At 54.7% G+C, this 57,671-nt stretch carries 52 protein-coding genes, 1 pseudogene and 1 riboswitch (1 of these 54 running past the window's edge); of the genes and pseudogenes, 5 read left to right on the forward strand and 48 right to left on the reverse strand.

Going from position 1 to position 57,671, the window contains the following annotated elements; translation table 11 throughout:
• The 32 genes from WMO26_RS01875 to WMO26_RS02030 form a co-directional block, all read right to left on the reverse strand.
• Positions 1-270, reverse strand: the start of a protein-coding gene (locus WMO26_RS01875) for a pseudouridine synthase (RefSeq protein WP_349217830.1). Its footprint begins 528 nt before the window's first position; 270 of the gene's 798 nt are visible here — the first part of the coding sequence; it begins with the start codon at positions 268-270; its stop codon lies beyond the left edge, outside the window.
• Between the two features lie 23 nt (positions 271-293).
• Positions 294-1,457 carry a D-alanyl-D-alanine carboxypeptidase family protein gene (locus tag WMO26_RS01880; protein WP_349217831.1) on the reverse strand — a complete coding sequence of 388 codons (1,164 nt, stop codon included), beginning with the start codon at positions 1,455-1,457 and terminating at the stop codon, positions 294-296.
• A gap of 74 nt (positions 1,458-1,531) precedes the next feature.
• Complete coding sequence (ytfJ, locus tag WMO26_RS01885) at positions 1,532-1,957, reverse strand: GerW family sporulation protein (RefSeq protein WP_349217832.1); 426 nt, start codon at positions 1,955-1,957, stop codon at positions 1,532-1,534.
• Positions 1,954-2,607 (reverse strand): DUF2953 domain-containing protein, encoded by a 654-nt coding sequence (locus tag WMO26_RS01890; RefSeq protein WP_349217833.1) that lies wholly within the window; start codon positions 2,605-2,607, stop codon positions 1,954-1,956. The genes ytfJ and WMO26_RS01890 overlap by 4 nt, the downstream gene beginning before the upstream one ends.
• Before the next feature lie 15 nt (positions 2,608-2,622).
• The gene (gene scpB, locus WMO26_RS01895; RefSeq protein WP_349217834.1) at positions 2,623-3,186 is read right to left on the reverse strand and encodes an SMC-Scp complex subunit ScpB; all 564 of its coding nucleotides are present in this window, start codon (positions 3,184-3,186) and stop codon (positions 2,623-2,625) included.
• Complete coding sequence (locus tag WMO26_RS01900) at positions 3,177-3,899, reverse strand: segregation and condensation protein A (RefSeq protein ID WP_349217835.1); 723 nt, start codon at positions 3,897-3,899, stop codon at positions 3,177-3,179. The genes scpB and WMO26_RS01900 overlap by 10 nt, the downstream gene beginning before the upstream one ends.
• A gap of 4 nt (positions 3,900-3,903) precedes the next feature.
• Entirely contained in the window at positions 3,904-4,608 is a 705-nt protein-coding gene (locus WMO26_RS01905) for a site-2 protease family protein (RefSeq protein ID WP_349217836.1), read from the reverse strand.
• A 434-nt stretch (positions 4,609-5,042) separates the two neighbouring features.
• Positions 5,043-6,671 carry a chaperonin GroEL gene (gene groL / locus WMO26_RS01910; RefSeq protein WP_349217837.1) on the reverse strand — a complete coding sequence of 543 codons (1,629 nt, stop codon included), beginning with the start codon at positions 6,669-6,671 and terminating at the stop codon, positions 5,043-5,045.
• Between the two features lie 48 nt (positions 6,672-6,719).
• Positions 6,720-7,004, reverse strand: coding sequence for a co-chaperone GroES (locus WMO26_RS01915; RefSeq protein WP_349217838.1), 285 nt, complete (start codon positions 7,002-7,004; stop codon positions 6,720-6,722).
• A gap of 227 nt (positions 7,005-7,231) precedes the next feature.
• On the reverse strand, positions 7,232-8,350 hold the full coding sequence (locus tag WMO26_RS01920) for a THUMP domain-containing class I SAM-dependent RNA methyltransferase (RefSeq protein WP_349217839.1): 1,119 nt from the start codon (positions 8,348-8,350) through the stop codon (positions 7,232-7,234).
• Positions 8,351-8,790: 440 nt separating this feature from the next.
• Complete coding sequence (gene hpf / locus WMO26_RS01925; RefSeq protein ID WP_494338185.1) at positions 8,791-9,327, reverse strand: ribosome hibernation-promoting factor, HPF/YfiA family; 537 nt, start codon at positions 9,325-9,327, stop codon at positions 8,791-8,793.
• A gap of 213 nt (positions 9,328-9,540) precedes the next feature.
• Entirely contained in the window at positions 9,541-10,383 is an 843-nt protein-coding gene (locus WMO26_RS01930) for a fumarate hydratase (protein ID WP_349217840.1), read from the reverse strand.
• Complete coding sequence (locus WMO26_RS01935) at positions 10,380-11,540, reverse strand: amidohydrolase (protein ID WP_349217841.1); 1,161 nt, start codon at positions 11,538-11,540, stop codon at positions 10,380-10,382. Before WMO26_RS01935 ends, WMO26_RS01930 begins: the two co-directional genes overlap by 4 nt.
• A 110-nt stretch (positions 11,541-11,650) precedes the next feature.
• Entirely contained in the window at positions 11,651-12,100 is a 450-nt protein-coding gene (locus WMO26_RS01940; protein ID WP_349217842.1) for a S1 RNA-binding domain-containing protein, read from the reverse strand.
• A 36-nt stretch (positions 12,101-12,136) separates the two neighbouring features.
• Positions 12,137-12,424 (reverse strand): septum formation initiator family protein, encoded by a 288-nt coding sequence (locus WMO26_RS01945; RefSeq protein ID WP_349217843.1) that lies wholly within the window; start codon positions 12,422-12,424, stop codon positions 12,137-12,139.
• A gap of 10 nt (positions 12,425-12,434) precedes the next feature.
• Entirely contained in the window at positions 12,435-12,971 is a 537-nt protein-coding gene (yabQ, locus tag WMO26_RS01950) for a spore cortex biosynthesis protein YabQ (protein ID WP_349217844.1), read from the reverse strand.
• Positions 12,972-13,019: 48 nt separating this feature from the next.
• The gene (yabP, locus tag WMO26_RS01955) at positions 13,020-13,310 is read right to left on the reverse strand and encodes a sporulation protein YabP (protein WP_349217845.1); all 291 of its coding nucleotides are present in this window, start codon (positions 13,308-13,310) and stop codon (positions 13,020-13,022) included.
• Positions 13,311-13,373: 63 nt separating this feature from the next.
• Positions 13,374-13,619, reverse strand: a complete 246-nt coding sequence (locus WMO26_RS01960; RefSeq protein WP_349217846.1) for an RNA-binding S4 domain-containing protein — start codon at positions 13,617-13,619, stop codon at positions 13,374-13,376.
• 101 nt (positions 13,620-13,720) lie between these two features.
• Entirely contained in the window at positions 13,721-13,996 is a 276-nt protein-coding gene (locus WMO26_RS01965) for an HU family DNA-binding protein (protein ID WP_349217847.1), read from the reverse strand.
• A 22-nt stretch (positions 13,997-14,018) separates the two neighbouring features.
• Positions 14,019-14,846 carry a nucleoside triphosphate pyrophosphohydrolase gene (gene mazG, locus WMO26_RS01970; protein WP_349217848.1) on the reverse strand — a complete coding sequence of 276 codons (828 nt, stop codon included), beginning with the start codon at positions 14,844-14,846 and terminating at the stop codon, positions 14,019-14,021.
• Positions 14,847-14,899: 53 nt separating this feature from the next.
• Positions 14,900-16,639 (reverse strand): putative polysaccharide biosynthesis protein, encoded by a 1,740-nt coding sequence (locus WMO26_RS01975; protein WP_349217849.1) that lies wholly within the window; start codon positions 16,637-16,639, stop codon positions 14,900-14,902.
• A 63-nt stretch (positions 16,640-16,702) separates the two neighbouring features.
• Positions 16,703-17,434: a 5'-methylthioadenosine/S-adenosylhomocysteine nucleosidase gene (mtnN, locus tag WMO26_RS01980; RefSeq protein WP_349217850.1), complete on the reverse strand. Its 732-nt coding sequence runs from the start codon at positions 17,432-17,434 to the stop codon at positions 16,703-16,705.
• A gap of 113 nt (positions 17,435-17,547) precedes the next feature.
• On the reverse strand, positions 17,548-18,369 hold the full coding sequence (locus tag WMO26_RS01985) for a purine-nucleoside phosphorylase (protein WP_349217851.1): 822 nt from the start codon (positions 18,367-18,369) through the stop codon (positions 17,548-17,550).
• A 240-nt stretch (positions 18,370-18,609) separates the two neighbouring features.
• On the reverse strand, positions 18,610-19,107 hold the full coding sequence (locus tag WMO26_RS01990) for a zinc ribbon domain-containing protein (RefSeq protein WP_349217852.1): 498 nt from the start codon (positions 19,105-19,107) through the stop codon (positions 18,610-18,612).
• Between the two features lie 117 nt (positions 19,108-19,224).
• Entirely contained in the window at positions 19,225-20,130 is a 906-nt protein-coding gene (locus tag WMO26_RS01995; RefSeq protein WP_349217853.1) for a uridine kinase family protein, read from the reverse strand.
• Positions 20,117-21,616, reverse strand: coding sequence for a coproporphyrinogen dehydrogenase HemZ (hemZ, locus tag WMO26_RS02000; RefSeq protein WP_349217854.1), 1,500 nt, complete (start codon positions 21,614-21,616; stop codon positions 20,117-20,119). Before hemZ ends, WMO26_RS01995 begins: the two co-directional genes overlap by 14 nt.
• 9 nt (positions 21,617-21,625) lie before the next feature.
• The gene (locus WMO26_RS02005; RefSeq protein ID WP_349217855.1) at positions 21,626-22,243 is read right to left on the reverse strand and encodes an MBL fold metallo-hydrolase; all 618 of its coding nucleotides are present in this window, start codon (positions 22,241-22,243) and stop codon (positions 21,626-21,628) included.
• A gap of 24 nt (positions 22,244-22,267) precedes the next feature.
• Positions 22,268-22,756, reverse strand: a complete 489-nt coding sequence (locus WMO26_RS02010) for an NUDIX hydrolase (protein WP_349217856.1) — start codon at positions 22,754-22,756, stop codon at positions 22,268-22,270.
• Positions 22,757-22,799: 43 nt separating this feature from the next.
• The gene (gene dtd / locus WMO26_RS02015) at positions 22,800-23,249 is read right to left on the reverse strand and encodes a D-aminoacyl-tRNA deacylase (protein WP_349217857.1); all 450 of its coding nucleotides are present in this window, start codon (positions 23,247-23,249) and stop codon (positions 22,800-22,802) included.
• A 20-nt stretch (positions 23,250-23,269) separates the two neighbouring features.
• On the reverse strand, positions 23,270-25,438 hold the full coding sequence (locus tag WMO26_RS02020; RefSeq protein ID WP_349217858.1) for a RelA/SpoT family protein: 2,169 nt from the start codon (positions 25,436-25,438) through the stop codon (positions 23,270-23,272).
• 4 nt (positions 25,439-25,442) lie between these two features.
• A complete protein-coding gene (gene recJ / locus WMO26_RS02025; protein ID WP_349217859.1) occupies positions 25,443-27,497 on the reverse strand; it encodes a single-stranded-DNA-specific exonuclease RecJ in 2,055 nt (684 codons plus the stop codon).
• A gap of 118 nt (positions 27,498-27,615) precedes the next feature.
• Positions 27,616-28,383 (reverse strand): hypothetical protein, encoded by a 768-nt coding sequence (locus WMO26_RS02030; protein WP_349217860.1) that lies wholly within the window; start codon positions 28,381-28,383, stop codon positions 27,616-27,618.
• A 203-nt stretch (positions 28,384-28,586) separates the two neighbouring features.
• Between WMO26_RS02030 and WMO26_RS02035 the strand changes: the two genes are divergently transcribed.
• Positions 28,587-29,507 carry a magnesium transporter CorA family protein gene (locus WMO26_RS02035; protein ID WP_349217861.1) on the forward strand — a complete coding sequence of 307 codons (921 nt, stop codon included), beginning with the start codon at positions 28,587-28,589 and terminating at the stop codon, positions 29,505-29,507.
• Positions 29,508-29,643: 136 nt separating this feature from the next.
• Here the strand turns inward: WMO26_RS02035 and WMO26_RS02040 are convergent, their stop codons facing one another.
• The 3 genes from WMO26_RS02040 to WMO26_RS02050 all read right to left on the reverse strand — a co-directional run bounded on the left by WMO26_RS02040 (position 29,644) and on the right by WMO26_RS02050 (position 35,139).
• Positions 29,644-32,652: an EAL domain-containing protein gene (locus tag WMO26_RS02040; RefSeq protein ID WP_349217862.1), complete on the reverse strand. Its 3,009-nt coding sequence runs from the start codon at positions 32,650-32,652 to the stop codon at positions 29,644-29,646.
• 32 nt (positions 32,653-32,684) lie between these two features.
• Positions 32,685-34,151 carry an extracellular solute-binding protein gene (locus tag WMO26_RS02045; RefSeq protein WP_349217863.1) on the reverse strand — a complete coding sequence of 489 codons (1,467 nt, stop codon included), beginning with the start codon at positions 34,149-34,151 and terminating at the stop codon, positions 32,685-32,687.
• Positions 34,152-34,626: 475 nt separating this feature from the next.
• Positions 34,627-35,139 carry an HD domain-containing protein gene (locus WMO26_RS02050; RefSeq protein ID WP_349217864.1) on the reverse strand — a complete coding sequence of 171 codons (513 nt, stop codon included), beginning with the start codon at positions 35,137-35,139 and terminating at the stop codon, positions 34,627-34,629.
• A gap of 462 nt (positions 35,140-35,601) precedes the next feature.
• On the opposite strand from WMO26_RS02050, the gene WMO26_RS02055 reads away from it, so the two are divergent.
• Complete coding sequence (locus WMO26_RS02055) at positions 35,602-38,388, forward strand: glycosyltransferase (RefSeq protein WP_349217865.1); 2,787 nt, start codon at positions 35,602-35,604, stop codon at positions 38,386-38,388.
• Between the two features lie 39 nt (positions 38,389-38,427).
• Here WMO26_RS02055 and WMO26_RS02060 read toward each other — a convergent pair whose 3' ends face one another.
• The 7 genes from WMO26_RS02060 to WMO26_RS02090 all read right to left on the reverse strand — a co-directional run bounded on the left by WMO26_RS02060 (position 38,428) and on the right by WMO26_RS02090 (position 45,511).
• Positions 38,428-38,997: an ANTAR domain-containing response regulator gene (locus WMO26_RS02060; protein ID WP_349217866.1), complete on the reverse strand. Its 570-nt coding sequence runs from the start codon at positions 38,995-38,997 to the stop codon at positions 38,428-38,430.
• A gap of 58 nt (positions 38,998-39,055) precedes the next feature.
• Positions 39,056-40,375: a glutamine synthetase family protein gene (locus WMO26_RS02065; RefSeq protein ID WP_349217867.1), complete on the reverse strand. Its 1,320-nt coding sequence runs from the start codon at positions 40,373-40,375 to the stop codon at positions 39,056-39,058.
• A gap of 65 nt (positions 40,376-40,440) precedes the next feature.
• The gene (locus tag WMO26_RS02070; protein ID WP_349217868.1) at positions 40,441-41,163 is read right to left on the reverse strand and encodes a GltB/FmdC/FwdC-like GXGXG domain-containing protein; all 723 of its coding nucleotides are present in this window, start codon (positions 41,161-41,163) and stop codon (positions 40,441-40,443) included.
• A 44-nt stretch (positions 41,164-41,207) separates the two neighbouring features.
• Positions 41,208-42,446 (reverse strand): NAD(P)/FAD-dependent oxidoreductase, encoded by a 1,239-nt coding sequence (locus WMO26_RS02075; protein WP_349217869.1) that lies wholly within the window; start codon positions 42,444-42,446, stop codon positions 41,208-41,210.
• Positions 42,443-42,883, reverse strand: coding sequence for a 4Fe-4S dicluster domain-containing protein (locus WMO26_RS02080; protein WP_349217870.1), 441 nt, complete (start codon positions 42,881-42,883; stop codon positions 42,443-42,445). The genes WMO26_RS02075 and WMO26_RS02080 overlap by 4 nt, the downstream gene beginning before the upstream one ends.
• 30 nt (positions 42,884-42,913) lie before the next feature.
• Positions 42,914-44,419, reverse strand: a complete 1,506-nt coding sequence (locus tag WMO26_RS02085; protein WP_349217871.1) for a glutamate synthase-related protein — start codon at positions 44,417-44,419, stop codon at positions 42,914-42,916.
• A 3-nt stretch (positions 44,420-44,422) separates the two neighbouring features.
• Positions 44,423-45,511, reverse strand: a complete 1,089-nt coding sequence (locus WMO26_RS02090; protein WP_349217872.1) for a class II glutamine amidotransferase — start codon at positions 45,509-45,511, stop codon at positions 44,423-44,425.
• A gap of 405 nt (positions 45,512-45,916) precedes the next feature.
• Between WMO26_RS02090 and WMO26_RS02095 the strand changes: the two genes are divergently transcribed.
• The 3 genes from WMO26_RS02095 to WMO26_RS02105 all read left to right on the forward strand — a co-directional run bounded on the left by WMO26_RS02095 (position 45,917) and on the right by WMO26_RS02105 (position 53,081).
• On the forward strand, positions 45,917-48,007 hold the full coding sequence (locus WMO26_RS02095) for a glutamine synthetase III family protein (protein ID WP_349217873.1): 2,091 nt from the start codon (positions 45,917-45,919) through the stop codon (positions 48,005-48,007).
• Between the two features lie 116 nt (positions 48,008-48,123).
• Complete coding sequence (locus WMO26_RS02100; RefSeq protein ID WP_349217874.1) at positions 48,124-49,827, forward strand: ammonium transporter; 1,704 nt, start codon at positions 48,124-48,126, stop codon at positions 49,825-49,827.
• Positions 49,828-49,969: 142 nt separating this feature from the next.
• A riboswitch (cyclic di-GMP riboswitch) is annotated at positions 49,970-50,056 on the forward strand.
• Between the two features lie 49 nt (positions 50,057-50,105).
• On the forward strand, positions 50,106-53,081 hold the full coding sequence (locus tag WMO26_RS02105) for a diguanylate cyclase domain-containing protein (RefSeq protein WP_349217875.1): 2,976 nt from the start codon (positions 50,106-50,108) through the stop codon (positions 53,079-53,081).
• Between the two features lie 180 nt (positions 53,082-53,261).
• On the opposite strand, the gene WMO26_RS02110 is transcribed toward WMO26_RS02105, so the two are convergent.
• The 6 genes and pseudogenes from WMO26_RS02110 to WMO26_RS02130 form a co-directional block, all read right to left on the reverse strand.
• Positions 53,262-54,044 (reverse strand): class I SAM-dependent methyltransferase, encoded by a 783-nt coding sequence (locus WMO26_RS02110; RefSeq protein WP_349217876.1) that lies wholly within the window; start codon positions 54,042-54,044, stop codon positions 53,262-53,264.
• 65 nt (positions 54,045-54,109) lie between these two features.
• Positions 54,110-54,313 carry an RHS repeat-associated core domain-containing protein gene (locus WMO26_RS13590; protein WP_353963363.1) on the reverse strand — a complete coding sequence of 68 codons (204 nt, stop codon included), beginning with the start codon at positions 54,311-54,313 and terminating at the stop codon, positions 54,110-54,112.
• 250 nt (positions 54,314-54,563) lie between these two features.
• Positions 54,564-55,025, reverse strand: a complete 462-nt coding sequence (locus WMO26_RS02115; protein ID WP_349217877.1) for a hypothetical protein — start codon at positions 55,023-55,025, stop codon at positions 54,564-54,566.
• Between the two features lie 15 nt (positions 55,026-55,040).
• Positions 55,041-55,811: pseudogene (locus tag WMO26_RS02120) on the reverse strand (RHS repeat-associated core domain-containing protein); the annotation flags it as partial.
• A 48-nt stretch (positions 55,812-55,859) separates the two neighbouring features.
• Positions 55,860-56,450, reverse strand: coding sequence for a hypothetical protein (locus tag WMO26_RS02125; protein ID WP_349217878.1), 591 nt, complete (start codon positions 56,448-56,450; stop codon positions 55,860-55,862).
• Positions 56,451-56,462: 12 nt separating this feature from the next.
• Positions 56,463-57,284: an RHS repeat-associated core domain-containing protein gene (locus WMO26_RS02130; RefSeq protein WP_349217879.1), complete on the reverse strand. Its 822-nt coding sequence runs from the start codon at positions 57,282-57,284 to the stop codon at positions 56,463-56,465.
• Positions 57,285-57,671 lie beyond the last annotated feature (387 nt).

The raw sequence follows: 57,671 nt of genomic DNA on the forward strand, positions 1-57,671 counted from the left end.
GGCCACGCACCGGCGGTCCTGCTCGTCGCTTAAGGTGGTGATATAGCCCCTGGGCTTATAAAGCATAATGTAGCGCATCGCATGCTTGTGTTCCAGACGCCTGCCATGGACTGTCACCAAATCCCTTTTGGGAATGACCTGATCCCCAATGGAGGCCTTGCGGCCGTTTACTTTGACAAAGCCGCCCGCAATCAGCTCCTCCGACTTGCGCCGGGAGGCGACCCCGCATTCGGCCATGTATTTCTGCAGCCTTACCTTTTCGATCTTCATTGCTTTCCTACTTCCTCCGATTCTTAAAACCATCCCGTTATGTACCGCCAGATTCCGGCGAAAAAGTTCCCGATCTGTTCAAAAAAGGATGGTTGCTTCTTGCTTAAAAGCACGTCGTGCTTGGCCATGAGCACCGTTTCCCCGATCTTCTGCCCATCGAGGTAATAAGACGCGATGCCCACCGCGCTGCCGGTGGAAACCGGCGCGTAGACAAAGGGAGGCAGCTCGATCTTCACCTCTACCCTGGACAGATCCCCTTGCGTCAGGGGCGCGGTCGTCAGAGGCGGGCGCTGGATGACCGCCAGCTCTTCGAGCTCCCCGCCGGTGACCTTGATTCTCTGTTCCTCAATGGCCGGGAGATTCTGCACCGTCACCTGGGAAAACCCATAGTCAAGCAAAGCCTTGTGGTCCTTCCAGTCGTCCGGATCGTTTAAGGTTACCACCAGGAGCTTGACCCCGTCCCGCTCGGCGCAGGACACCAGGCACCGGCCCGACTTCTTGGTAAATCCGGTCTTGACCCCGATGGCCCCCTCGTACTCCTTTACCAGCCGGTTGTGGTTGCTTAAGGTACAGGTTTTCACCGGGTTTTGAAACTCCACCTGGGCGATGCTCTTGCGGGCGATGTCGGAAAAAACCGGGTTTGCCATGGCTTCCCGGGCAATGAGGGCCAAATCGTACGCCGTGGTGTAATGCTGCGCATTGTCAAGCCCGGATGGGGTAACGAAGGAGGTATTCTGCGCGCCGATCTCCTTGGCCCGCTCGTTCATCAAAGCGGCGAACTCCTCGAAGCTCGGACGCACCGTCAGGGCGATGGCGTTGGCCGCGTCGTTCCCAGAGGCCAGCAGTGCCCCGGTCACAAGCCCTTCCACCGTGATCACGTCCCCGATGTGCAGCCCCATGGAGGATCCCTCCACCAAGGCCATTTCCCCGGTGACCGTCACCGGCTGGTTTAAATCGCAGTTTTCCACCGCCAGCAGCGCCGTCATGATCTTCGTGGTGCTGGCCATAGGAAGCTGTTCGCTTTCGTTTTTCGCGTAGAGAACCCGTCCGGTTTGGCATTCCATCAGGACGGCGGCCTTTGCAGAGGTGGATGGCTCCCCCTCGGCGGCCTGCGCCGGCATGCCGGAAAGGAGCGTCACCACCGCAGCCGCCGTCGCCAACCCTTTTCGGATCGTTCGTTTACACACAGCAAAACCACCTCTTCATACGTTTGAAATTTCCAGTTGGACACTTTCATTGTATGCAGGTGGTTTGCGTTTCATCATTCGGCTTTTTGAGGTTCTTTTGCTTCTTCGGCCACATTGACCGCTTTTTCTTCCGGCTTTTTCTTTTTAAAGAGAGCCGTGATCTGGTCGAAAACCTCCGGGACGATCTTTACGATATTGCTGCCCACATTGTCGGAATTCGCCACATGCAGGATCTTCGCCTCGCCGTTTGCAATGACGATAAAGGCCACAGGCGTGATGGAAATGCCCATGCCGCTGCCGCCGCCGAACAGCTCCTTTTCCGTCTTGGTCGGCAGGTCGGAGCCGCCCACGCCCAACCCGTAGCTGATTTTGGACACCGGGATCAGCGTGGTCCCGTCCTTTGCATAAATCGGATCGCCGATGACCGTATTCGCGTCCACCAGTTCCCGGATTTTCTGCATAGTGGCTTCCATCATACTTTTAATGGGATGTTCGCTCATGCTACTGCACCGCCTTTTTGTGTATTGGTTTTGGATTTCTTCGCTTTTATCATGGTAACCAAAATCCGCCAGATTAAACCAATTCCGCTGGAAATTAAGAAAAATGGGCGGATTTGAATGCGCGCATACAGATAAGCGCGGGATTTCGCTCCCTCGCGAAAGTCCGGAATGACGGAGAAGGCCTTTATCTGCATGGCCAAAAAGTTACACAGCACGCCGAAGGCGCTATACACCGCCGCGCAGGTCCGTCCGTACTGAATGCCGGTGTCCGCCGCATCCTCTCCCACCACCGTCAGGTCGATAACCACATCGTGCACATGGATGCGCGACAGTGTGGACCTGGCCGCATGGCCGGTGTGATGGGCCAGCTCCCCCAGCAGGTGCACCACAGCGGAAAGCCCCTCTTCCTTGAGGATTATCTGAAAGGCGCTTTCCTTTTTCGGCGCTTCCTCACCAGGAGGAGGTTCCTTTTTCTTCTTTTTCTCCTTTTTTGGCTTCTTTTCCTTCTGAGGCACCACCTGAAACTTCAAAAACGCATATTTGATCGTGAGGAAAAACCCTTCCTCATACCGGAAAAGCAGATGCAGCGGAAGAAACAGCAACAGAGCCAAAAATGCCACAATCCCTCCCACAATAGCCAACGCGGTCAAGGCGCACCTCCTAACTCATCCGTCCGTCTGTTCTGCCTTCATGGCTTCTTCCCCGCCAAGGCCCTCCTGCCGGTCGGGCAGGGGCGGCAGCTCGTCGAGGGAGGAAAACCCGAAGCAACGCAGAAAATCCGGCGTGGTTCCATACAACAGAGGCCGGCCGGGCAGCTCCAGCCGTCCCTTTTCTTCCAAAAGCCCCTTTGCGCACAGGCTCCCAACGACGCCCGAGCAGTCCACCCCTCTGACCTGCTCCACAAACGCCTTGGTCACCGGCTGGTTGTAGGCCACCACCGCCAGCACCTCCATGGCCGCCTGGGACAAAGGGGTGTTGCGCCGAATTTCCAGCGCCCGGCGGATGGCCTCGGCATGCTCGGTTCTTGAGCAAAGCTGGTATTCTTCCCCCAAGCGCACCACACACAGGCCGCTTTGCCGGGCGTCCAGCTCGTCGGCCAGGTTCTGTGCCACTTTGCAGACCGTTTCCTTATCCAGCTTTAGCGCCTGGGCCAGCTTTTCCGCAGAGATGGGCGTGCCGCTTGCGAACAAGAGGGCCTCCAAAGCCGCGCGCGCTTCTTTTACTTCCATTTCGTTCGTTCCTTTGCTGTGAGAGTCAGGTCCTCCACCTGCACCCCGTCGCTGACCTCCACCCGTTTGCCCCGAACCAGTTCCAAAACCGCCAGGAAGGTGGCCACCAGCTCCGACCGGCTCTGCACATGCTCGAGCAAACCGCGCATTTGCACGGTCTTCTGGCCCCAGAGCCTGCGCAGGACAAAGACAATCCTGGAAGTCACCGATACAATGGGCTTTGCCACAATAGGGGTAAAGGCCGCCTGCGGGGGCGGCAGGTGCCGCTTTCCCTTGCCGGCGGCATCCTGGTACGCGGCAAGCAGCTCCTCGGGTTTATGGGTACAGCGGTAGGTTTTGTCCACCGGGATGGGGCTTGGTTCCCGGCAGAAGAGGTCGAACCCATTGGTACGCGCCGCAAGAAGCGCGGCGATTTCCTTGGCCGTCTGGTATTCGAGCAGCTGCCCGGTCAGCTCCTTCTTGAGCTGCTCGCTTTCCTCGTGCCTGGGCAGCAGGGATACCGTTTTCATATGCACGAGCCGCGCCGCCATTTCCAGAAACTCGCTGGCCACGTCCATATCCGCTTCCTGCATGGCGGTAATGTGCGCTAAGTACTGCTCTAATAAGTCTGATACGGCGATGTCCTGAATATTCAGTTTGTTCTTCGAAATTAAGTGCAAAAGCAGGTCCAGCGGCCCTTCAAAGACCGGCAGCTTATACGATATCTTATCCATGGGCCTACAGCGCACTCATTCCGAGCAAACGGAAGGGCAGGTCGGCCACCCACAAAAGCCCATCAAAAACATGGGTCTGCACAAAGCTCAATATCCCATCAAATACCGGGGTGAACAAAACCAGGACAATAAAGACGATGGAGATAATTTGCTGGTAGCGGTAAAACCATTCCTCCACCCGGTCTGGAAGGAAAAAGCACAAAATCCGCGAGCCGTCCAGCGGCGGGATGGGAAGGAAATTAAAGACCGCCAAGCCGATGTTGATCACGGACAGCAGATACAAAAAGGTATAAATTACCGTATAAAGAGTCCCGTAATAATAATCTAGGTTCATCCTGGCAATCTCAAAATTAATCCGTAGCAGCAGCACCGCGATGAACGCCACAATCAAGTTGGAAACCGGGCCGGCCAGGGCGGTCAGCGCCATGCCGGCCTTGCGGTTTTTGAAGTTATAGGGATTGACGGGCACCGGCTTTGCCCAGCCGAACCCCACCAAAAACAGGCTCAAAGCACCAATGGGATCCAGATGGCGCATGGGATTCAAGGTCATGCGGCCGTTATACTTTCCCGTGTCGTCCCCCAGCTTGTGAGCGACGAAGGCGTGGGCGCACTCGTGAATGGGCAGAATGGCGACCACCACAAAAGCGGTGGTCAGCAGCGTCAAAACGATCTGTGTCATGTCGCCGCCCTGCAAGAGGTGAAACAGCACAAGCATCACTCCCGGTGTAAAGATAGAAAAATCGAAACTTTCTTCGACGAAACGCAGTAGATTAAGAAACAATTATAGCACAATCCAGCAATTCCCGCAATTGTTTTGGGACGATATCCGCCTTCGGCCAGAAAAAGACGGAAGCCTGCCTGTTCCAGCGCAGGAATCTTCTTTTCTCCGGCGCCGGTACACTTAGATGCGCATTCTTCCCACAGCCCGTGCCCGGCCCGGGAAAAGGAATCTGGCATGGCTTTCTAAACAGCCGGAGGTGTGAAAGCGGATCGTGGTCATCCGTTTTTCCGCTCCCACGCTAGGCGCCAAAACCGCTTTTGCTCAGAGAAATGCCGCGGAGCGTTTCACACCAGACATCGGTTCACGAAAAAAGCGCGCGCTCAAGAGAGCGCGCGCTTTTGGAACACACATGCAAACCGGAATTAATACATGCCGCCCATACCGGGGTTGGGAGCGGCCGGAACCGGGTTTTCTTCCTTCTTGTCGGCAACCAGGGACTCGGTGGTGAGCACCATAGCCGCGACGGAAGCCGCGTTCTCCATCGCGGAACGGGTGACCTTGGTCGGGTCGACGATGCCGGCGGAAATCATATCGGAATATTCTTCCTTGAGGGCGTCGTAGCCGTAGTTCACCTTGCCGCTGGAGACGATCTTATCCACAATGACCGAGCCTTCCACGCCCGCATTGGCCGCAATCTGGCGCATGGGGGCTTCCAGGGACTTCAGGACGATCTTCGCGCCCGTCTTCTCGTCGCCGTCGAGCTCGTCGACAACCTTGCTCACCGCCGGAATGGCGTTGAGCAGGGCCACGCCGCCGCCGGCTACAATGCCTTCCTCTACCGCAGCCTTGGTGGCGGAAAGGGCATCCTCAATACGCAGCTTCTTTTCCTTCATTTCGATCTCGGTAGCAGCGCCGACCTTGATGACGGCTACGCCGCCGGCCAGCTTCGCCAGACGCTCCTGGAGCTTCTCGCGGTCGAAGTCCGAAGTGGAGACCTCGATCTGGGAACGGATCTGGCCCACCCGCGCCTTGATCTCTTCGGAATTGCCGGCGCCGTCGACGATGATGGTGTTCTCCTTCTGCACCTTGACCTGACGGGCGCGGCCCAGCTGAGCCATGTCGGCGTCCTTGAGCTCCAGGCCCAGATCGGAGGAAATCACGGTGCCGCCGGTGAGGATGGCGATATCCTGGAGCATCTCCTTGCGGCGGTCGCCAAAGCCGGGAGCCTTGACGGCGACGCAGGTGAAAGTGCCGCGCAGCTTGTTGACAAGCAGCGTGGCCAGCGCTTCGCCTTCCACGTCCTCGGCGATGATGACCAGCTTCTTGCCCGACTGCACGATTTTCTCCAGCAGCGGCAGGATATCCTGGATGTTGGAAATCTTCTTATCGGTGATCAGGATGTAAGCGTCGTCGATGATCGCTTCCATCTTGTCGGTATCGGTGCACATATAGGGAGAGATGTAGCCGCGGTCAAACTGCATGCCCTCGACCACCTCGGAATAGGTCTCGGCAGTCTTGGACTCTTCCACGGTGATGACGCCGTCGGCGGAAACCTTCTCCATCGCTTCCGCAATCAGCTTGCCAATGAACTCGTCGCCAGCGGAAATGGTGGCGACGCGGGCAATGTCCTCACTGCCGGAAACCTTCTTGGAGTTGGACACAACCGCGTCAATGGCCGCCTTGGAGGCCTTCTGGATGCCGCGGCGCACGATCATGGGGTTGGCGCCGGCCGCAACGTTCTTCATACCCTCGCCGATCAGAGACTGGGCCAGAAGGGTGGCGGTGGTGGTGCCGTCGCCGGCCACGTCGTTTGTTTTGGTGGCGACTTCCTTGACCAGCTGCGCGCCCATGTTTTCAAAGGCGTCGTCAAGCTCAATTTCCTTGGCGATGGTCACGCCGTCGTTGGTGATGAGGGGGGCGCCGAACTTCTTGTCGAGCACCACGTTTCTGCCGCGGGGGCCCAGGGTGATCTTCACCGTGTCCGCCAGCTTATCGATACCGGCCTGCAACGCCTTGCGGGCGTCTACGCCGTAGAGAATTTCCTTTGCCATAATCAAATTACCTCCCGTATTTCATATCATAGAACCGAAAAAGCGATCTTATTCCACAACCGCCAGGATGTCGGACTGACGCACGATGATGACTTCCTCGCCGTCCACCTTGACCTCGGTGCCGGAATACTTGCTGGTGATGACCTTATCGCCGACCTTTACCGTCATCTGCACTTCCTTGCCGTCTACCAAACCGCCCGGACCAACGGCCAGCACAGTGGCAACCTGGGGCTTTTCCTTGGCGGAGCCGGCCAGCACGATGCCGCTCTTGGTGGTTTCCTCGGCTTCCTCCATCTTGATGACCACTCTGTCGGAAAGAGGCTTGATTGTCATTTCTATTCCTCCCTGATAAATTAATAACTCAGTTTAGCACTCTCTATCTTTGAGTGCTAAAACTATTGTAATCATATCGCTTGGAAAAATCAAGTACTATTTTTAGAAAATTTAGCACTTCACAAATTGTTTACAAACGTCCAGGCGAATCCCACAAAAAGGAAATGCCTTCCCTGCACAGTATGGCGCATTTATGCGCCGCCCATACAGCGGAAGGCATTTTTCGCTTATTTGAAATACATGTAGAGCTGGCACTTGATCATGCCGTTGTAGAGCTTGCGGCGTTTATCCGCCTTGCGGCCGAAAAGAGCCTCAAAATCCTCGTGAGGGCTGATGATATAATAACCAAACTTTTCCTTGCGGGCAAACACCTTCCCCATCTCCCGATAGAGGGTTTCCGCTTCCTTTACGTCCAGCAGCCGTTCCCCGTAGGGCGGGTTGCAGAGAATAGTGGCCTTTTCTCCGTCGTCCGAAAAGTCCCGGATGTCCCGTTTCTCCACCCGGATGCGGGAATCTACCCCGGCACGCTTGGCGTTGAGGCGGGTCAGCTCCAGGGCATGCTCGTCGATATCGTAGCCCACGGCTTCGAACTCGTTGTCCCGTATGATGCGGCTCATGGCATACTGCCGCTCCTCCTGCCAGACCTTTTGGGGAATGGCGCTCCATTTCTCCGCCGCAAAGGTCCGGTTAAGCCCCGGGGCGATGCGCATGGCGATGAGGGCGGATTCGATAAGCAGCGTCCCCGAACCGCAGAAGGGATCAATAACCCGGCTGTACCCCCGTACCCGGGCTAAGTCCGCCATCGCCGCAGCCAGGGTTTCCTTAATGGGCGCTTCGTTCGCCCGAGGGCGGTAGCCCCGCTTGTGGAGCCCTTCCCCCGAGGTATCCAGCAGGACCGAAGCCCTGTCCTTTAAAATGGAAAACTGGATTTGATGCACAGGCCCCGTCTCTTCGAACCAAGGCAGCCTATAAGCCGATTTGAGCCGTTCCACCGCCGCCTTCTTAACGATGGCCTGGCAGTCGGGTACGCTATGAAGCTTGGAGTTTAAGGACCAGCCTTTCACCGGGAAGGCGTCCTGCTTTCCAATCCACCGCTCCCAGGGCAGCGCCTTCACTCCTTCAAACAGCTCCTCAAAGGTGCGCGCCGGGAACTCGCCCAGCTGAACCTGAATGCGTTCGGCAAACCGGGAGGAAAGGTTTGCCCGGGCGAGCATGGCTTCGTCGCCGGAAAAGAGTACCTTGCCGGTATCCGGCGTTACCTCCGATGCGCCCATACGGCGCAGCTCGTCGGCCAAAACGCCCTCGATACCGAAAAGGCACGGGGCGGACATGCGAATGGAATCCATAGTGATCTCCTTTGTCTTAACACAGTGATTGTGCTCATTATACCGCAGATGTGGGCCGAAGGCAAAGAAAATTGTAAGAGCGCCTGCTTTGCCGATGTGCCGGCAAAGTAGGCCGCTCCCAATAGAAGCACAGGCCACTTCGTTTTGGCCATGCTCCTGCCGCTTTCCACCGGCGCCGCGAGTGCTGTACCTTTGAAAAGCCTTCCCGTGCCAGGCCCCAACCCCATGCGTAACGCTCAGTCTTTTCTTCCCCCAAACGAACAAAAGTCTCTCCCGGCTCTTCTAAATGCTATCGCTTTCCAGGAGCCTCGCAGAATAGATCCGCCTTCCTTTTCAAACCGCCCCTTCCCTGGTGAATGAAAACGCAAAAAGGCCGCGCCAAAAATGGCACGGCCTCTATTTTATCTTAGAAACGCCCAACCCTTCTTGTCCGGCGTTCCTTATTCCGCTTCCGGCTCCAAAAGACCATAGTCGCCGTTCTTGCGGTGGTACACGACGTTGATCTCATTGGTGTCGGCATTCCGGAACATGAAAAACTCGTGTCCAAGCAGGTTCATCTGCAAAATGGCCTCATCCACATCGAGAGGCTTAATGGGAAGACGTTTGGTGCGCACCACCTGGTAGTCCGCCTCTTCCTCCACCGGTTCGGGATACAGGTCCTCTATGGTGCTGGCATACAGCCGTTTTTCCAACCGGGTCTTGTTCTTGCGGATCTGGCGGGCCAGGGAATCCATCACCTTATCCAGCGCTTCCTCCATTTCAAAGGCGGTTTCCTCCGCGCGGTAAACCATACCGCCGCTGCGGATGGTGACCTCCACCGTCTGCCGGTTTTTCTCCAGCGTAACGGTCACGTTGGCCTGGGCCTCTTTCTCAAACAGACGGTCGAACTTGGAAAGCTTTTTTTCCACCCGCTCTTTGAAAGAATCCCTGAGGTTGACCTTTCTCCCAGTAATGGTAATGATCATAGTAACCTCCATTCCGCCGTCCCCTTAGAAGGTGCCGCAAAACGGAGCATACACATCCGCTTTCCCGTCCTTTTTCAGGGACATGCACATAAAGTATGATAAACCGGAATCGCTTCCGGAGTATCTTCGGTCCTTTGCCGAATACCGTTTCGCACATCACCCCCAAATCCGGTTTGGGTCTTTCAATGGCTTTATTATACCACAGGTTATATGAAAATAAAAGGGCTAGATTGTGATTTTTTTGTGACGTGTCACATGACAGCCGATGTTCACCGCTACGGGAAGTCCAGCGATATGGGTGGGATAGGGCTCGATCTGTACCGCGAGAGCGGTGGTATCGCCGCCGAAGCCCTGGGGACCGATGCCCAGAGCGTTGATCCGGTGCAAAAGCTCGCGCTCCATCTCGGCATAGTAAGGATCCTCATTTTGTTGGGACACGCTGCGGCACAATGCTTTCTTCGCCAGATACGCGCAGTACTCAAAGTCTCCCCCAATGCCGACCCCCACCACCATAGGCGGGCAGGGGTTGCTGGACGCCTGCTTTACCACCCCAATCACAAAATTGAGAATATCCTCTCTGGTGGCCGATGGGGTGAACATTTTTATGGCGCTCATGTTCTCGCTACCAAAGCCCTTGGGCGCGGCGGTAATGGTCACCTGATCGCCCGGGACCAGGCGCAGATGCAAGATCGCAGGCGTATTGTCGCCGGTGTTCTTCCGCTTGAGCGGGTCGCTCACCACCGAGCAACGCAGAAGGCCGTCCACATAGCCCTGGCGCACCCCTTCGTTCACCGCATCCTCCAAAAGGCCGCCCGTCAGGTGCACCTCCTGGCCCAAATCCACAAAAAGCACCGCCATCCCCGTGTCCTGGCAGATGGGGATGCGAAGCGCCTTGGCCGCCGCCAGATTCTCCACCAGGTCCTGCAGGATGCCGTTGCCCAGAGGGTCGGTCTCCTTTTTGGCACTTTCCTCGATACGGCTCACCAGATCGCAGGGGAGTTCCCGGTTTGCCTCCACAAAGAGCTGCGCCACCGCCTTGGTGATTTCCTTTACATCCAGTTCTCTCATGCCTTAGCCACAACCTTTCCATTGACCATCACGAGCCGGGGCTTCGCCGCCAGCGTCAGCGGGTCCCCGTCAAATAGAACCAAATCCGCATCCTTGCCCACCGCAATGGAGCCCACCCGATCCCCTATTCCGCAGATACGCGCCGGGACAATGGTGATCGCCCGAAGCGCCGCCTCCCGGTCCATTCCTTCCCGCACGGCAAGGCCCGCGCACAAGGGCAGGTACTGAATGGGAATGACCGGATGATCGGTGATGATGGCGGTCTCCATCCCGGCGCCGGCCAGGATACCGGGATTCGCAGGGGTCAAATCCCGCAGCTCCGGCTTGGAGCGGTCGCATAAAATCGGCCCGGCCAGCACCTGCATACCCTCGGCTTTGAGCCGCTTTGCCGCCAGGTGCCCTTGGGTGCCGTGGACGATGGTATAGTTTAAATGAAACTCCTTTGCCAGCCGGATCGCGGTAAAGATATCGTCGCACCGGTGGGCATGGAAATGCGCGGGCAATTCCCCGGTCAGCACCGGCAGGAGCGCCTCGCATTTGGCGTCGTACTCCGGCTCGTCGAGCTCCTCGTCGGCCGTCGCTTCCTCCTGCTGTTTCTGGTACCGCCGGGCTTTTGAGAGCTGCTCGCGGATGAGCGCGGCAGTGGCCATTCTGGTAACCGGCGCCTGGCTTTTGCCGTGGTAGACTGTTTTTGGGTTTTCCCCCAGGGCGAACTTCATGGCCACCGGCGCCTTGACGATCATATCGTCGATGCACATGCCGTGGGTTTTCACCGCCGCCAGCTGCCCGCCAATGGCATTGGCGCTGCCGGGGCCGGTGACCACCGTGGTCACCCCGGCTTCCACCGCCTCGGCAAAACAGTGGTCCATAGGATTAATCGCGTCAATGCCCCTTAAATGGGGAGTCACGGGGTCGGTGTCCTCGTTGCCGTCGTCTCCTTCAAATCCAAGGCCGTCTTCCCACATGCCCAAATGGGTATGCGCGTCCACAAACCCAGGATATAGATCCGCCCCGCCGCCGTCGATGGTTTCTTCGTTTGTGCTGGGGCATTCATCCATTGGGCCGAAGCCGGCGATAACCGTCCCCTTTGTACACAGCCAGCCGTTTTCAATCACAGGGCCTTCCATGGTGTGAATCCGTACCTGTTTGAGTATCAATGCCACTTCTCCTTTGCGTTGAGACTGCCGCTCCGGCCTTCCGGCTCAGAACGTTTTCATAGCAAAAAACGGGGTGGTCCACCACCCCGTTTGAAATCCTTCCGGTTCGCTTACCGGGAACCTCCGCGTCTGGAAAAACCACCGCGCTTGGAATCCACGTTACGCTTCAAATCGGACATCTTCTCTTCGCTGCTCTGCTTGAATTTCGACATCATATCTTCAAATGAGGCGGGCTCGTTTCTGCTTCCTTGCCACTCGAAATTACCCGGACGGCCCGGAGAGACAAACGGCCGGCGGCCGCCGCCACGGGGTGCCGAAGGCGGCGGGTCCATTGCCTTCTTCATCGAAAGGCTGACCTTGCCTTCCTCGCTGATGCTCAGCACCTTCACCTTCACCGTCTGGTTTTCCGTCACATAGTCCCGGATTTCCTTGACATATGTGGGCGCTACCTCTGAAATGTGCACCATACCGGTCTTTCCGCCGGGAAGCTCCACAAAAGCCCCGAACTTGGTAATGCCGGTGACCTTGCCCTCCACGATTGCTCCTACCTCAAGCTGCATATACCCTAAGTTTCCTCCTTAAATTTGGCCTCTCGCCTAGTTGCCGTTTGCCAGGATGACCACCTGTTCATCGGAAAATACATATCCGAGCTCCCGGGCGATCCGCTCGATTTCCGCCTGGTCCTCCCCGGCGTCGATCATGGCCTGCAGCTCCTGGTTTTTGAGGGTCTGCTCCTGGATCTGCTGGTTGACCTGGGCGAGCGATTCCTTGGAACGGCCGATGTCCATCTGAAGCTGGACCAGCGACACCGCCACATATACGCCGAAGCCAATGCAGGCGAGCCGTAGAAGGACGCTTTTCTTTTTCTTTTTTACCGCCTTCATAGGCATATCGCTACCTTTCCACTTCCGATTTCTTCTCTTTTCGCTTGGGAGAGACGTTAAACAAATTATATAACAAAATACCGGTACGTTTCAAGCGGTATTTTGATGATCTAGAAAGTTTTTTCGAATTTTTTCCGGCCTTTTTCATGGCTTTTTGTATTTTTCTCCCAAGTTTCAGGAAAGGACGGAAAATCGGCTTTAAAATCTTATCCCGGATAAAACGCAGCACGCACCGGATGGCCCGGCTGATGGCCTGCGCTGAACGCATGATCAGCCGCCCAATGGTGCCGTAATACACCATCGCTCCCAAAAGCTCCCCCACGATCAGGTACCCGCGGATTTCCCCGGCGTTGACCCCCAGGATAAACAGGAAGGTCAGCACCCCGCAGATGCACCAGTAGAGCAGGTCCTGAAAGAAAATGACGATCTTTCCCGTGGGAATCAGCGCCCGCAGGATCCGGAATACGTCGTAAAGCGCGCCGAGCCCCGCCCCGAACGCCAGCGCCAGCAGAAAGTCCATCGTCTGGTCGGCAAGGGAAATCCCCAATCCGCCCACCTCTCTTCTCTTGCAAAGTCCAGCCGCGCGAATTCGCGCTTATTTGAAGAGACGGCCGAAAAAGCCTCCGCCGCCGGTACTGGGCTGGTCGTCGTTATAAGAGAGGCCCTGGATGTTTCCCTCCATGGTCAGCTCACCCGTCTCGATGCTCAGCTTGTTGATGTGAAGACCGGTGCCGGATACAGTAAGTTCGCCCATATCGGTAAAGACGATGATGGTTTGTTCGTCAAAGCTGTCCACGTCGGACACGCCGGATACGCTTAAGGTATGTCTATCCTCCAGGATCACATTGTGTGGAATCTTTACCTGGGGTTTCTTTTCTTCCGCCATATCAAAAACCTCCCATAATCAGTTCGGTAATGGATATGCGGATTTGGGGCGGCTTATGTCTTGTCAGTCCTCGATAATCTCATAAAGAAGACCGGCGTTTTCCTTGGTGGCGTACTCGGAGATGGAAAGGACCTTGGCCTTGAGCGGCCTCTGCCCCAGGGTAATTTCGATTAAGTCCCCCACTTTAACCTCGTAGGACGCCCGTGCGGGCACGCCGTTGACCAGCACGCGCTTGGCGTCGCAGGCTTCGTTGGCAATGGTCCTGCGCTTAATGAGCCGGGAAACCTTTAAATACTTATCCAGCCGCATAAAAGGTGCGACCTCCTTTGCATGTAATGACGCGGCCTTTGCCGCAACCTCCTGCAAAAACCAAAAAGGGCGGAGGTTTCCTCCGCCCGATCAGGTACAAATTACTCGGACACAGCGTCCTTAAACGCCTTGCCAGCCTTGAAAACCGGCTGCTTGGAAGCGGCAATGACCATTTCCTCGCCCGTGCGGGGATTGCGGCCCATTCTCTCCGCGCGCTCGCGAAGCTCAAACGTACCGAAACCCACTACCTGCACCTTGTCGCCGGCAGCTACCGCCTCGATTACCGCGTCGATTAACGCGCCAACCGCTTTTTCTGAATCCTTTTTGGTAAGCTCTGCTTTTTCTGCGACAGCAGCAATCAGCTCAGTCTTGTTCATAGTGAAACCTCCAGTTATTTTATCATTCCTCAGGCTGAGTAGCAGCCTGGTGAATTGCTTTCTTAGCCTCGTCCCAAAGAGCATCCAGCTCTTTGAGCGTCAGCTCCTGCATGGAATGGCCCTGTTCCTTTGCCAGCGCCTCCACCCGTTCAAACCGGGCAATAAACTTGTCGCACGCCTCAGTCAGCGTCTCTTCCGCGTCCGCGTCCAAAAAGCGGGACACATTAACTGCAGAAAAGAGCACGTCGCCCAGTTCCTCCCGGGCCGCGGCCTTGTCACCGGAAGAAACGGCCTCGCGAAGCTCACAGACCTCTTCCTCCAGCTTCTCAAGCGCACCTTCCTCGTTGGGCCAATCGAACCCCACCTTGGCCGCCTTCTGCTGGACCTTCGCGCTTCGCATCAAAGACGGCAGCGCCCGCGAAACCGACTGCATAACCTCGCTTTGCGTATTCTGCCCCTTTTTGCGCTTTTTTATTTCATCCCAGTTTTTGAGCACTTCGCCGGCGGTATCCGCCTTTATGTCGCTGAAAATATGGGGATGGCGCTCAATGAGTTTTTTGCAGATGCCGTCAGCCACGTCCTGAAAATCGAACCGGCCGGCTTCCTCCTCCATACGGGCGTGAAACACCACCTGCAAAAGGACGTCGCCCAATTCTTCCCGCATCAGGTCATAATCCTTCAGGTCGATGGCCTCAATGGCTTCGTAGGTTTCCTCAATGAAATTCTTGCGGATGCTTTCGTGGGTCTGCACCCGGTCCCAGGGACAGCCCTCTTCGGAACGCAGAAGCGCCATGATTTTACATAAATCCTCAACGCCGTACCGCTCCTTGAATACAAATGACACGGACATTCCTTTTCACTTCCCTAATCGGTTCGCAGGCGAACATAAGAGCGCCTGCTATTTTACCTTATCCAGCCCCGTTTTGCAAGGGCTTTCGCAATCTTTTCACCCTTTGGCAGCTTTCGGATGTCTTCGAGCGTAACCACCCGAAAAGCAAACAATGTGACCACGTACACAAAGAGCGCCGCCGCAATGGCGACCAGCACCGCCACTTTCGAAGAAATAAACCGGGCCAAAAGGCTGTTGACCAGATACCCGGTGGCCGCTGTGAAGAGCCCTGCCACAAAGGGGCGGAAGAACACCCGGCCAAAACGGGGACGCACCTTGGTGGTGCGGCATAGGACGATTAAGCCCGCGATGACCATAAAGAGATAGCTGACAATGGTGCCGATGGGCGCGCCCAAGATGTTGACCGACGGGATGCTGATAAAAATCACGTTGCACAGAAGCTTTAGGATGGCGGACACCACCAAAAGCTTTAGCACCGTAGACGCCTTGCCCACCGCCTGGAGCATACTGTTGATGGGTCCTACCTGGGTCAGCAGGATCACGCCGAGACCCAGCATGGTCAAAAGCGGGGTGGCGATGGCCACCTCGTTCGCATTGTGAAAAAGCAAGCTCATAATCGGCCCTGCCAGCACCGACATACCAAGGCCCGCCGGAATGCCGATGATGGCCGTAATACGCAAAGCCGCTTCCACGTTTTTCTTGGTCCCCACCGCGTCCCGTTTGGTCCAGGACGAGGTCACCGCCGGGATGGCGCTGACGCCGATGGAGGTGGTGATGGTGGGCACCAGGTTGAACATGGTCACCGCAAGGCCGGTATAACAGCCGTAGAGGAAATTATTGAGGTTTTCCGCCGTGTAGCCCTCCGGCAGCAGATGGCCGTACATGCCCATAAGCACGTCGGGACTGCTTTGGGAGATGTGGGCGACGATGGATTGGATGGAAAATGTGTCGATAACGGCGGTGAGCTGGTTGGTAACCGCGCCCAGCGCCACCGGAACGGCGATGGCCAGAAGGGATTTTAAGATCACCTTCTGGGGCATCGGCGCGGGGGACTGACGGATTTCTTCCTTGCTGATGCCGTCCCCGCCCAGCCTGCGGCGGATGAACAGATAGAAAGTCCCGAAGGCGGAACCCAGCATGACCGCAAAGATGGCGGCGGCGGCGGCGTACGGATAAGTTGCCTGCTTGGCAAGCTCCTCAGTCGCCACCTGGGTGCCAAAAACCACCCCCGTATCGGCATACTGCTGCATACCGATCTGCATCACGAGACTCGAGAACAAAAGGCCCAAAATCAGCTTGGTCAGCGCCTCGATGACCTGGGAAATCACCGTGGGCACCATGTTGGAAAGGCCCTGGTAATAGCCGCGGTTGACCGACATCATACAAATAAAAAATACCGCAGGCGCCATGGCAAGCATGCTGTAAAGGGCGCCGGGGTTTTTCATCACGCTGACCGCCAGCGGCGAAATCGCCAGCATCAGCACCGTGCCCGCAAGGCCGGTGACCAAAAATACACGGAAAGAAACCCGGTAGATGCGTTTGACGTCCCGGTACCGGTGGAGCACTACGTTCTCCGCCACCATCTTGGAGATGGCCACGGGGAAGCCGGCGATGGCCACCGTCTGGATCAGGTTGAACACCACATAGGCGGAGCTGAAATAGCCCATGCCGTCGGCCGATATGATATCGGTCAGCGGGATTTTAAACAACGCGCCGATGATTTTGACGATAATGACACCGGCAATCAGGATAAACGAGCCTTCCAAAAAGCTCTGCCTATTGCGTTTGGCCAACTTACCTTCACTCCCTACGTCGATTTTGCGCGAGTACCGGCGGGCTTCCTCCTCCAAAAGAGGCTATTTCCAGAACGCGTCCTGCACGAAGATCTCATCCAGCAGCCTGCTCACGACCTCGATCAGCGAAGCCTCCGCTTTGTCGTTCATCTCCCGGTAATCTTCTGGGGAATTCTCCGCCGCATCGTCGCTCACCTTGCGGATGGACAAAAACGGCACGTCGCACTTGTAGCAGACCGAGGCGATGGCCCCCGTCTCCATATCGAACGCGGTCAGGTCGAATTTATTCTTATACAGGTTTTTCTTTTCCTCGTTGTTTAAAAAGAAGTCCCCAGTGCCCAGGCGCCCGCAAACAATATCCGGGCAAGCCTTTTTCACCGCCTCCAGCAAAAGCGGATCGGCGTCGTACAGGTACTCCTGGTCCGGCTTTCTGGCAAGCTCCATCCCCATGGCGGTCAAGTCGAAATCCGCCTCCATATACTGGGTGCCGGCCACGATATCCCCCCGGCGGACGTTGGCGATGCCGCCGGACAGGCCGGAATTCAGGATCAGGTTCGCGCCGTTTGCAATCTGGAAGGAGGCGGACATAGCGGCATTCACCTTTCCCACGCCGCACTTGACGCCGGTCAGCTCAATGGTGCGCTCCCCTTTGCACAGACAGACGGTGATGAATTCGTTCTTGCGGTTGATCCCTTCCCGCATTTTCTCGATTTTCGCACAGTATTCGGCAAAGGGTTTAAACTCCATGTTGTCCGCGATAATCAACCCGATTTTCAGCTGTGTTTTATTCGTCACGTGCCCGTTCCTCCTCGGTGCATCTTTATGCATCAACATAATTTACCATTATATGAGCCAAACTCTGGCCTGTCAACGTTTCCCGGCATATTATACCACCAAAGCGGCTAAAATCATAATAAATTTACAATTTCCCGTATCAAATCCGCCAGTTTCCCCACGGATTTTCCCGCCGTTTCCACCACCTCTTCGCTGGTAAGCGGATTTTCCCCTACCCCGGCGGCCAGGTTCGTAATGCAGGAAAGGGCCAGCACCGAAAGGCCGCAGTGGGCCGCGCAGATGACCTCAGGAACCGTGGACATGCCCACCGCGTCCGCTCCCAGCGTGCGAAGCGCCCGAATTTCCGCCGGAGTTTCGTACTGGGGCCCGGGCATATAGGCATATACCCCCTCCTGCAGGGAAATCGACAGGCGGCCGGCGGCCTTGCGGGCCGTATGAAGAAGCCCGGGGGTGTAAGCTTTGGTCATGTCGGGAAATCTTGGTCCCAGCTCATCGCAGTTTTCCCCGCGCAGGGGGCTGTCGTCGAAGAACTTGATGTGGTCGGTAAGCAGCATAAGGTCCCCCGGCAGGAAGGCATGGGAAATGCCGCCGGCCGCGTTCGTCAAGATCAGGTTCTCCACCCCCGCCAGCTTTAACACCGGCACATAGGAGGCCGCCTGCGCAAAGGAATATCCCTCATAGTAATGAAACCGTCCCTCTAAAAGCAGGCAGCCGGCGTTTTCCAGCCTTCCGTAATGCAGCTGCCCCTTGTGGGAAGGGGCGGTGGACTTTGGAAAATGCGGGATGCTTTCATAGGGCAGCGTTACCCGCCCGGTCAACTCCTGTGCCAGCCGTCCCAGCCCAGAGCCCAAAACCACCGCTGTTTTCGGTATTTTGGGCAGGCGGCACTGGATATATTCCGCACTTTCACGATATGCTTCCAATCGGACATTCATTCCATCTCTCTCCTTTTGCGTCAAATCAGCTGTGTGTTTGCACAAGGGCGGGAACCCTCGGATCTTGCGCTGATGCGTATCCTGCGTCTGTATTTCTCCGGATTTTCCATAAAAGCGTGCAAAAGCGGCCGGGTCGTACTCCAGCATGGCCGCCCTGCCTTTTATTCTTTCCGCATTTCAGACAAAAACGGGAGCTTTTCGGTAAAAGCTCCCGTTTCTTCCATTCATCTTTGGGACAGATTACTCGTCCGCCTCGTCCTTTTTCGGTTCCTCCTGCGGGGCTTCCTCCCCACAGGCACCGTTCTCCCCTTCCTTGTCCGAAGTCGTTTCGTCTTCGTTCACGTCCATATAATCAAAGGAAGAGCAGCCATCCTTCTCTCCCGCCATTTTCGCACCGCATTTGTTGCAGAAAATCGCGTCGTCAGAATTGACGGCCTTGCACTTGGGGCAACGCACCACGTTACGCAGCGCGGCAATCCGGTCGGTAATGTCCGCAAGCTTGGCATACAGCGCGTCGATCTCCGGAATGCTCTCGCGAATGAGCTCGTCGGCATTGTTTTCCGTCTTCGCCGCGTCATACGCGATCTTTCCCAACGCCTCCAGGCGCTGGCTGATGTCCTTGCTGACTTCCGCCGCACTGACCTTGAGCTTGGAAAGCTCGACAATCTCGCCGGTCTTCTTGCCCGCCACTTCCGCGACGGCCTTTGCCTTGACTACTACATCTTCAAAAACGCCCATTACGCTCGCTCCTTACATCGTTAAAATAAACACAGGGGTCGAAAACGCGCACCACGCGTGAATACACCTTTATTATAAACTGCCCGGGGCAAAATAGCAAGCCGGAGCCCCTTGAAATTAAACGCCGGTAAATTCCCGCACCATAGACCCGGGCGGCACCTTACTAAGAGGAACCGGCACGAAGCGCTCAAGCCGGGAAACAATCCGGCACAGCTCACGAAAATAGGGGTTTGTGCTGTCCACCCCTCTCATCAAAGGGGCCACCATCAGCCGGTAAAGGCCCGGCTCAAAAGCGTGGAAAGAATCAATCTCAAACTGGGCCTGCCCCCGGTTTGGCTCGATGTAAAGGGTTTCCCCCCGCACCACCTGCGTCCACAGCTCCAGGGTATACCCTGGGCTGGAAGCGCGAAACCAATAGTCCCGCAGCATCCGCCGGCAAAGGCGCAGGTCCCTGGGAGACAGGATGACCTCTCCTTTATCCATAAAGGGAGTCTGCACGCTGATAAAGAGCTTATAAAGCTTTTCCTCGGGCAGCTTCTGGGAAATCACCGGGTCGAGAGCGTGGATACCCTCGATGACAATCACATCGTGGCGCCCCAGCTCAATGGGCATAGTGTCCGGGGCGCGCCGGCCCTCGTGAAAATCAAACACCGGGAACTGGGCCCGGCCTTCCTTCATCAGACCGTTTAAGCACACCTGAATGAGCGGCACGTCCAGCGCCTGAACCGTTTCCAGGTCCCGCGACCCGTCCTCCAAAAGAGGGGCCTCGGAAGCGGGACGGTAGAAGTTATCCAGGCTGACGATCTTAACGCCGATCCCTTTCCGGCGAAGCGCGTCCCCAATCATATGAGCGGTAGTGGTTTTCCCGGACGCGGAGGGGCCGGAAAACAGGACGATGTGCCGGTTCTCCACGTCCCCGGCAATCTGCCCGGCCGCCGTTTCCACCATGTTCCGATAGTCCCGGTCGGCTCTTTCGCACAGTGCCCGGCCGTCGGCAGATGCCATGGCGTTAATTTCCGCCAAATCCTGTAACATCCGTCGGGTACCGGCCATAGAATTCATACACCTTCTTCTTTTTCTCTAAGAGCGACGGGAAGCGCTCGTTGTATTCATATGGAAATTTATAATTGAATATGCGTTCGATGTAAGGCCCGTCCGGCTGCTTGAGCTTGGTGACAGCGCCCGCCCCCACCGCTAAGATAGTGTGGGTCTCGTCCATAATGTAGACGTTGTAAAGCCCGTCGAACCCGGGTTTGCTGTATCCCACGTTCTCTAGATTGCCCAGCGTGCGGCTCTGCCGGTAAAGGTAATAAGGGGAAAACCCGGCGGCGCCCAGCAGCGCTTGGGCGGTATGCAGCATGTCGGCCACCTCATTTCCCGCGCTTCTGGCCGCCCCTTCCCCGCTTTGGTTCAAATCGGACGCCCGCTTGAGAGACAGGGTATGTACCGTCACGCTCTCCGGGTTTAACCCGATTACCTGGCGCAGGGTATCCGCAAAGCCCGCGGCCGTGTCCGCCGGCAGCCCCGCGATCAGGTCCATATTGATGTTCGAAAATCCCGCCGCGCGGGCCAGATGAAACGCCTCCACCGTCTGCGCGGCGGTATGCCGCCGGCCGATGGCCGCAAGCACTTTGTCATGCATGGTCTGCGGGTTGATGCTGATGCGGGTGACGCCGCCCGCTTTGAGCGCGTCGAGCTTCTCTTTCGTGATGGTGTCCGGCCGGCCGGCTTCCACCGTATATTCGCGCACCGTGCTCAAGTCAAAATTCTCACGCACCGCCTTAAGAAGGGCGGTAAGCTGTTCGGCTGTCAGGGTGGTGGGGGTGCCGCCGCCGAAATAGACCGTTTCCAGATGCAGCCCCAGATCCTTGGAAATTTTCCCCGTTTCCTCGATTTCCTTGCAAAGCAGCCGCACATAGTCCGGAATCAGCTTAAAGGTCTTTTCAATCCCCACCGATACAAAAGAACAGTAAGCGCACCGGGTCGGGCAAAAGGGAATGGAAATGTAAAGAGAAAAGGAATCGGGGCGGGATTTCGCCAGATGCACGTTCTCCGCTTTGACCGTGTGAAGGGCAAGCTTTGTCTTTTCCTCTGACACCAAAAGCCGTTCCCGGAAATACCGGGCCGCCGCTTCCTCGCTTCCTTCCTCCGCGATGAGCCTTCGCATCAGCTTAACCGGGCGCACCCCGGTAAGAATCCCCCATTTTGGAGTAAAGCCACGCACCTTTACAAGCACTTCAAACAGGGCCACGGCCATCTGCCGCTCGCATTCCTTCTCATAATCGGGGTTGTTGTTCTCCACCTGTCTTATCCTGCTTTCCTTTGTCACAAAAGCCCGGTAAGAGGCGGTCAGAGCCGTAGTGGTTTTTCCTTTTTGCAGCGAGGTGGCAATCACGATCTCATCCTGTGCCAGCTCGTACACCACCCGGATGCGCTCCTGAGGATAAAATACCCGGCAAAGGTTCTCCATCTCGTAATGAAAAGCATGTCCATCAATGAATAGCGTCATGGTGTTCTCTCAATCTCCGTAAAAATAGGGGTTATGGTCCCGCTCGTACTGCAAGGTGGTTTCCTCGTCGTGGCCGGGCAGCACCCGGTAGTCCCCCGGGAGGGCGGCCAGCTTTTGCAGGGATTTGCACAAGGTCGGATAGCTGCCGTCGGCAAAGTCGGTCCTTCCCACCTCCAGGCGAAACAGCGTGTCCCCGGTAAAGAGCACGTCCCCACACAAATAGCAGCAGCCTCCCGCCGAATGACCGGGAGTGGAAAGCACCCGGATGGTCAGGTTTCCCACCGAAAGAGTGTCCCCGTCTTTGAGGCGCACGTCGGTGTGGATAGGAGGCAGGTCCCGCCCGAACATTTTGGATACGTTGCGCTCGGGATCGTTGACCGCATCCGCCGCATCCTCGTGCATGGCGACCAAAGCGCCGGTTTCCTTCTGCACGTCCAGAAGGGCGGCAAAATGGTCAAAGTGAGCATGAGTGAGCAGGATGTATTTGACGTGGTAGCCCTCCAGAGCGGATACGATTTTTCCCGGGCAGGACCCCGGGTCGATCACCGCCGCCTCCTTGGTTTCCTCGTCCATCAGCAGATAGCAGTTGGCGGCGAAGCCGCCCACTTTCATACGTGTGATTTTCATCGTCTTTCCTCCAGAAAACAGCAATCAAACGGAAAAAAGCAGGTCGAAGTATTCCTTGCCGTAGTTGTGAAACTCACCCGACTGGACCATCTCGGTGATTTCCTCCCGGCTGGCCCACTTGACCGCTTCCACCTCTTCCTTTTGCAGCACCAATGCAGATAGGTCCACCGGCTGGGTGAGCAGGTAGATGTCGGCAAAGTCCTGCCTTCGCATTAAGCGGCGGATGAGCCGGAAGTTCTGAGGCGGCGCGTCGATGCCCAGCTCCTCCTTGGCTTCCCGCACGGCAGTGCCAAGGCTGTCCTCCCCGGCGACCACCGAGCCGCTGGTGGACGACCATTTTCCCGGCATGGAAAACACCGTCTTCGCCCGCTTTTGGATGAGGTATTCCCCTTTTTCGTTTTTCGCCCAGATGTGCACCACCAGGTGGTAATCCCCCCGTTTGATCCGGTTGCCCCGGACCATGGTGCGCCCGGTCTTGTTTCCTTTTTCATCGAGAATATCCCATAGCTCCATATCCACACCTACCCTTTTATGATGGAATCTGCCTGTTCTTTTCTTATAACTGCGCTGTGTCGAGCAAAATGGTCACCGGCCCGTCGTTTAAAAGGGACACCTTCATATCCGCCCCAAACACGCCGGTTTCAACCTGCCCGATTCCTTCCCCTTTCAGCGCTTGTACATAGAACCGGTAAAGCCGGTCCGCCTCCTGGGGCGGGGCGGCATTGGTAAAGGAAGGGCGGCGGCCGTGACGGCAGTCGGCATACAAGGTAAACTGGGACACCACCAAGGCGCTCCCGCCTATGTCCAGCACCGACCGGTTCATTTTGTCCTGTTCGTCGGTAAAAATGCGCAGGCCCGCGGTTTTGCGCGCCAGCAGGGAAGCCTCAACCTCCCCGTCCCCATGGGTGACGCCCAGCAAAATCAGAAGCCCCGGACCGATCTCTCCAACTGTTTTTCCGTCTACTTCCACACGAGCGTTCGTTATCCGCTGAATGACCGCTCTCATCCGCCCGTCTCCTCTCTTTCTTATGCGCGTTTCGCACCAAGGACACCTGGAATCTTTGCAATGCGGGAAATGATGCTGCTCAAATGCTCCTTGCCGTTGACGCCGATGGTCAGCTGAATGCCCACGCTGCTGCCCTTGGTTTCCTGGGCGTTGAAGGCGTGGATCATCACATGCATGGCGGCCAGCTGACCGGTTAAATCGGCCAGGATCCCGTGGCGGTTGGTCACCTCCACGTTCAGGCCGCACTTGTATTCGCCCTTGTGCACCGTGTCCCAATAGGCACTGACCCACCGCTCCGGCTCGTCGGACATGGCGATGACTTTGGGTACATTGGGGCAGTCTCGTTTGTGGATGGAAACGCCGTAGCCCCGAGTGATAAACCCGATGATTTCGTCCCCAGGCAAGGGATTGCAGCAGCGGGAGAATTTCACCAGGCAATTGTCCACCCCTTCGATGATGACGCCGGAGTTGTTGACCACCTTGCGCTTGGGCGCGGTGATAGCCGTTTCCGGGTTAAAACGCTCCACCTTTACGATTCTTTGATAATCGTCCCGGATGCGGGGCATGATTCTGGACAGCACCACCCCGCCATAGCCGATGGAGGCATAGAGCTCCTCTAGAGAGTTGCAGTGCTGCTTTGCGGCTAAGTCCTGCAAGAACTCCTGCATTTTTTCTTCCGGCAGCCGGATGTTGTTGCGGGCGAATTCCCGCTCCAGCTCCGCTTTGCCTTCTATGATATTCTCTTCCTTGCACTCGTTTTTAAACCACTGGCGTATTTTGGTTCTGGCCTGGCCCGTCTGCACGATCTTCAGCCAGTCCCGGCTGGGGCCGTGCTTGGGATCGGAAGAGGTCATCACCTCGATGATTTCGCCGGTTTTCACCTTGTATTCCAGCGGCACGATCCGCCCGTCCACCTTCGCGCCGGTCATCCGGTTGCCCACGGCGGAATGGATGGCATAGGCAAAGTCGATGACGGTGGAGCCCACCGGCAGGCTGATTACATCCCCTTTTGGGGTGAGCACAAAGACCTCCTCCGGCGCCAAATCGGTCTTGATGGTACGCACGATGTCTTCCACATCGTCCGCTTCCTTCTGATTTTCCAGCATCTGGCGGATCCAGGCCAGGCGCTCCTCCAGCTTGTCCTTCCCCTGAATGCCGGCCTTGTACTTCCAGTGGGCCGCGATGCCGTATTCCGCCGTATGGTGCATGTCCCAGGTACGGATCTGCACCTCGAAGGGAACCCCCTCTTTGCCGATAACGGTAGTGTGCAGCGACTGGTACATGTTTGGCTTAGGGGTACAGATATAGTCCTTGAACCGGCTGGGAACCGGACGGAACATGTCGTGAATAATGCCTAGGACGTTATAGCAGTCGATGAGCGTATCCACAATGATGCGCACGGCGTAGATGTCGTAAATCTCGTCGAAGGACTTGCCCTGGATGATCATTTTCCGATAGATGCCGTTGACGCTTTTGACCCGGCCTTCGATGTAGACGTTTGGCATGATGGTGCTCAGGCGCTCGCGGATCTGCTCCTGCAGACTTTTCAAAAGCCGTTCCCGGTCATTTTTGCGCAGCTCCAGATTTTCCTCAATCTCGTGCACCGCCACCGGGTCCAGGTAATGGATGGACAGGTCCTCCAGTTCCTCCTTGACCGCCCGGATACCGAGACGGTGGGCGATGGGCGCGTAAATGTCCATGGTTTCCCGGGCCTTGTCCCGGCGCTTCTGCTCGGGCATATACTGGAGAGTGCGCATGTTGTGCAGCCGGTCGGCCAGTTTGATGATGATGACCCGGATATCCTGGGACATGGCCAGCAGCATCTTGCGCACGTTTTCCGCCTGCTGCTCCTCGCGGGAGGAATAGGGGATCTTATCGAGCTTGGTCACCCCGTCCACCAGAGCTGCAATGTCCTCACCAAACAGGTCGGTGATTTCCTTGAGGGTATGCCCGGTGTCCTCCACCACGTCGTGGAGCAGAGCCGCGATGATGCAGTCGGTGTCCATTCCTAAGTTTACAAGAATGGCCGCCACATTGAGCGGATGGAGAAAATACGGCTCGCCCGACTGGCGCTTCTGTCCCTTGTGGGCGTCGAACGCATAATCGTATGCCTTGTGCACCTGCTCGTAATCATAGGGCCGGCCGGTCTCCTTCATAATCTGGTAAAGCCAGTCATAAGTCATTTCCATCGTCTCACCTCCCCGCCTCGTTTCTCTTTCGCCGCAGCTCGCACAAAACCGCGGAATCGTCCAAATTCACTTTTCCCTTAGTGGGCAGCAGCCGGATATCCAGCTGGCCCGCCCTATTTTCATAGGCGGCGATACCCAGCTCCTGCAGCGCGTCCAGCGCCACCAGCAGCTTACCGCTCCCCAGCCCCAGCCGGTGAAAAAGCAAGTCGATGCTGCCCCGGTAGCCGCCCTGAGCGCGCACATAGCGAAAGAGCGCCGCCATTTCGTCCCGATTTGGGCACAAAGCCGCCAACTCCTCTTCCCTACATGGTTCTCCTCTTTGCAGGGATTCATACAAGCGAAGGCCCTCGGTACAGGCTTCTTCTTTGAGTCCGGAAGGCCGCGCGTCCTTGACGATCACCGAAAGGCTCTGCTCCCCGCGATACTCCGAAATGGAGAGGGACACCGCCAAATCAAGCTTTTCGCCCTGGGAAAAGGCGAGTTCCGCCGCCGGCATTCCGAACCATACCGCCTGCACCTGCACATTATCCCGCCAGAGGTTTAAGCGCACATGCTTGCCCCCCGCCAGCGGCGTGGCGCTTTGCAGCGTCATCCCAAACAGGCCGAACAAGGGCGCCGGGTTCTCGCAGCCGAAGGGCTCGAGAAAATGCAGGTCCCGCACCGCTTCCAGGGAAAGAGAGGCCGGGCGCAGCTTGCAGTCGAGCGTAAGCTTGGGAAGGGGCATTGGCGTTGAAAGCCCCGCCGCATAGGCATTGACGGCCCGGCGGAATTCGTCCACGTTTCCGGCTTCCAGCTCCAGCCCCGCCGCCAGCTTATGCCCGCCGAACCGGGTCAGGTGAATCGAACAGGCGGCGATGGCGTCGTACAGCGAAAAGCCCTCGATGCTCCGGCCGGAGCCCTTGGCCCGATCTCCTTCGATCGAAATCAGAATACAGGGCTTGGCGTACCGCTCCACCATCTTGGAGGCGACGATGCCGATGACTCCTTTGTGCCATTCCTCTCCGGCCAGCACCAGCACCCGGTCGTAAGCAAAAGCCGGATTCTCGTCCAGAATCTGCTGGGCCTTTTGGAGGATATCCGCTTCCATCTGCTGGCGAAGCCGGTTTTCCCCGTCGATCTCCTGGGCCAGGTCCTTGGCCTCCTGGGGATCCTCCGACAAAAGCAGGCGAACCGCCCGGTCGGGGGAACCGATCCGTCCCGCGGCGTTGATGCGCGGGGCCAGGGAAAACGCCACATTTGTGCCGGTGAGCCGGCGCCCGGTCATCCCCGCCGCGTCTAAAAGAGCGGCCACGCCCGCCCGGTCGGAGTTGCTTAGGTGCAAAAGCCCCCGCTGGACCAGCGCCCGGTTTTCCCCCTTTAAGGGAACCACGTCTCCCATGGTGCCGATGGCCACCAAGTCCGCGTACTCGTCCAAAAGCCCCTCCGGCTCGCCGCCTTCCAAGGCTTGTACCAGTTTAAAGGCAACGCCCACTCCCGCGTAGTCATGAAACCGGCTGGGGCAGTCAGCCCGGTGCGGGTTAACCACCGCGCAGGCGTTGGGAAGCACGTCACCGGGAGTATGATGGTCGGTCACCACCACGTCCATCCCAAGGGAATTTGCATAGTCGATTTCCTCGTGGGCGGACACGCCGTTGTCCACCGTAATCAGAAGCTTGACCCCGTCCTCATGAAGGGCGGCGACGGCTTCCTTGTTGAGCCCGTAACCCTCCCCTTCCCGCTGGGGGATATAGTAACGCACATCCGCGTCCCTGGCGCAAAGATAGGAATAGAGCACCGCCGTTGCCGTGACGCCGTCCGCGTCGTAGTCGCCGTAGACCGCGATCCGCTCAAAGTTCTCAATGGCATCCTCTACCCGCTCTGCCGCCTTGTCCATATCCGCAAAGGAGAACGGGTCTTCAAAGGCATCCGTCCCGTTTATGTATGCAATGGCCGCTTGTGGGTCGTCAAAGCCGCGCCCGGCCAGCAGCACGCTGAGCAGGCCGGAAAACTGGCCCGATTCGCTCAGCGCATTTGCCGCCGCCCGGTCAAAGGAATGAAGCACCCATCTTTTTCTTCCCATAAACTTTCCTCACCGTCTGATTTTCCCGCGTTTGCCCAAGCCGTAGGGCAAAGAGGCGCCACTCGTTGATATCGTTTTATTTTACCACTTTTGCCCGTTTGATTCAACCGCAATCTTTTCAGGTATTCCACAAGCTGTCGTAAATGTCCATCCGTCTTTCCATCACCGCCGCATAGCCCGCTTTGGCCCATTCTCCTACGTTTTCCCTGTCCTTCGGCGCCGGCACCCGGATGGCCAGTACCTGTTTGAGCGCACCTGTGTCCAGAAGATCCTGCAGCCGCCGGGCCGCTTTGTCCTCCCGCGCATTTGCCCCTTTCTGTGCGGTACCGGTTTCCACCAGCAGCAGACGCTGGGCGCCCAGCTCCCGCAGCGGCCAAAGCAGGGAGGTCTTGAGCAGAACATTCCCGTATAACAAGTACCGCTCACCCCGGGCGGTCAATAAAGTCTTTTCCCCGAAGATGCAGGCGGCCGCCATGGGCAGCGCCTCCGCCCGGGCAATCACGGCCGAATCCCCCGCCGAACCGGGAGGAATCATAACCGCAGTAATATCCTTAGCCCGCTGCAGATCGAAGGCCGACAGGGCGCAGGCGGGCGGCAGCGGACCCAACGGCGCAATCCCGGCCCGTTCTAAAATCTTAGTCAGGCGCCGTTTGCGCCGCCAGCGGGAAACCGGGCCGCCCCGGTTTTCAAAGCGCAGCAGCTTCATCAGCGCTCCCAGTTGGGCAGAGGTATCCACCTCCTGACAAAAAAGCAGCGCCGGCAGCGCAGCCGTCCCGGTTGCAGACACCGCCGCCACCCGAATTTCCAGTTTGCGCAGCGCCGCCAGCGCGCCGATGGCCGCCGCAGCGCTCGCTCCATCGCCCATCAGGGCGACTCCCGTTTTCAAGCCGCTCTCCCCCTTTCCGACGATCTTTCCTTTCCATCGAAATTGGCATGGCTCGTTCGCATGCAACCCTTTCCTTCCAATGTACTCAAAAGGAGGCCTCCTGGTTCCTGTCCGTTTTCATGCGGCCGCTCTGTCCCGGTTGCGGCCAGGGCTGCCAAGTGGTACAATACAATTGAAATTGCTGCACAAAGGAGAAGATTCGCTTGCGTTACCGGATGAAAGATGGATGTCTCCAGATCCAGGAATCCAGCGCCGAAGATACCGGCGCGGACCGGGTTATCTGCGTATTCGGCCTGGAGGAAGCGAAGGCGGCCGCGGCGGATTTTGGGCTTTCCCCCTCTTTTCTGGCCGAAGCGTTTGAGAATCGTTCCACCCGCGTCGAATGTCACGAGAATTTGGACCTTTTCTGTATCCACACCCTTGCCCACGCGGGGCAAGCCGATTCTTTTTCTACTGTCTTCGTCTTTCTGCAGCGGGAGAACCTGCTGTTTGCCTGCAAGGAGCCTCAGCGCGTGGAAGCCATGATGGAGCGCATCCGCAGGGACGACAAGGCAGACCAAAGCTTTGGCCGGGTGCTGTGCGAATTTTTTAATATCCTGATGGAAAAGGACACGTCCCGTTTGGAGGGTATGGAACAGGAAATTACCAGCTTGGAGGACGAAATCCTCCTCAACCGGCAAAAGGTAGACTATGTTCGCCGCATCATCGTCCTGCGCAAGCGGCTGATGGTGCTGCGGCGGTATTACGAGCAGCTTCTGGACGTGTTTTCCTACATTGACGGAAATGAAAACGGGTTGTTCGAAAAACGGTCCCTGCGCGCCTTTCGCATTCTCGCCGGCAAGGCCGATCGGCTTTACCATAACGTACTCGGCCTGCGCGATTACGTCACCCAAATCCGGGAGGCGTACCAAGCGGAGGTGGACATCAACCTGAACACCACCATGAAGATTTTTACCGTTATCACCGCTATTTTTCTTCCCCTTACCCTGGTGGCCGGCTGGTATGGGATGAACTTCAATATGCCCGAATACCAGTCTCCTTACGGCTATCCCATCGTCATTGCCGTGAGTCTGATTGTGGTGGCGGCCTGCTTGTTGTTCTTTAAAAAGCGCAAGTGGTTTTAATTACAAAAAGGAAGAGGGCCGGGATTATTTCCGGCCCTCTTCCTTTTTTATCTGCCTATTCCAGAGAAGATAGAATTCTAGATTCGTGCTCGTCGTCCATTCCCACCCGGCGGGTAGGGAAACCGGCCGATCGAATTCACACTTTTCTTCGTTTTGCCGCCGCCCTAATTTCCTGCACGGTGGATTCCTCAATGCCCTGGGGATGATAGCCGGGCTTTCCAAGGTAATAACCCTGCATATAATCCGCACCCAGAGAAATAAGCGTTTCCATTTCGCTCCTGGTTTCCACTCCTTCCGCAATGACCTTAATGTGACGTTCCTTGGAATAAGCGATCAGGTTTTCGAAAAGCACCTGCCGGTTTTCATCCTCATCAATTCCCCGAACGATGGACATATCGATCTTCACAAAGTCCGGCGTAACCGACAGCAGCACCGCGTCCCCGTTATAGCCCGAACCGAAATCGTCGAGCGCCAGGCAGCAATCCCAATACTGCACCAGGCGCTGTTTGCGGCTGGTGGCCTGCTCGTCGATTTCGTCGTTCTCGGTCAGCTCGATAACGATACGGTCCAGAAGCGGACGGTAGAGCTTTTCAATGTCGTAAATGTCGCTCTCGGTGAGAAGCTGGTTGGGGATGGAATTGATAAACACCTTGCACCCGGCAAGCGCCTCTTGGTTGCGGTCAAAAGCCTTGAGCGCCTTAAACCAGGTCAGGTGCTCGATTTGGTAGAGCTTGGACTGGGACCGGGCCAGACGCAGCACGTCCACCGGCGAATTGAGAGTGCCCATCTGCGGGCGCATAAGCGCTTCGTAAGCGAACACCTGGCCGCTCACCGCGTCCACAATCGGCTGGAAAGCGTATTCCACCAGCTCCTCGTCGATAAGCTTGTTGAGATCCTCCCGGCTGCGCAGCAGGAAGGAATCCCGGTTGTAGCTTTCCCGGTCGAACTCATAGAGCTCGCCTTTGATGGTATTCTTGACCTTGTACATGGAAAAATCCGCATATTTGATAAGCTCTTCATAAGAGGTAGAATCTTCCGGATACCAGGAGACGCCGGCGGAAGCCCGGATTTTGATGGTGCGGGAATCCGGCAGGGTCAGCGTCGCCTTGCGCAAGTCCTCGCGCACGTCGCCAATCACCCGGCGGATCTGCTTTTTATCTTCATAGCCGGAAAGGAACACATAGAACTCGTCGCCGGACATACGTGCGACGACACCGTTATGTGCAATGAATTCCTTGAAGATGGAAGCAGCGCATCGGATGTATTCGTCGCCGAAATCATGGCCGTAGGTGTCGTTGATGTATTTGAGGTTATCCAGGTCGAACATAATGAAGGCCGCCATTCCCAGGGCTTTGGGATTCTCAAAGCACTTGGCGATTCTTGTATGGAAGGCGCGGCGGTTTAGAAGATTTGTAAGCAGGTCGTAGTCCCGCTCATACTCGATCTTCTTCTTTTCGAGCATTTCCTGGGTCACGTCCACCGCTACCCCCAGCATATGCTCCCGGTCCTGCACCAGCTTGACGCGCACCCATTTGGGCACGCCCTGTTTGGTAAGCAGGCGGTAAACCTTCACCCTCCCGCCGTCCTCCGTAGTATCCACATACCGCTCCTTTTCCCTCAGCATCCGGTCAAACTGCTGCACGGGAAGATAAGAAGCTTTGTCGGGACCGTCGATTTCCATGATGGCAAAAAAGTCGTCGGTACAGAACACTCGGTCCACGCCCTCTTGCTGTTCAAACGCGCCGATGGGGATGTTTGCCATATGGATGATCTGGGAAAGCTTGGAGGCCGAATCAAACACGCTGCTGCTCAGGGACTCCACCGCCGACGCCAGCTCGTCGATCTCGGTGATGCGTGTCTTTTCCAGCCGCACCGGCTTGGTCGGGTCGCTTTCCCGTACCTTGCGCACCAGAGCGGTAATGGGTTTTGTAAAAAAGGAGCCCACCATCAAAACGCTGACAATACTGATGAACAAAGATAAAACCAGCGCAATGAGCACGGCGGTCTGTACGCTTCTCGAAAAGCTCAAAAGATTTTTGCTTTGTACGATTCCGGCCAAAGCCCACTTCTCATTTTCAAAAGGCGTATTAGAATTATAGAGCTTGAGGTGCTGCAGGCTTGCAAAGGTGGTATCGGTGATCCGCTCGTTTTGCTCAAGCCGGTAAACGTTGGCATAATCCGGCTGGGGAGCAAGGGCTACCCGTTCTTCCTCCCCAAACAGCACTTTGGAAATGGGGCCGCTTGCCAGCACCAGGTCCACTTGCATGTCCTCGTTTTCGTCCACGCACAAAAGGTACGCGCCTTTGTCGCTGCCGTCCACTTCTGCGGAAGGAAGCATGGTGCGCAGGTAATCGAGCTTGAGCTCCACCCCCAGCACCCCGTACGCCGTTCCATCCTCCTGCCGCAGAGGGATGGAATAGGTGATGACTTCCTCTTCATCGTCGTATAAGCAAAAAGGGCGGCACCAATAGCCAAGATCGGCGGTGGAAACCTGCGGGTGCTCCACCGCCGCCTGAAAAGGCTTTTGATAAAACCGGCAGTATTCCGGGTCGTCGGCGTAAAACTGGAAGGTGGGGTACCAGCCGGTATCCATAGGAATGCCCAGCGTCTTGGTAATGGCAGAGGGTGCCCGCTCGATGAGCAGGTCGGAAGTATCGTTAGGGTTGGTCACCGGGTCGTCGTCCCGGATATAAAGACCGGACTTCACCGTATCCGCCGCCGATAGATCGGCCGGATCCTGCCCGTTTAAGATCAAAAACGCACCGGTCACGGAGTTTTTCCGGATCAGATAGAGAATGTCCGCACTGGTTTGCTCGAGAATTTCGACGGCTAAAGGCGAGTTGGCCGTAATGTCGGAAAGGGCGGCGTTTTCCTGCGCCAGAACCTGGGCGACCTTGTTGTTGACCGTCTCCTCCGTTTCCGTTAAGTTGGACCAGCGCTGGATCATTTCGTTTTGCAGATAATTCTTGCGGTTGATGACCCGTTCGTTGAGAATATCAAAGGAATTGTTGTTGAGCTGCTCGATGGTGCCGCCCCAAAGAATGGTGCCGGCAAACAGACCCGCCTGTACCAGCATGACCACAATCATGGGAAAAAGCATCTTTTTCATAATGGAGTTGCTTTTGAGTTTTTTTATTCGCACCATTCTGCTTTCGCACCTTCCGCCTTTATTTGGTATCATTGAACGGCGGCGTTTAATTCCTTTCGGAAGCTTTCAAGCCATGAAGAAAAAGTTTCGTCGGTGCTGTACTGTGCCACGGCGTCCTTGTGGGAAACCGACTGGTTCATCAGTTCCACTACCGCCGCCCGGTCTTCCTTCGCCCTGTTTTGCATGGACGTTTCCAACACATCCCGCGCCTTCGTCCCGCCTTCAAAAGCCTTGTTTGTATACAGCTCGTACGTGTTGGCCTGCTCGATGGCGGCCGGAAGGGATTTCTTCAGGTTTGCGGTAACGGTGGAATCCTCCTGCATTTCGAGAGCATCGTTTACCATCTGCACGTCGTTGGCTTCCTTTTTCACCGGCAGATAGCCGGAGCCTACGGAAAACTCGATGTTGCGCTTTGCGTCGGTAAACCATTTTAAAAATACGGTGGCCGCATATTCCTTGGTTTCGTTGGACTTGGTGACCACCATTCCTGCGCCCTGCTGCACTGCGCACTTCTGGGCACCCTCAAAGCAGGGAGCCGGGAATACGTCTACCCCGATTGGATAGCTTTGCGTGTCGTTGACGGTGACCTTATCCGGGAAATAGGCGGCGCCGGAAGTGGAGCCGACCAGGGCGATGATATCCCCGGTTTTCGCGTCGTCCGACCGGAATTTTCCATAAGATGCAAAATGCCCGCTGATGTAGGGCACATAGTAATTGTCCCACAGCTTTCGCATAATCGTCTCATCCACCTGGAAGGTAACCTTGCCGTTCTTTACCGAGAAGATCTCGGTGCCCAGCTGCTTGCTGCCGATGATGATGTAATTGGCCATGGCATCCCGACCGAAGAAAGCTTTGCCGTCGTTTGCTTCAGGCGTCAGGCTGTCGGTCCATTCGTAATAGCTTGCCGCGATACGGCACAAGCCCTCCATGGTCTGTAAGTCCTCTTCCTTTGCGCCGGTGGCGGCGGCAAAACGGTCCCAGTCGGTCTTATTGAGCATGAAAAGCTCGGTGGATTTCGCAATGGGGAAGATCTTCAGGGATCCTTCCTCGTCAAACCGACCCTCTTCCATATAGGGGGCCACATATTCGTCCAACTCTTCCTTGGTGAGGTACGCGTCCAGCGAGGCAACCAGACCCAGCTGATCCACCTGGTAGGCCGTGTCCGCATAGGCGGCAAATACATCCGGGATCTCCCCCGCTCCCACCTTCTTGTTGGCCGCGTCCATTACTTTCTCCACCAGAGCGGAAATGCTGTTGCCCTGGCTGAAGGCCTCCACGATGATCCCCTTTTCCTTGCCCACGGTTTCGTTAAACTCGGTGACAAGCCGGTCGAATTCCGTTTTCTGCGGGCCGTTGTAGTAATGCCAGATTTCGATGGAAACCGGATTTTTTGCGTCCAGCTTTCCCTCGAAGCCGCTGTTCTGGCAGCCGCTAAGCGCCATAACCATAATCAACAGCAGCGCCAGCAGCAGACACCCCTTTTTTCTCCCTGCCATCTTGATAACCCCCCATTTCTTAAATTCTCTCTATTATAGTGGAATCCGCCCAAATGTTCCACTGTTTTTCTGTTTTTCCTCGATTGCGCCGCTTTTTTCGTACGCAAAGCGCCTTTTTCTCCCATGCAGCCCTTTTTCTTCTATTAATATGTCGGCCATCCCCGGCCGGGCCATTCCGTTTTTTAGTAAGGAAACCCTCGCTCCAGATTTGATTGCCCTATTTATTCAAAGGATGCTTCCCTTTTCCTTTTTGCTGTTTCATAACAAAAGGAGGCAAAAGCGGTTGCTTTTGCCTCCTTTTGATTTCTTTTTTGACTTGATGGAAAACGTTTCATGTGTCCAATCGGGCACCGGGTGCTAAACGCGGCCACAACTGTATCCGGCGCAGTCCTTTTACGCTAACTACGGCATAAGTATTCTTCCCGGCCGAGTATCTTCATAAAACGTCGCACCATACGGTCTGTAAAGCGCCGCTTTACGCGGGCTGTGCCGGAGTTAAGGGAAACTGGCCGTCGAGGAACCTCCGCCCCGTCTCGGTGCGGAAAATTCGTTCCTTTGCTGCGGCAACCGCTTCCTTTCCCGCATGTTCTTCATAGAGATTTACCAGGAAATCCGCTTCTACGAGAATCTGGTAATCGAGCCCGTCGATTCCCGTGTAGGTATGATGGCGGGAAACAAGGAAACACACCCGTTCCACCACCGGGGACGGGAACTCCAGTCTGGTAAGCATTTCCCTCGCCACCGGCGGGCCTTCGATTTCCTGATAAATTCCGGCACTGGAATGGTATTTCAAAAGGCTGTTGCGAATTCCCACGTCATGGACGATCGCCGCCAGCTCCAATACCTCCTGGGCCTCCTTCGGCAGCCCTTCCAGCCGGCCGACTGCCTGTGCAAATGCGTAGACCTTGAGGAAATGCTGGATACGTTTGGGATCACCCTGGTCATACGCGATCATACTATCCATCAGCTGCGCCGTTTTCTGTGTCAAGTTACATTCCTCCCAAATTTCTAATCCGTATTTTAAGCGGCAGATAGTCTGAGAGAAGCGCCCTTCTCTCTTATAAGGAAACGACTTCTCATTTTATACATCATTTTTATTATATCGTTACAATGCCGTATAACGCAAACACCGGGCGGCAAAAATGAAGCAAACGCCGTTTTGTCGCGCCACTTTTTTTCGTTATGTCCGGTTTGCAGGATGCCCTGCGCTATCTTTGCAGAAAAACCAAATATCCCCCTTGGTCCGTCTTTCTTTTTAACAAACAGTCAATTTACATGTATGTGGAAATATGCTATAGTTTAAAAATCAGTACTTTTTCCTATTGATCCGACTGCTTTTTTACCGTTGGAAGATTCGGCATACCCATTTTAAAAGCGGCTCGAGAAACCAGTGGTGCTTCTCAATAAAACGACAGAGAAAAAGGATCAAACCATCATTGGAGGATAACGAATGGACTATCGTCAATTCTATGACAAAGAGTATTACGACGCCTATGCAACGGCGGAAGGGACGGTTTCTTACCAAAACAATCCTAGCCTGCAGGAATTCTATCAGCATTTCGCTGATAAGGTGGTGGAGGACTTTCATCCCAACACCTTTTTGGACATCGGTTGTGCTATGGGCTGGCTGGTTGCCGCGCTGCGGGACCGCGGGGTAAACGCGTACGGAATCGACGTTTCTTCCTATGCCATCGGCCAGGTACGGGAGGACATCCGCCCTTATTGCAGAGCCCAGTCTGCCCTGGAGGACCTGCCCGACGACTTTCCAAAGCGTTACGACATGGTTTCCTGTATTGAAATGATCGAGCATCTTGAGGAACCGGATGGATTGGCTCTCATCAAAAAAATGTGTTCTTATACCGACACACTGCTGCTTTCTTCCACGCCGGACGCCAAAGACGAACCTACCCATCTCAATGTACAGCAGCCGGAATACTGGGTCAAGCACTTTGCGCCTTATCAGTTTCTCCACAAGCTGGATTACGACCCGTCCTACATTTCCCCTCAAGCTTTGTGTTTCTACCGCGCCGATCAAAAACAGATGGACGACCTGGTCGAGGACTATGAAAAATACTGCCGGCTCACCCGCAAGAACATAACCGATCGGTATGACCAGCTACTCCGCGAGAAGGATCTCCTCATTTCCAATCTCGAAAATTCTGTCGCTTCTTTAAACGATGACAAAAACAAAAATGAGATTCTCATTTCCAACCTTGAAAATTCCGTCGGCGCCTTAAACGATGCGAAAAGCAAGAATGAAGCGGCTTTGGAGCGGCTCAACGGCACCCTTGACGACATGCAAAACCAACTCAGAGCCCTCATTGCCGACCGGGATCATAAGCAGTCGCTGTATCAGGAAGTTCTGGACTCCAAATGGTGGAAGCTCACCAAACCCGGACGCTGGGCGGTCACCAAGTGTAAAAATGTCCTGCGCAGAATCCCGCTGGTACCAAAACTGGTAAACGGGTTGCGCCTGTTTCGTCAGACCGGGTTCTCCGGGATTGCAAAAAAGATCAAGGCAAAACGGATCCTGCGGCGTTATATCCCAAAGAACAGCTTAAGTATTGGAAAGTTTCTGTCTGCTGAAACCGCTGTCAAACAGCTTGAGACACCGTTTGACAAAGAAGTGAAAATCAGCATACTCGTGCCTCTCTACAATACCCCGCCGGTCTTTCTCAGGGAAATGATCGACTCCTGCGTCAATCAGACCTATCGAAACTGGGAGCTTTGCCTTGCGGACGCCAGCGACAGCGACGACGGCAAAACCGGCGCCATTTGCGCCCAGTATACGGCCAGGGATTCCCGCATTCGGTATCAAAAGCTTTCCGAAAACAAGGGCATTTCCCATAACACCAATGCCGCCATCGAGATGGCGACGGGGGACTACATTTCTCTGCTCGACCACGACGATCTGCTCCATCCCGCCGCTCTTTTTGAGGTGCGCAAGGCGATTGACCAGGGCGCGGACTTTATCTATACCGATGAGCTGACCTTTGCTTCCAGCGTAGACGATGTTACCGTCGTCCATTTGAAACCCGATTTTGCCATTGATAACCTGCGCAGCAACAACTACATCTGCCATCTGTCCACCTTCCGCAGAACGCTTCTTGACCAGGCCGGATGGTTCAATCCCGAATGTGACGGCAGCCAGGATTACGACATTATTCTGCGGCTGACGGAAAAGGCGGAGAAAATCGTCCACGTTCCAAAAATTCTTTACTATTGGCGCAACCACGCAAAATCGGTGGCCAGCGACATCAGTGCCAAGCCCTATTGTATCACCGCGGCCAAGAAGGCGCTCTCCGATCATCTTAACCGAGTCGGGATTCGGGGAGAGGTTTCCCTGATTGAGAATATGCCCTCCTTTTACCGGATTGCATACAAGCTCACCTGTAAGCCACTGGTTTCCATTATCATTCCCACCAAGGACCACATCGAGGATTTGGATAAATGCCTGCAATCCATCTTCCGGAAAACCACGTATCCAAACTATGAAATCATCGTCGTGGAAAATAACTCTACCAGTTCTTCCACGTTTGATTATTACAAAACCCTGGAAAAATACGAGCATGTCCAGGTAGTTACCTGGGAAGGCAGGTTTAATTATTCCGCCATCAATAATTTCGGCGTCACCTTTGCAAAGGGCGAGTATTATCTGCTGCTGAACAACGACGTGGAAATCATCACCCCAAAATGGATTGAAGAGATGCTCATGTATGCTCAGCGCAGCGAAGTGGGCGCAGTCGGAGCAAAGCTTTACTATCCGGACAATACCATTCAGCATGCGGGCTTAGGGATCGGATTGCTGACTTTGGCCGGCCATTTGCACCGGGGCTTTCCTCGTAATCACCCCGGCTATATGGGACGGCTTTCCTATGCGCAGGACCTTTCCGGCGTCACCGCTGCCTGCATGATGGTGAAAAAGTCGGTGTTCGAACAGGTCGGAGGCTTTGACAAAAAGCTGGCGGTGGCGTTCAACGACGTGGACCTCTGCCTGAAAATCCGGCAAGCCGGTTATCTGATCTGTTTTACGCCTTTTGCAGAGCTGTATCACTATGAATCCAAAAGCCGCGGCAACGACATGAATCCGGAGCATTACGGCCGTTTCAAGTCAGAGGTCAATTACTTCCAGAAAAAATGGAAACCCGCCTTGCAGCATAACGATCCCTATCTCAATCCGAACTTTGATTATGACAAAGAGGATTTTACCATCAAAACCATTGCGTATCACGAATAATCCCAACCTAAAAAAGCACCGGGTGAATTACCCGGTGCTTTACATTTCGTAGGTCTTCAAAATGTTCTCCGCTACTTCCCTGCGGGTCACCCGCAGATCCATCGCCTGCTTCTCGATATACCGATGGGCCTGCGCCTCGGTAAAGTGCAGATGCTGGATGAGCACGCATTTGGCCCGGTCTACTAAGCGGATTTCCTCGATCTTTTTTTGCAGCTTGACATTTTCCTGCTTGAGATTCAAAATTCTCCGTCTGGTAGCGGAAATCAGCTTCAAGGATTGGTAAAAAAGCGCCCGTCCCACCGGCTTTGGCACCACCAAAATACCGAATTCCTCCACCTTGGCGGAAACGTCGTCCGCCAACTCGCTTTTGACAATCAAAATGACACCCGCAGATCCAGACTGGGCCGCCGTGATGGAAAGCTCATGCCCGAACTCATCGGAAAGGGGCGTGTTGATGAGAATCAAATCAAAGCTTGTGTCCAAAAGGGCGCGCCGGGCAGCAGCGCCGCTTCTAAGCTCGGTAATATCCCCGTAAGACGCGGCGCGAAGCAGCTGTGCAAGCGATTCTCCCGCCTTTTGGGAGCTGGACACCAATAGAACACTTTCCAATCGTCTTCACCACCGTTTTTGAACCTGGGTTAGCATCTGGGGCATCGGATGTTCTGCGTCAAACCTGGGAAAAATAAAACGCGTGCTCAAACTCTGCCTTGTCGGGCGCCTGCTCGTAAAGCCGCCATTCCCGTTCCTTGGCCGCGATATACTTTTCCACTGTCTTTTGGGGCAGACACGCACGCACGAATTCGCTTTTCTCGGCGATTTTAAGCGCTTCGTCCAACGTTTCCGGAAGGACGGCGAAAGATTTGAGCGTCGCTTCGTCCTCCCGATACAGGTTGAGGTTGGTGGGCTCACCTAGGTCGATATGCTGTTCAATGCCTTCGAGGCCCGCATAAATAAGCAGGGCAAAGGCAAGATAGGGGTTGCAGGAAGGGTCAGGCGAACGCAGCTCCATGCGCGAATACTCTCCCCTAGCGGCGGGAATGCGTACCAGCTGGGAGCGGTTCTGATGGGACCAGGAAATGTACTTGGGTGCTTCGCAGCAGCCGAACCGTGCATAAGAATTGGTCAGGGGATTCAGGAAAGCAGTGATTTCCCGCACCCGGTTTAAAATACCGGCGATGAACCGTTCCGACTCCTGGGAATGGCCGTCGTTGCGGTTTTTAAAGAGGTTCATCCCGTTCTTGGACAGGGAAAGGTTGATATGCAGCCCACTGCCTGCCTGATCTGGAAAAGGCTTTGGCAGAAAAGAGGCGTACAGCCCGTTGCGGGCAGCCACCATCTTCACCACCGACTGGAAGGTAATCAGGTTATCGGCGGCAGACAGGGCGTCGGAATACTGAAAGTCGATCTCGTTTTGCCCAGGGCCTTGCTCGTGGTGGGAGCTTTCGGGCTTTAAGTCCATCTCCTCCAAGGTCAGGCAGATTTCCCGGCGCACGTTTTCCCCCTTGTCGCGGGGCGCAAAGTCCAGATACCCGCCCTCGTCGTGTGGAATTTTGGTGGGCTTTCCCCGGTCATCCGCCTCAAATAGGTAGAACTCGCATTCCGACCCGATTTTACAGACATACCCCATCCTGGCGGCCTTCTCCACCGCCCGGCGGAGAATGTGCCGCCCGTCCCCTTCAAAAGGAGTCCCGTCGGGATGGCGGATTTCACAGAAAAAGCGCACCACCCTCCCCTGCTGGGGCCGCCAGGGAAGCACCGACAGCGTCCCCGGGTCAGGGAACAAAAACAGGTCGGATTCCTCCACGTTCAAAAAGCCACGTACCGCCGACGCGTCGAAGGATATGCCGTTTTCAAACGCACGGGGCAGCTCGTCGGCAAGGATGGAAATATTCTTGAGCGTGCCGAACATATCGCAAAACGCCAGGCGAACGAATTTTACGTCGTTCTCCTGCACGAACTGCAGCACCTCGCTCATGGTATAATTCAAGGACCGCACCTCCCAGTCGGGCTCGATTCTCATAGGCGAATCGGTTTAGCATCATTATACACCAATTAATTATAAGTATAAAGCTGTTTGTAGGGATTTTTGGTATCGGGGGTCAAAAGATAAAACCGGTCGGAGAGGATTTCCTGGGCGTCGTAGCCGAACGCTTCGCAGAAGGCCCGCACATCCGCTTCCATGAAGGAAAGCTCTCCCTTGGAGGCCACCTTTGCGTCCACCTGGGGCGGGAGGTCTCGCGGCAGAGTCTTGCAGCGCAGATAGATTTTTCCCCCGTGCATACCCGTACCGCAGAAGTTGCCCACCGGCGGCTTGCCATCGCCGCCGATGCCAAGCACTACGATGACGCCGCCCGCCTGGTACTCGCCCAGGAAGCTGCCCGCCTGTCCGCCGATGACCAGAACCGGTACCTTTTCCTGATACGCCTTCATGTGGATGCCCGCCCGGTACCCTGCGTTTCCCTTAACGAAAATTTTTCCGCCGCGCATAGCGTAACCAGCCGCGTCGCCGCAGGAACCGTTGATGAAAATGGTACCGTCGTTCATAGTATCCCCCGCCGCGTCCTGGGCGTTGCCGTTGACAAGGATGGAGGCTCCGTTTAAATAGGCGCCCAGGGCGTTGCCGGGCGTACCGTTGATGACGATTTCCTTCTGGGAGAGTCCGCTTGCGATGTATCTCTGGCCGATGCAGTTGTCGATGACCACCTTTCGGTCACCCGACGTGCGCACCAGCTCGTTTAAAGCCTGAAAGTGCATTTGGGAGGCGATGATTTTCATGTTGATTCCCACCTTTGTTCGTTGCGTTTAAAATTCGGATGCAGTCAGCCTGCCGCACCGCTCAATGCCTTCGCCCTGGCCCGCTTGGAAAAGGCCATCAACTGGGGCTTTTCGCAGATCAGGTCAAAATCGATGGAGGACAGGGGGGTCTGCTCCCGGATGAGGGAGGTATAAATACCCGCCCGCTCCACATTGCCGATGAGGATATAGCCCTTGAGCCGGTCGTCCTGGTAAAACAGGCGCTTATACGTTTTCCCCTGTTGCATCCGGACATCTTCCCCCTGATAGCTGCCGGCGGTGATGATGTGCAATCCGAAGAAGCCGATGGCGTTCATGGGGATGGCCCGGTCGTAGGGCTTTCCTCCCCCGCCAGCCATATGAATCCCGGCAGTCTCCCCCTGCATGTAGGCGTTGGGAAGGAGAGCCAGCACCCGTTCCTGGCCGGTGGTGATGTCGAAGCTTTGAGCGCAGTCTCCCGCCGCGTAGACGTCCGAAAGACTCGTGCGGCAGAATTCGTCGGTGACCACGCCCCGGCGGACCAGTCCGCCTGCATCGGCAATCAGGGACGTGTTGGGCCGTACCCCCACCGCCATCACCAAGATGTCGAAGGGGATGCGCTGCCCGCTTTTGAGGATGGCCGCATCCGGCTCGAACTTCGCCACGCAGTCGGACAGATGAAAGGTCAATCCCTTTTCTTCCAAATGTTCCTGTACCAGCGTAGAACCTGCCTCGTCAAGAATGCTGGGCAGAATCCGGTCGGCCATATCCACCACCGTGATGGTGTTTACTCGGTGGGCGATGCCCTCGGCGCATTTTAACCCGATGAGCCCCGCACCCACGATCAGAACCCGGCTGGCTGGGGTGAGGGCCTTTTCCAAAGCAAGGGCGCTGTCCAGATTCATGAAGGTAAAAGCCTTGGTCACCGTTTCCTGCCCCTCCGTGGGCGGCAGGAAGGGGCGCGACCCGGCCGCTACCAGCAGCTTATCGTAGGGGATTTTTTCGCCGCTTGTAAGGGTCACCGACTTTTTCTCCGGGTCAATGGAAGCGGCCCGCTTTCCAAGCAGAGGGGTAACCCCGTTCTTCTCATAAAAGTCCGCTCCCCGGTACTGCATGCGCACCCGGTCGGTTTTCCCCTCCAAAAGATAGGAAATCAGCGGGCGGGAATAGGTGTGGTGCGGCTCGTCGGAAATGATGGTAATGGGGCCCTCCCGGTCCACCTGCCGGATTCCCTCCACGCAGCCCACCGCCGCCGCGGAATTGCCGATGATCACATACCGGGTCATTGCGCCTCGCTCCTTTCCTCAAATACAATGGCTTTGTTGGGGCAGCCCTTAACGCAGGCGGGCTGCCCTTCCTTGTTCTTGGTACACAGCTCGCATTTCTGCACCGCACCGGTGTCCGACGGCATGATCGCCCCGTAGGGACAGGACAAAATACAGGTATAGCAGCCCACGCATTTCTCCGAGTCGATGGAAATGACACCGTTTTGCACCGTCAGCGCCCCGGAAATGCAGCCCTTGACGCACAAGGGCTCTTCACAATGGCGGCAGGAGACGGCAAAGCTCACATTCCCCTGCTGCTCGATGCGGATACGCGGATGGATGACCACGTCCTTGAGGGCTTTTGCCATATTGTCCTCACCGGAATTGGCGAAGGCGCAATAATATTCGCACAAATGGCATCCCAAACACCATTTTTCATTGACATAAATTCGTTTCATTGCCGCTTCCTCCCGATTGCTTGACGCCGCTTATTCGCCTGCGTGCTGAATGCCCAGAATGGAAAGCTCCCGGTCGGTGAGCCCCACGCCCCGGAGCATCAGGCGGTTGCCCTTGAGCGCCTCGATGGAGTTGATGCCCATACCGCCCATCATTTCCTTGATTTCATGGTTCCAGGCGGTGACCAGATTGACAAGCCGCTGGTAGCCCACGTTGGGGTTTAACCGGCGCACCAGCTCCGGGCGCTGGGTGGCGATACCCCAGTTGCACTTGCCCTGATGGCAGCTGCGGCAGAGATGGCAGCCCAAAGCCAACAGGGCGCTGGTGGCGATATAAACCGCGTCCGCCCCCAGGGCCACCGCTTTGATGATGTCCGCGCTGGAGCGGATGCTGCCGCCCACCACCAAGGACACGTTGCCCCGGATTCCTTCCTCTCTCAACCGCTGGTCCACGCTTGCCAGAGCAAGCTCAATGGGGATGCCCACGTTGTCCCGGATGCGGGTGGGCGCCGCGCCCGTTCCGCCCCGGAACCCGTCGATGGCGATGATGTCCGCCCCGGAGCGGGCGATGCCGCTTGCGATGGCCGCCACGTTATGTACCGCGGCGATCTTGACGATCACCGGCTTTTTGTACTCGGTGGCTTCCTTTAAGGAATAGACCAGCTGGCGCAGGTCCTCAATGGAATAAATATCGTGATGAGGCGCAGGGGAAATGGCGTCGGAGCCCTCGGGAATCATGCGGGTCCTCGACACGTCCCCAACGATCTTTGCCCCGGGCAGATGCCCGCCGATACCGGGCTTTGCACCCTGGCCCATCTTGATTTCGATGGCGGCGCCCGCCTCCAGGTAGTCCTTATGGACGCCGAAACGGCCCGACGCAACCTGGACGATGGTGTTTTTCCCATACTGGTAAAAGTCCTCATGCAGGCCGCCTTCGCCGGTATTATAATAGGTACCCAGGGCCTGGGCGGCCCGGGCCAGGCTTTCGTGGGCATTGTAGCTGATGGAACCGTAAGACATGGCGGAAAACATCACCGGCACCGCCAGCTCCAGCTGAGGCGTCAGGTTATTTCGAAGCTTCCCGTCCTCGCCGCGCTCCACACAACCGGGCTTTTTGCCCAAAAACACTTTGGTTTCCATAGGCTCGCGCAAGGGGTCGATGGAGGGGTTCGTCACCTGGGAGGCGTTGATGAGCATCTTATCCCAGTAGATGGGCAGGGGCTTGGGATTTCCCATGGAGGAAAGAAGCACCCCGCCGGACCCCGCCTGGCGGTAAACCTCGGAGATGGTCTCCCCCGTCCAGTTGGCGTTTTCTTTGAATGTATGGTCGGTCTTGACGATTTTGAGCGCCCGGGTGGGGCACAAAGACACGCACCGGTGGCAGTTGACGCATTTGCTCTCGTCGCTGACCATGCAGTTGAGCTCGGCGTCGTAGGAATGCACCTCGTTTGCGCACTGTCGTTCACACACGCGGCAGGCGATGCAGCGGCTGGGATTGCGCACCACCTCATAGTCCGGATATAAAAAATCAATTGCCATGATTCAATTCCTCCCGTTCAAGGTCACGATGACCGGTTCGCCGCCCCCCGGCGACCACAGCCGGTCGAGCTCGGGTTCAATCACGCGGATGGCGCATTCCTCGCTGGCCACGTACACCCGCTCGCCCTTTTCGCCCACTACCATGGAACGAAGCTTCAGCCGGTCGTTTAACGCCATCATGCCGCCGTCGAAGCCCAGCAGAATGGAAAAGGGACCGGTGACCAAAAGGCTGGAAAACGCGTTTCTCAGATAGGTAAGCTTTTCCCGCTCTTCCGGGGGCCTTCGTTCGATGGTGCTCCAGAAGGGGGCGGCGATGACCATAGCCATCTCCTCCAGGCTGAGCTTCTGCTTTCGGAGCAGGTAGTCCACCATATAGGTAATGACCTCGGTATCGGTCATGAGGGTACATTGATAGCCGAACATTTCAATGTAGCGGCGGTTGGCGTCGTAGGAGGAAATCTCCCCGTTGTGAACAATGGAATAGTCCAGCATGGCGAAGGGATGCGCCCCTCCCCACCAGCCGGGGGTGTTGGTGGGATAGCGGCCGTGGGCGGTCCAGCAATAGCCCTCGTACTCATCCAAGCGGTAAAACTCGCCCACATCCTCCGGGAAGCCAACCGCTTTGAAAACGCCCATGTTCTTGCCGCTGGAGAAGACATACGCCCCGTCGATTTTCGAGTTAATACGGATGACGCAGCGGACCACGAATTCCTTTTCATCGAGCTGGCTTTGCGCCAGCCGGGTGGGAAGGGGGGTGACGAAATAGCGCCAAATCAGGGGTTCGTCGGTAATCTTGGGGGTTTTCCGTACCGGGATCTTCGAGAGATTGATGACGTCGAAGTGTTCGTTTAAAAACGCCTCGCAGGTTTCCTTGGCATTTTCACTGTTGTAAAACAGGTGAAACGCGTAGAAATCCTTGTACTGGGGATAAATGCCGTATCCCGCGAAGCCGCCGCCCAACCCGTTGGAGCGGTCGTGCATGGTGGCGATGGAGCGGATAATCTGGTCGCCTGCAATTCTTTCTCCATCCTTCGAAAAAATTCCCGAAATCGCGCAGCCCGACGGAATCCGGACCTGACCTTCTAAGCGCATACCGTTTGCCTCCTTCTGTGGATGCTTTTGTTTTCCTTCCGGCTTACCGAAAGCCGACAAAAAAACAAAGGCGTTCGTCCAAAGACAAAACCGGTTGTCTTTGGACGAACACCTTTGTTCATTGCCCTCATCATACAACAGCGTGATTTTCTTGTCAAGAACCTTTTGCACCTTTTTTTGCAAAAATTTCACTGCTTGTCCTTTTTCGACAAGGACAAAGGCTTATACAGAGGTTACTCGTCCAAAAAATGCAGGGGTTCAAAAAAATCCTGCAAAAAATTCCGAAAAGGGGGTTGACAAATGAAACCGACCGGTCTATACTAAGCCCATCGACAGCAAAGGTGCTGCGGGCGAAAGCCTGCGGCGCCTTTTTTATTTCCAAAATTGGGATTGGAGGAAAACCGTATGAGCAAGGTTCCAGAATTGTTCGGCAGCCTGGTGTTTAACGACACCGTGATGAAGGAACGGCTTCCGAAAGACACCTACAAGGCGCTCAAAGCAACCATTCAGAAGGGAAAACCCTTGGATCTGAGCGTGGCAAACGTAGTGGCCAACGCCATGAAGGACTGGGCCATCGAAAAAGGAGCCACCCACTTTACCCACTGGTTCCAGCCGATGACCGGAATCACCGCCGAGAAGCACGACAGCTTCATCTCCCCCACCGGAGACGGCAACGTCATCATGGAGTTCTCCGGCAAGGAGCTCATCAAAGGCGAGCCGGATGCCTCCAGCTTCCCCTCCGGCGGCCTGCGGGCCACCTTTGAAGCCCGCGGTTACACCGCCTGGGACCCCACCTCCTATGCGTTCATCAAGGACGGCTCCCTCTACATTCCCACCGCGTTCTGTTCCTACGGCGGCGAGGCGCTGGACAAAAAGACCCCGCTTCTTCGCTCCATGGAGGTTATGAACACCGAGGCTCTGCGGGTTCTGCGCCTTTTCGGCAACCAGGACGCCAAACGGGTCATTACCACCGTGGGTCCCGAGCAGGAATACTTCCTCATCGACAAGGCGCTGTATAACCAGCGCAAGGACCTGATGTACACCGGCCGTACCCTTTTCGGCGCCAAGCCTCCCAAGGGTCAGGAGCTGGAGGACCATTACTTCGGCACCATCAAACCCCGCATCTCCGCCTTCATGAAGGATTTGGACGAGGAGCTGTGGAAGCTGGGGATTTATGCGAAAACCAAGCACAACGAAGTGGCGCCTGCCCAGCATGAGCTGGCCCCCATCTTCGAGGATACCAACCTGGCCACCGACCACAACCAGCTGACCATGGAAATCATGAAAAAGGTGGCCGAACGCCACGGCCTCGCGTGCCTGCTGCACGAAAAGCCCTTTGCAGGCGTCAACGGCAGCGGTAAGCACAACAACTGGTCCATCTCCACCGACACCGGGCTCAACCTTCTTGAGCCGGGCAATTCGCCCCACGAAAACGCCCAGTTCCTTATTTTCCTGTGCGCGGTCATCAAGGGCGTGGACGAATATCAGGATCTTCTGCGCGTCTCGGTTGCTACGGCGGGCAACGACCATCGCCTGGGCGCCAACGAAGCGCCGCCGGCTATTATTTCCATGTATCTGGGCGACGAGCTCACCGAGGTGCTCGAATCCTTTGAAAAGGGAGGTACCTACGAAGGCCACGGCCGGGTGGATATGGAAACCGGCGTCAAGGTGCTCCCCCATTTCCAGAAGGACACCACCGACCGCAACCGCACCTCTCCCTTCGCCTTTACCGGCAACAAGTTCGAATTCCGGATGCTGGGCTCTTCCCTCTCCATCGCCTGTCCGAACATCATGCTCAACACCATTGTAGCCGAAGAGCTTTCCCAGTTCGCCGACATCCTGGAAAAATCGAAGGATTTCTCCGCGGCGGTCACCGCCATCATCCAGGATACCATGAAAAACCACAAGCGCATCATCTTCAACGGCAACAACTATTCCGACGAATGGGTCAAAGAGGCCGAACGCCGCGGGCTTTATAACCTCAAGTCCACCGCCGAGGCGCTTCCCTACTACATCGCCGACCGCAATATCCAGCTCTTTACCAAGCATAACATCTTTACACCGGAGGAAATGCATTCCCGGTTTGAAATCCAGCTGGACAATTACTGCAAGGTGCTGCACATTGAAGCGCTGACCATGCTGGAAATGGCCCGGCGGGATATCCTCCCGGCGGTGGGCGGTTACATCAAGGACCTGAGCGAAACCGCCCAAAACAAGAAAGCCTTTTCCCCGCAGCTGGGCTGCCAGGTGGAGGAAGCGCTGCTCGAAAAGCTTTCCAATCTGTCCTATTGTCTCTACAAAAAGGCGGAGAAGCTTGACGAAGCAATCCTCGGCGCTAAAAACCACACCGAAATTACCGACAGCGCCAACTACTATTACGAGTCGGTCTTCGGCGCTATGCGGGAGCTTCGGGCGGTAGCAGACGAGCTGGAAACCATCACGGCCGAAAAACATTGGCCCTTCCCCACCTACGGCGACCTTTTGTTCCGTGTGTAATTGACAAACCGATAAACCGTCATGCACAACGACGTGCAGTTTGACCCGGACCTGCTGAAAGCGGCCTGGACCGGGCAAATTGCACGTCGAATTTTTATTCTGAGGGGGTATCTCTTATGTTCTCATCCGTTGACACAATGTGGGTGTTAATCGGCGCATTGCTGGTGTTCTTCATGCAGGCCGGTTTCGCTATGGTAGAAACGGGTCTGACACGAGCAAAAAACGCAGGCAACATCATCATGAAAAACCTGATGGACTTCGCCATCGGCACCGTTGTCTTCTGGTTCATCGGCTTCGGGCTGATGTTCGGCGGAGACGGCCCGTTCATCGGGGGGCTGGACTTCTTTATCCAGGGCGACTATAGCTCCACCTTCCCCACGGCGGCCTTCATCATTTTCCAGACGGTGTTTTGCGCTACGGCGGCGACCATTGTTTCCGGCGCCATGGCGGAGCGCACCAAGTTCATCTCCTACTGTATTTACAGTGCGGTCATCAGCCTGATCATCTACCCGGTTTCCGGTCACTGGATCTGGGGCGGCGGCTGGCTCTCTGATTTGGGCTTCCATGACTTCGCCGGTTCCACGGCGGTACACATGGTGGGCGGTGTCGCGGCCCTGGTAGGCGCGAAAATGCTGGGCGCCCGTATCGGCAAGTACGGAAAGGACGGCAAGCCCCGCGCCATTCCCGGCCACAGCCTGACCTTAGCTGCCCTGGGCGTTTTTATCCTGTGGTTTGCCTGGTTTGGCTTTAACGGCGGTTCCACCGTCTCCATGACGGGCGATGAAACCCTGACCACCGCCAGCAACATCTTTGTTACCACGAACCTGGCAGCAGCCACTTCCACCGTCGCCGTGATGATCATCACCTGGATCCGCTATAAGAAGCCGGACGTTTCCATGACCTTAAACGGTTCTCTGGCGGGTCTGGTGGCCATCACCGCCGGGTGCGACATGGTCGATCCCTTCGGTGCCTTCTTCATCGGCCTGGTCGCCGCGTTTGTGGTGGTCTTCGGCATTGAGTTTGTCGATAAGGTTCTCAAGATCGACGACCCGGTTGGCGCCATCGGCGTGCACGGCATGTGCGGCGCGGCGGGCACCTTGATGGTGGGCCTCTTCGCTACCGACGGCGGCCTCTTCTACGGCGGCGGCTTTGCGTTTCTGGGCGTGCAGGCACTGGGTGTGGTCTCGGTCATCGCGTGGGTGGCCGTCACGATGACCATCGTGTTCTTCCTCATTAAGAAGACGGTGGGCCTGCGGGTTTCCAAGGAAGAAGAAATCGCCGGCCTCGACTCCAGAGAACATGGCATCGAAAGCAGCTATGCGGACTTTATGCCCGCGGTGGAACACTGCTATGATGCGGACCTGGCGATGGAAGCTCCTGTTTCCTCCGGTACGGTGGGCATCAACGAGGCGGTTCCGGTGCAGGTGGTGTCCGCTCCCTCTGAGACGCCCGCTTGCGACGTGAAGATCACCAAGGTCAGCATTCTCATGAACAAGCAGAAGTTTGACGCCCTGAAAGCGGCCATGAACCGCATCGGCGTCACCGGCATGACGGTAAGCCAGGTTCTTGGCTGCGGTATCCAGAAGGGCGCGACGGAATACTACCGCGGCGTTCCCGTGGAAATGAACCTGCTGCCTAAGATCAAGGTGGAAATCGTGGTCTGCAAGGTCCCGGTCCGCACTGTGATCGACACGGCCAAAAAAGTCCTCTACACCGGCCACATCGGCGACGGCAAGATCTTCGTCTACGACGTAGAGAATGTCATCAAAGTCCGTACCGGCGAGGAAGGCTACGACGCCATGCAGGACACCGACGAATAGTTTTCTCCAGCTTTCCTTCTTTCCTGTGCAAACGAGCGAAAGAGACGGAATTTATCGTCTCTTTCGCTCGTTTTGTGGTTGAAGAAAGAAATTGGATGTATTATAATCAGAATATTATCTTTTCTGCGATCAAACTGATATCCTTATGCAATCGTAAACCTGCCGAAAGGCAGCGGCACAAAGCTACAGGGCCTACCTCTTTTCTAAGAAACGGCAGCCAGCTACCGCGAGCATGGAAGGCGTTCCATGTATTCCGTGAATAAGGTGATGATTCGGCTTTGAAAATAAAGCATCTGTTCCTGCTTTTGCTTATGGTGGTCTCGATTCTGTCGGTGACGCTGGTCAGCGCCCTGCAGATCGGGTCTTTTTATCAGAAAACCGAAGCGCTTTTGCGAACCAATCTGCTTCATTCCACCATACAGCAAACGGATAGTTTCGAACGCTTTTTTGATCAGCGTTCCATCCACATGCGTCTGACCGCACAGCTGCCCCAGATCGGCAGGCTCCTGTCCGAAACGCTTGGAAGCATCGATCAGCAAAACCGCCAGGAGGTAACGGACATTCTTCACCGCAAGGCAAAGGAGCTGGACTTTCTCAATGAAATCATTCTGATGGATGAAAACGGCCGGATCCTATCCTCCAGCAAAGAGAGCAACGTGGGAGTCCTTTTCCCGATTACCGAGGAAATGAAGAAGCTGTCCTCCTTGGAGTCAATGTATACCGACCTTACGGAAGACGGGCGGTTTGGAAACGGCGAGAACTCCTGCTTTAATCTGGTTGCCATCAACGACAGCGACGGGAGAATCGGTTATATGGCGGAGGTTTTGAGCCTGTCTTATTTCAGCGGGCTTATTAAGACGGTAGATTTCTCCCAGTCGGGCGCGGTCAGTCTCCTCGACCGGAAGGGAAACATCGTCGCCAGTTCTGACACCTCTTTGCACCAGCAGCTTTTCCAGACCACTCAGGAAAAGGGGAACGGGTTTGCGCAGGCATGGGAGCAGGTGGACGTACAAACAGCTCCCAGCGGAATTTTGCAGTATACCATTGCAGGCGGCAAAATGATCACCGCCTATTCGGTTATAAAGGGAACCGAGTGGATGCTCTATTACACCTTGCCGCTGGCGGATTTTATCTCACCGGCACGGCAGGCTGCTTTTACCGCTCTGCTTTTCCTGGCGGTATTGGTTGTCCTCCTCATTTTTAGCAGCTTTGCCCTGTCCTTCTGGTTTAATAAGCCTATCCACCGCTTTGTTGAGACCATGCATCAGGTAGAACAGGGGAATTATTCGATCCGTCTGCAGGCAAAACCCAATACGGAATTTGCACAGATAGCCGAAGCGTTTAACAGCCTCATTGATACCGTGCGCGCCCGCAGCCTTGCGTTAAGCCGCAGCGAACAGCACTACCGCCAAGCCCTAAAGGCGTCCAGCGACACCATCTTTCAAGCGGATTTGACCCATAACCGGATTTCTTTTGAAACCGATGCGGAAAACGACCGGGACATCCCCATCTTTCTCTCTTCCTTTACCGAGGCGATCGAATACATCGCCGCTAACCACGTCTATCCGGAAGACCGCAAGGCCTTTTACGAAACCTTTTCGATCCCCAGCATTTTGTGCCGTTTTCGCCAGGGCGAGAAGGAGATCACCGTGGAATACCGGCGTTATCACAAAAACCGCCGTCTTTTCTGGACCTCATGTACCATCGTTCCCATGCAAAGCGGCGAGGTGGACGAAGCGGTGATAGTGATCGGGTATCTTAAGAACATCGACGAAAGAAAAGAGCGGGAGCTGAAGATGCTCGACCGGTCCAAACGGGACAGCCTTACAAAGCTTTTCAACAAAGGGGCCATCCAGGAAGCTGTGGACGAATGTCTGAAGGGGTCTGGAAACGAAGATGCCCACGCTTTCCTCATCATCGACATCGATAATTTCAAAGCGGTCAACGATAATCTGGGCCATTTGTTCGGCGATGCTGTGCTGCGGGATACCGCCGCAAAGCTTCAGTCGCTGCTTCGCCCCTGCGACCTGATCGGGCGCATCGGCGGGGATGAATTCGTGGTGTTCCTTAAGGAATATCCGTCCAAAGATTGGGTGATGGGACGGGCAAGGGATATCATCGGAATTTTTCGCAAGGATTTTACCGGCCACAGCCGCCGCTATAAAATCTCCGGCAGTGTAGGTATCGCCCTTTCCCCCGACGACGGGCAGAGCTATGTTGACCTGATGAAGCGGGCCGACGTAGCGCTCTATCGTGCAAAATCCCTGGGCAAAGACCAGTTGTGCGTTTTTGCCCCCTCTCTACTGACCAAAGAGTTTCTTACGGCCAGCGGCCCGGGCGCAACCGCCCACGACGAGGTACCTTCCCTTTCGCAACCGGAGGCGCTCAAGCAAAACCTCGTTCAATACATCTTTGCGCTTCTCTACGAGGCAAAAGACCGGGTCAGCGCCATTGAGATGATTTTGGATCTGGTGGGCGAATATTTCGACGTCAGCCGGGCCTACATATTTGAAACCGACGAGGAAGACCCTACCCTTTGCCACAATACCTTCGAATGGTGCAAGGAAGGGGTGGAGCCGCAGATGGAAAACCTGCACACCGTCTCTTACGAGCTCTTTTCTGATTACCGGGCGTATTTCGACGAGGACGGCATCCTTTATTTCGACGATGTGTCGGCGCTGGAGCCGGGGCTGCGCCGCTTTTTGCAGGAGGAGCAGGGAATCCAGTCCATGCTTCAGTGCGCCATTCGGGAAGATGGGAAATTCAAGGGCTTTGTGGGGTTTGACGACTGTGAGAAGAAACACCTGGCCACCCGAGAGGAAATCATGACTCTGTCTCTGGTTTCAAAGCTGCTTGGCACCTTCCTGCTACAGGAAAAGACCCACGAAAGGCTGCGCAGTTCCTCTGCCATGAATCAGGCGATTATGGACCATTTGAGTACCTGGACCTATGTGATCGACTTTGAGAGCTACCGGCTTCTTTTTCTGAATAAGAAAACCCAGCAGATTTCTCCCGCCTCCAAAGTAGGCGACCGGTGTTATGAAACCTTTTATCACCGGGACGTCCCTTGCGCGCACTGCCCTCTGCGTCAATTGGACCCGGGTAATCCCGACAGCCGCTGTACCATAGAGCTTTATAATCCCCATCTTAAGGTGTGGACTGCCGCCACCGCTTCGGTCATGCGGTGGAATAACGAAACGCCCGCATGCCTGATGTGCTGCTGTGATGTAACCCGGTATAAAAAAAACTCTTAAAAGACCCGGTTTCCCACAGGCTATACGCTGTACAGACGGATGCCTTCCTCCGAAAAGAAGAAGCAGATCGTTCTCTTCCCGCAGGAAAGCTTCCAAACAAGCGAAAAAGCCCGTTACGGCAGAATTTTTGCCGTAACGGGCTTTTTTCTCTGTTTCTGGTCTCCGGTTTAAGGCGTTCCCTTACGGCTTCTTTTTGAGGACCGTCATGGCTGCATAATGCAGCACGTCAAACTGCTCGGGCGCAATTCCCGCAAGCAGGGCCATGTGTTCTTGGTCAAACCGGGCCACCTGATTTTCCGTCAGGGATGCCCCGATTCCACGGCAGGCCTTCATCCGTCCGTTCCAGCTTTCCCTGGTAAATGGCACCCTCAGGTCGAATAGCGCTGTGTTTTCCACAGTGAAATACCGCTCGGTTTCCTCTGGCAGCACAATGGGGTGCCGGGTCTCCCCGCCTCCGTTCCAGTCGGGGTTATACTGCAGCACCAGCGCCTCGCTTTCGCCGGCCACCAGGTCCTCATAAGGCAGCCACCCCATATACAAAATGGCGAACCGGCCGTCCGGCTTCAGCATTCGGGCAATGTTGGGAAGTACAGCAGCCGGATCAAAATAGAAAAAACACTGGCAGGCGGTTACGCCGTCAAAAGACTCGTCTACAAAGGAAAGATCCTCTGCTGCCGAAGCTACGTAATCGATATCCATGCCGGCGGAAAGGCGTTTTGCCTCTCGAATTTGATTTTCCGACAGATCCGTCCCTACAAAATGTGCGCCGGTATGGTAAAGGTTACGTGGGAGTACCCCCGTCCCGGTTCCCAGATCCAAAACCCGGTCGCCTTTTTTGCAAAGCCCCAGGTTTAGAAGCTCCTGATAAAAGCGGGGCGGATAAATGTCCCGGTATTTTGCGTAATCAGCTGAGGCCTTTCCCCAGTCAAAAGATCGGCCCGCATCGATGCGCTCGTTTTGCATAAAATTCCTCCTTATGCGGCTACACCCGCGCTTTGTAATGGGTTCTCCTTTTATATTTGTTATCCTTAAATAAATAAATTCAGTCCTCGAAATGCCATTCCAATTAGAATAGCATCTGCATTCAAGAACCTACTGATTTCGGGATCGTAATATCTAGAATTAAGATAGTAGAGCCTACTCTCGGTATCATAGTAATAGCCCCGGATTAAGTTCGTCAAGGGTAGCAGCCATGCTTCCATAAGCACCGGAATGCTGCCCCCATGCATCATACAAATATTTTACCACCATATTCCCGCCGCTGTCCAGAATCCCGATAATATCCCCTTGCAGATTCTTGACGTAGTAGTACGTAGTTCCGTTCCACTTCAGCCCCAGCAGGCTTTCCATATCATCGTAGAGAAAATCGAGACGGTCTTCTCCTCGAATTTGGATACTAAAATGGAAGCCAGCACCAAAAAGTACTGACTTCCTTCAAGAATTAGACAGTATAATGTTACTTTCCTTATAATTGTTGATTTATTATTTTTCTTTCCAATCAATATCTTCGCATTTTATCATAATTTCGTTATAGTCATAAAATACTAGAAAATTATGTATCCAGAATCCATCTTGATCCTTTAATACCTCACCATATAAATAGTCATCAAAAGGAAAATCCTTTAAATTTAGGCTAGCATGGTACTCTGTCACATTCTGATGTATAAGATATCCATGATAAGGAACATCATCATTATGGTAACCAGATAACTCCACCACTATCTTATACTTACCTTGCCATTCTTTTTTTTCATAAGGGAGCAAGGCAATGCTTAGAATTTTCGCATCATGAAACTCTCCATTTTCTAATAAGTGGCGAAGTTCCAAAGAAAATTCTTTACTATATTTTTTGAGTTCACTAAAATAGTCTTGAAGCATTTCATTCCACTTCTCATTTGCATGTTCATCTTGAAAAGAAAGTCTTTCCTTCGTAAAATATTTCATTATATTTCATCCTTTCTATGCCGGACAGAAATTGAATACAGGAGATCCTGAAGGTACAGGATAAGTTGAAAAGAAAAAATCGGATCCATTATAATTACCTGCCACACCTATCCATCGCGAAACATCTGGAAGTTCAATTGCCTCTGGGGCATTCCAATCCCAGCCAATCTTTTCTTTCAAAATTTTTATAACAGATGCAGGTGGCGGCCCAGATTTATGTGAAGTAGATCCATTATCATTTTGCGAATATTCTTTACCTTTGTAATACACATGAATATGCTTTTTTCCGCCGTTATAATGCGGTGCGTCTACGCGGGCTTTTAACCCTCCTCCAAGATCATATTTGCCAACACTACTAGAACGGAGACTGGTTGCTGGGGACGGGGATGGTTTCGGTGGATTTTGAGGTATCGTCCACGGTCCTATTAGTTCATATACCCATGTAGCAGAATATGGATGCCCTTCGTAATAACCGTAGTCCTCTCCCTCCATATGGTATTTTACGATATAATCTGCAGCGTCTGGATGTTTTGAAATATATATTTCATATGCTCTTTGTGCGCCAAACAGCGTAGCATAATGATATCCAGGAAACGTACCGCTGGGATCACTTAAACTTACAGGATTATTTATGCAATAAACAAACATATTTTGAGAGTGAATACCCATTCCTGTATCCACATATCCATCGGCATTCAAGAACCTACCGATTTCGGGATCATAGTACCTGGAATTGAGATAGTAAAATCCCGTCTCGGTATCGTAGTAATACCCCCGGTAGCGGAAGGGAGCCGACTGCTCAAATTGAGCAGTCGGCCTTTATAAAGTCTCGTATTATAACTGTATTTTTTCTCCGTCTATAATTAAATAGTATCCGTCTGAATAATTTATGTTTCCGTATATGAGAACTGTGTAATAATCAGAATTCCCATTTTTAGTTATTATTGTTCTCAATTTTGAATGACTACTATCGGTAATATCTATTTTTCCTCCTTTACAAAGTGTAGCACCCCAAAGATAAAAATCATTTGTATTTTCAACCTCGATAATTTTATAATTACCGTTTCTATTTAGTTCATCTCGTATTGTATTGGTCGAAAATATATTAGGAATTTTATATCCTGTTTCTGTTTTTGGAATAACGCAAAATGCGTCTGAACTAAAAATTAGTGATGATTCATTGCCGTCAACAGTATCTTCAATCTCACCAATTCTTATATAATGAAAGACGTCCTGCGGTGATTTAAAATGAATAACCAAATTTTCTATAGGGATCAGAAATGATATTGCACAAACAATAATACATAAAATTAAAGAAACGATAATATTTCTCTTTTTTCTAAAAGTATTTGACTTTCTCATCAAAATAAAAATTATCAAGAATATTATTAAAAATAACACAATTCTAAACAATCCATATAACATAAAAATTCTCCTTTAAGATGTTTGAGGTGAAGGAACCCATTGACCAGTCTGTATAAGAATATATACAGCAGCTATAGCCCATCCACTCACATTTGCGTTTGTATAACTTGTAATGTTCGTATTTTCATCCCATTTGACCGTTGTAGATCCTTCAAACCCCACTTTGAGCTGAGAAAGATCCGCTTTAATACTGAATGAGTTCGTTGTATCGCCATCTTTAACAGAACCACTTATTCCTATGTTATCAAGTCCTAAGCTAACATTCAGAGTAAAACTTTCTATATTGACTTTTAATCCAGCTGATGATAAAAGCCAATTATCACTTCTCCCTTGAGCGTAAACGGAGACAGGGCGTGTTGAATCTCCAGATTTTGAAATTGTAGTTGCTGTTCTAGTACCGGATTTCACTGTAATTGGTGATGGATCGGGGATATACTGAGTTGGTGGTGGGGCTACTTGATGTACCACCGTTGTGCCTGCACCAAAAAAGCTATCAATTGAGACACCAGCGGTTAATACAGCAACTTGATTGCCAAGAGCAAAACCAGCTTTAATCGCGTCGATTGCAGAATGCCCTGATGGATCAGAATACATAACTGGGTTATTCATACAATAGGCAAACATATTTTGGGAATGAATACCCTGCGCATTATCAATATAGCCATCCGCATTGATAAACCTGCAAGTTTGGGGATCGTAGTACCTGGAGTTTAGGTAGTAAAGCCCGGACTCGGTATCATAGTAATAGCCCCGGTAGCGGAAGGGGTTGCGTTCGCCAAGGGTCTGCCACATGGTGCCGCCGCGGCCTACCTCCTGCCCCCATGCATCATACAAATATTCTACCACCATATTCCCGCCGCTGTCCAGGATGCCGACGTGGTAACATCCACACAAAAGCCAAAGCCCGCCAAATGGCGGGCCTTGGCGGTTCCTTTACATATGTGAATAAAAATAGTGAATGATATCATACCCACAGGTTATAGTGAATATACCTGCTGACAACATAAGGAGAAAATAGATTAATTGCCCTTTTGCTTTATCTTTCCCCCAATCCGTGCTTTTCCAAAAACCTCGGATATAGATTACGGTCATGCCGCCTGTCCCAATTCCTAGAAGCCCCGTTAGAAGGGGAGGATATATTTTCCCATCCTTTTGTGTAAAGTAAAGCAACACAAATAATGATGACAAACCAAACGGCAAGCCAAAGCAAAGCCATATAAT

It is taken from the genome of Solibaculum intestinale (genome assembly GCF_040096205.1).
GTDB classification, from domain to species: Bacteria; Bacillota; Clostridia; order Oscillospirales; family Acutalibacteraceae; genus Solibaculum_A; species Solibaculum_A intestinale.

Excerpts from the sequence above, each read along its gene's own strand:
- recJ (WP_349217859.1), bottom strand. The coding sequence starts at position 27,497 with ATGGGAAGAAAAAGATGGGTGCTTCATTCCTTTGACCGGGCGGCGGCA.
- WMO26_RS02110 (WP_349217876.1), bottom strand. The coding sequence starts at position 54,044 with ATGCAAAACGAGCGCATCGATGCGGGCCGATCTTTTGACTGGGGAAAG.
- WMO26_RS02040 (WP_349217862.1), bottom strand. The coding sequence starts at position 32,652 with ATGGTGCGAATAAAAAAACTCAAAAGCAACTCCATTATGAAAAAGATG.
- ytfJ (WP_349217832.1), bottom strand. The coding sequence starts at position 1,957 with ATGAGCGAACATCCCATTAAAAGTATGATGGAAGCCACTATGCAGAAA.
- WMO26_RS01990 (WP_349217852.1), bottom strand. The coding sequence starts at position 19,107 with ATGGGCGTTTTTGAAGATGTAGTAGTCAAGGCAAAGGCCGTCGCGGAA.
- WMO26_RS02125 (WP_349217878.1), bottom strand. The coding sequence starts at position 56,450 with ATGTTATATGGATTGTTTAGAATTGTGTTATTTTTAATAATATTCTTG.
- WMO26_RS01960 (WP_349217846.1), bottom strand. The coding sequence starts at position 13,619 with ATGCGGCTGGATAAGTATTTAAAGGTTTCCCGGCTCATTAAGCGCAGG.
- WMO26_RS02055 (WP_349217865.1), top strand. The coding sequence starts at position 35,602 with ATGGACTATCGTCAATTCTATGACAAAGAGTATTACGACGCCTATGCA.
- hemZ (WP_349217854.1), bottom strand. The coding sequence starts at position 21,616 with ATGACGCTATTCATTGATGGACATGCTTTTCATTACGAGATGGAGAAC.
- WMO26_RS02085 (WP_349217871.1), bottom strand. The coding sequence starts at position 44,419 with ATGGCAATTGATTTTTTATATCCGGACTATGAGGTGGTGCGCAATCCC.
- WMO26_RS01930 (WP_349217840.1), bottom strand. The coding sequence starts at position 10,383 with ATGAGAGAACTGGATGTAAAGGAAATCACCAAGGCGGTGGCGCAGCTC.
- WMO26_RS02115 (WP_349217877.1), bottom strand. The coding sequence starts at position 55,025 with ATGAAATATTTTACGAAGGAAAGACTTTCTTTTCAAGATGAACATGCA.
- WMO26_RS01965 (WP_349217847.1), bottom strand. The coding sequence starts at position 13,996 with ATGAACAAGACTGAGCTGATTGCTGCTGTCGCAGAAAAAGCAGAGCTT.
- WMO26_RS02095 (WP_349217873.1), top strand. The coding sequence starts at position 45,917 with ATGAGCAAGGTTCCAGAATTGTTCGGCAGCCTGGTGTTTAACGACACC.
- yabP (WP_349217845.1), bottom strand. The coding sequence starts at position 13,310 with ATGGCGGAAGAAAAGAAACCCCAGGTAAAGATTCCACACAATGTGATC.
- WMO26_RS01940 (WP_349217842.1), bottom strand. The coding sequence starts at position 12,100 with ATGCAGCTTGAGGTAGGAGCAATCGTGGAGGGCAAGGTCACCGGCATT.
- WMO26_RS02100 (WP_349217874.1), top strand. The coding sequence starts at position 48,124 with ATGTTCTCATCCGTTGACACAATGTGGGTGTTAATCGGCGCATTGCTG.
- WMO26_RS01915 (WP_349217838.1), bottom strand. The coding sequence starts at position 7,004 with ATGACAATCAAGCCTCTTTCCGACAGAGTGGTCATCAAGATGGAGGAA.
- WMO26_RS02020 (WP_349217858.1), bottom strand. The coding sequence starts at position 25,438 with ATGGAAATGACTTATGACTGGCTTTACCAGATTATGAAGGAGACCGGC.
- WMO26_RS02070 (WP_349217868.1), bottom strand. The coding sequence starts at position 41,163 with ATGAAAATCATCGCCTCCCAAATGCACTTTCAGGCTTTAAACGAGCTG.
- WMO26_RS01900 (WP_349217835.1), bottom strand. The coding sequence starts at position 3,899 with ATGGATAAGATATCGTATAAGCTGCCGGTCTTTGAAGGGCCGCTGGAC.
- WMO26_RS02075 (WP_349217869.1), bottom strand. The coding sequence starts at position 42,446 with ATGACCCGGTATGTGATCATCGGCAATTCCGCGGCGGCGGTGGGCTGC.
- WMO26_RS02045 (WP_349217863.1), bottom strand. The coding sequence starts at position 34,151 with ATGGCAGGGAGAAAAAAGGGGTGTCTGCTGCTGGCGCTGCTGTTGATT.
- WMO26_RS01920 (WP_349217839.1), bottom strand. The coding sequence starts at position 8,350 with ATGGATTCCATTCGCATGTCCGCCCCGTGCCTTTTCGGTATCGAGGGC.
- WMO26_RS13590 (WP_353963363.1), bottom strand. The coding sequence starts at position 54,313 with ATGATGCATGGGGGCAGCATTCCGGTGCTTATGGAAGCATGGCTGCTA.
- scpB (WP_349217834.1), bottom strand. The coding sequence starts at position 3,186 with ATGGAAGTAAAAGAAGCGCGCGCGGCTTTGGAGGCCCTCTTGTTCGCA.
- WMO26_RS01985 (WP_349217851.1), bottom strand. The coding sequence starts at position 18,369 with ATGAATGTCCGATTGGAAGCATATCGTGAAAGTGCGGAATATATCCAG.
- WMO26_RS02080 (WP_349217870.1), bottom strand. The coding sequence starts at position 42,883 with ATGAAACGAATTTATGTCAATGAAAAATGGTGTTTGGGATGCCATTTG.
- WMO26_RS01945 (WP_349217843.1), bottom strand. The coding sequence starts at position 12,424 with ATGAAGGCGGTAAAAAAGAAAAAGAAAAGCGTCCTTCTACGGCTCGCC.
- groL (WP_349217837.1), bottom strand. The coding sequence starts at position 6,671 with ATGGCAAAGGAAATTCTCTACGGCGTAGACGCCCGCAAGGCGTTGCAG.
- hpf (WP_494338185.1), bottom strand. The coding sequence starts at position 9,327 with ATGGAGGTTACTATGATCATTACCATTACTGGGAGAAAGGTCAACCTC.
- WMO26_RS02090 (WP_349217872.1), bottom strand. The coding sequence starts at position 45,511 with ATGCGCTTAGAAGGTCAGGTCCGGATTCCGTCGGGCTGCGCGATTTCG.
- WMO26_RS02010 (WP_349217856.1), bottom strand. The coding sequence starts at position 22,756 with ATGGAGCTATGGGATATTCTCGATGAAAAAGGAAACAAGACCGGGCGC.
- mazG (WP_349217848.1), bottom strand. The coding sequence starts at position 14,846 with ATGTCCGTGTCATTTGTATTCAAGGAGCGGTACGGCGTTGAGGATTTA.
- WMO26_RS02005 (WP_349217855.1), bottom strand. The coding sequence starts at position 22,243 with ATGAAAATCACACGTATGAAAGTGGGCGGCTTCGCCGCCAACTGCTAT.
- dtd (WP_349217857.1), bottom strand. The coding sequence starts at position 23,249 with ATGAGAGCGGTCATTCAGCGGATAACGAACGCTCGTGTGGAAGTAGAC.